The organism is Pantoea sp. WMus005 (genome assembly GCF_013415305.1).
Classification (GTDB): domain Bacteria; phylum Pseudomonadota; class Gammaproteobacteria; order Enterobacterales; family Enterobacteriaceae; genus Pantoea; species Pantoea rara.
The window spans coordinates 1-57671 of record NZ_JACBXU010000006.1 but is presented as its reverse complement, the minus strand read 5'-3'; the positions used below and the strand labels follow the sequence as shown (position 1 = coordinate 57671).

The 57671-nt window shown below is 55.5% G+C and carries 53 protein-coding genes (1 of these 53 running past the window's edge); 15 read left to right on the top strand and 38 right to left on the bottom strand.

Annotated features, from left to right (window positions below):
• From HZZ01_RS18545 to HZZ01_RS18515, 7 genes are all read right to left on the bottom strand, one after another.
• Positions 1-458, bottom strand: partial view of an MFS transporter gene (locus HZZ01_RS18545; protein ID WP_179898932.1) — the beginning only. 823 nt of this gene lie to the left of the window's left edge; 458 of the gene's 1281 nt are visible here — the first part of the coding sequence; it begins with the start codon at positions 456-458; the stop codon falls past the left edge of the window.
• Between the two features lie 32 nt (positions 459-490).
• The gene (locus tag HZZ01_RS18540; protein WP_179898931.1) at positions 491-1456 is read right to left on the bottom strand and encodes a sugar kinase; all 966 of its coding nucleotides are present in this window, start codon (positions 1454-1456) and stop codon (positions 491-493) included.
• Positions 1457-1465: 9 nt separating this feature from the next.
• Positions 1466-2215 carry a sugar phosphate isomerase/epimerase gene (locus HZZ01_RS18535; protein ID WP_179898930.1) on the bottom strand — a complete coding sequence of 250 codons (750 nt, stop codon included), beginning with the start codon at positions 2213-2215 and terminating at the stop codon, positions 1466-1468.
• Positions 2216-2354: 139 nt separating this feature from the next.
• Positions 2355-3380 (bottom strand): LacI family DNA-binding transcriptional regulator, encoded by a 1026-nt coding sequence (locus HZZ01_RS18530; RefSeq protein ID WP_179898929.1) that lies wholly within the window; start codon positions 3378-3380, stop codon positions 2355-2357.
• A gap of 65 nt (positions 3381-3445) precedes the next feature.
• Positions 3446-4426, bottom strand: coding sequence for a LacI family DNA-binding transcriptional regulator (locus HZZ01_RS18525; RefSeq protein WP_179898928.1), 981 nt, complete (start codon positions 4424-4426; stop codon positions 3446-3448).
• A gap of 134 nt (positions 4427-4560) precedes the next feature.
• Positions 4561-5223 (bottom strand): OmpA family lipoprotein, encoded by a 663-nt coding sequence (locus tag HZZ01_RS18520; protein ID WP_161733267.1) that lies wholly within the window; start codon positions 5221-5223, stop codon positions 4561-4563.
• 110 nt (positions 5224-5333) lie between these two features.
• Positions 5334-5900 (bottom strand): DNA-3-methyladenine glycosylase I, encoded by a 567-nt coding sequence (locus tag HZZ01_RS18515; RefSeq protein ID WP_179898927.1) that lies wholly within the window; start codon positions 5898-5900, stop codon positions 5334-5336.
• 155 nt (positions 5901-6055) lie between these two features.
• On the opposite strand from HZZ01_RS18515, the gene HZZ01_RS18510 reads away from it, so the two are divergent.
• From HZZ01_RS18510 to HZZ01_RS18490, 5 genes are all read left to right on the top strand, one after another.
• A complete protein-coding gene (locus HZZ01_RS18510) occupies positions 6056-6742 on the top strand; it encodes an autotransporter (protein ID WP_179898926.1) in 687 nt (228 codons plus the stop codon).
• A 75-nt stretch (positions 6743-6817) separates the two neighbouring features.
• Positions 6818-7498, top strand: coding sequence for a hypothetical protein (locus HZZ01_RS18505; RefSeq protein ID WP_179899057.1), 681 nt, complete (start codon positions 6818-6820; stop codon positions 7496-7498).
• A 111-nt stretch (positions 7499-7609) separates the two neighbouring features.
• Positions 7610-8146 carry a primosomal protein DnaT gene (dnaT, locus tag HZZ01_RS18500; RefSeq protein WP_179898925.1) on the top strand — a complete coding sequence of 179 codons (537 nt, stop codon included), beginning with the start codon at positions 7610-7612 and terminating at the stop codon, positions 8144-8146.
• Positions 8146-8886, top strand: a complete 741-nt coding sequence (gene dnaC, locus HZZ01_RS18495; protein ID WP_179899056.1) for a DNA replication protein DnaC — start codon at positions 8146-8148, stop codon at positions 8884-8886. Before dnaT ends, dnaC begins: the two co-directional genes overlap by 1 nt.
• Before the next feature lie 197 nt (positions 8887-9083).
• Complete coding sequence (locus HZZ01_RS18490) at positions 9084-10217, top strand: ROK family transcriptional regulator (protein WP_179899055.1); 1134 nt, start codon at positions 9084-9086, stop codon at positions 10215-10217.
• A gap of 60 nt (positions 10218-10277) precedes the next feature.
• On the opposite strand, the gene xylR is transcribed toward HZZ01_RS18490, so the two are convergent.
• The 4 genes from xylR to xylF all read right to left on the bottom strand — a co-directional run bounded on the left by xylR (position 10278) and on the right by xylF (position 15268).
• A complete protein-coding gene (gene xylR / locus HZZ01_RS18485; RefSeq protein ID WP_179898924.1) occupies positions 10278-11456 on the bottom strand; it encodes a D-xylose utilization transcriptional activator XylR in 1179 nt (392 codons plus the stop codon).
• Between the two features lie 93 nt (positions 11457-11549).
• Positions 11550-12734 (bottom strand): xylose ABC transporter permease XylH, encoded by a 1185-nt coding sequence (gene xylH, locus HZZ01_RS18480; RefSeq protein ID WP_179898923.1) that lies wholly within the window; start codon positions 12732-12734, stop codon positions 11550-11552.
• The gene (locus HZZ01_RS18475) at positions 12727-14247 is read right to left on the bottom strand and encodes a xylose ABC transporter ATP-binding protein (RefSeq protein ID WP_179898922.1); all 1521 of its coding nucleotides are present in this window, start codon (positions 14245-14247) and stop codon (positions 12727-12729) included. The genes xylH and HZZ01_RS18475 overlap by 8 nt, the downstream gene beginning before the upstream one ends.
• Positions 14248-14275: 28 nt before the next feature.
• On the bottom strand, positions 14276-15268 hold the full coding sequence (gene xylF, locus HZZ01_RS18470) for a D-xylose ABC transporter substrate-binding protein (RefSeq protein ID WP_179898921.1): 993 nt from the start codon (positions 15266-15268) through the stop codon (positions 14276-14278).
• 344 nt (positions 15269-15612) lie between these two features.
• On the opposite strand from xylF, the gene xylA reads away from it, so the two are divergent.
• A complete protein-coding gene (gene xylA, locus HZZ01_RS18465) occupies positions 15613-16935 on the top strand; it encodes a xylose isomerase (protein WP_179898920.1) in 1323 nt (440 codons plus the stop codon).
• 17 nt (positions 16936-16952) lie between these two features.
• The gene (gene xylB, locus HZZ01_RS18460; RefSeq protein ID WP_179898919.1) at positions 16953-18395 is read left to right on the top strand and encodes a xylulokinase; all 1443 of its coding nucleotides are present in this window, start codon (positions 16953-16955) and stop codon (positions 18393-18395) included.
• A 147-nt stretch (positions 18396-18542) separates the two neighbouring features.
• Here xylB and HZZ01_RS18455 read toward each other — a convergent pair whose 3' ends face one another.
• The 24 genes from HZZ01_RS18455 to ravA all read right to left on the bottom strand — a co-directional run bounded on the left by HZZ01_RS18455 (position 18543) and on the right by ravA (position 45144).
• A complete protein-coding gene (locus HZZ01_RS18455; protein WP_179898918.1) occupies positions 18543-19781 on the bottom strand; it encodes an MFS transporter in 1239 nt (412 codons plus the stop codon).
• Between the two features lie 107 nt (positions 19782-19888).
• Positions 19889-20623, bottom strand: a complete 735-nt coding sequence (phoU, locus tag HZZ01_RS18450; protein ID WP_003849553.1) for a phosphate signaling complex protein PhoU — start codon at positions 20621-20623, stop codon at positions 19889-19891.
• A gap of 17 nt (positions 20624-20640) precedes the next feature.
• Positions 20641-21414, bottom strand: coding sequence for a phosphate ABC transporter ATP-binding protein PstB (gene pstB / locus HZZ01_RS18445; protein ID WP_003849550.1), 774 nt, complete (start codon positions 21412-21414; stop codon positions 20641-20643).
• A gap of 44 nt (positions 21415-21458) precedes the next feature.
• Entirely contained in the window at positions 21459-22349 is an 891-nt protein-coding gene (gene pstA / locus HZZ01_RS18440) for a phosphate ABC transporter permease PstA (RefSeq protein WP_003849548.1), read from the bottom strand.
• Positions 22346-23308 (bottom strand): phosphate ABC transporter permease PstC, encoded by a 963-nt coding sequence (pstC, locus tag HZZ01_RS18435; protein WP_179898917.1) that lies wholly within the window; start codon positions 23306-23308, stop codon positions 22346-22348. The genes pstA and pstC overlap by 4 nt, the downstream gene beginning before the upstream one ends.
• 86 nt (positions 23309-23394) lie before the next feature.
• A complete protein-coding gene (pstS, locus tag HZZ01_RS18430) occupies positions 23395-24438 on the bottom strand; it encodes a phosphate ABC transporter substrate-binding protein PstS (protein ID WP_136196688.1) in 1044 nt (347 codons plus the stop codon).
• Positions 24439-24603: 165 nt separating this feature from the next.
• Positions 24604-26433, bottom strand: coding sequence for a glutamine--fructose-6-phosphate transaminase (isomerizing) (gene glmS / locus HZZ01_RS18425; protein ID WP_179898916.1), 1830 nt, complete (start codon positions 26431-26433; stop codon positions 24604-24606).
• 154 nt (positions 26434-26587) lie between these two features.
• Positions 26588-27958 (bottom strand): bifunctional UDP-N-acetylglucosamine diphosphorylase/glucosamine-1-phosphate N-acetyltransferase GlmU, encoded by a 1371-nt coding sequence (glmU, locus tag HZZ01_RS18420; protein ID WP_179898915.1) that lies wholly within the window; start codon positions 27956-27958, stop codon positions 26588-26590.
• Between the two features lie 160 nt (positions 27959-28118).
• On the bottom strand, positions 28119-28538 hold the full coding sequence (locus tag HZZ01_RS18415; RefSeq protein ID WP_008926374.1) for a F0F1 ATP synthase subunit epsilon: 420 nt from the start codon (positions 28536-28538) through the stop codon (positions 28119-28121).
• Positions 28539-28562: 24 nt separating this feature from the next.
• Positions 28563-29960 (bottom strand): F0F1 ATP synthase subunit beta, encoded by a 1398-nt coding sequence (atpD, locus tag HZZ01_RS18410; RefSeq protein ID WP_179898914.1) that lies wholly within the window; start codon positions 29958-29960, stop codon positions 28563-28565.
• Positions 29961-29990: 30 nt separating this feature from the next.
• Positions 29991-30857, bottom strand: coding sequence for a F0F1 ATP synthase subunit gamma (atpG, locus tag HZZ01_RS18405; protein WP_179898913.1), 867 nt, complete (start codon positions 30855-30857; stop codon positions 29991-29993).
• Positions 30858-30909: 52 nt separating this feature from the next.
• Positions 30910-32451, bottom strand: coding sequence for a F0F1 ATP synthase subunit alpha (gene atpA, locus HZZ01_RS18400; protein WP_003849532.1), 1542 nt, complete (start codon positions 32449-32451; stop codon positions 30910-30912).
• Positions 32452-32465: 14 nt separating this feature from the next.
• Positions 32466-32999: a F0F1 ATP synthase subunit delta gene (gene atpH / locus HZZ01_RS18395; protein WP_003849530.1), complete on the bottom strand. Its 534-nt coding sequence runs from the start codon at positions 32997-32999 to the stop codon at positions 32466-32468.
• A 14-nt stretch (positions 33000-33013) separates the two neighbouring features.
• Positions 33014-33484 carry a F0F1 ATP synthase subunit B gene (atpF, locus tag HZZ01_RS18390; protein WP_003849528.1) on the bottom strand — a complete coding sequence of 157 codons (471 nt, stop codon included), beginning with the start codon at positions 33482-33484 and terminating at the stop codon, positions 33014-33016.
• Between the two features lie 107 nt (positions 33485-33591).
• Positions 33592-33831, bottom strand: a complete 240-nt coding sequence (atpE, locus tag HZZ01_RS18385; RefSeq protein WP_003849523.1) for a F0F1 ATP synthase subunit C — start codon at positions 33829-33831, stop codon at positions 33592-33594.
• Between the two features lie 105 nt (positions 33832-33936).
• Positions 33937-34755: a F0F1 ATP synthase subunit A gene (atpB, locus tag HZZ01_RS18380; protein WP_179898912.1), complete on the bottom strand. Its 819-nt coding sequence runs from the start codon at positions 34753-34755 to the stop codon at positions 33937-33939.
• An 8-nt stretch (positions 34756-34763) separates the two neighbouring features.
• Positions 34764-35144 carry a F0F1 ATP synthase subunit I gene (gene atpI / locus HZZ01_RS18375; RefSeq protein WP_179898911.1) on the bottom strand — a complete coding sequence of 127 codons (381 nt, stop codon included), beginning with the start codon at positions 35142-35144 and terminating at the stop codon, positions 34764-34766.
• Between the two features lie 689 nt (positions 35145-35833).
• Positions 35834-36451, bottom strand: coding sequence for a 16S rRNA (guanine(527)-N(7))-methyltransferase RsmG (rsmG, locus tag HZZ01_RS18370; RefSeq protein WP_179898910.1), 618 nt, complete (start codon positions 36449-36451; stop codon positions 35834-35836).
• Between the two features lie 47 nt (positions 36452-36498).
• Positions 36499-38388, bottom strand: coding sequence for a tRNA uridine-5-carboxymethylaminomethyl(34) synthesis enzyme MnmG (gene mnmG, locus HZZ01_RS18365; RefSeq protein WP_179898909.1), 1890 nt, complete (start codon positions 38386-38388; stop codon positions 36499-36501).
• A gap of 432 nt (positions 38389-38820) precedes the next feature.
• Positions 38821-39261: an FMN-binding protein MioC gene (gene mioC, locus HZZ01_RS18360; protein WP_179898908.1), complete on the bottom strand. Its 441-nt coding sequence runs from the start codon at positions 39259-39261 to the stop codon at positions 38821-38823.
• A 154-nt stretch (positions 39262-39415) separates the two neighbouring features.
• On the bottom strand, positions 39416-39877 hold the full coding sequence (gene asnC / locus HZZ01_RS18355; protein ID WP_003849496.1) for a transcriptional regulator AsnC: 462 nt from the start codon (positions 39875-39877) through the stop codon (positions 39416-39418).
• Positions 39878-39980: 103 nt separating this feature from the next.
• Positions 39981-42119 carry a 5-histidylcysteine sulfoxide synthase gene (ovoA, locus tag HZZ01_RS18350; protein ID WP_179898907.1) on the bottom strand — a complete coding sequence of 713 codons (2139 nt, stop codon included), beginning with the start codon at positions 42117-42119 and terminating at the stop codon, positions 39981-39983.
• A 71-nt stretch (positions 42120-42190) separates the two neighbouring features.
• A complete protein-coding gene (gene viaA / locus HZZ01_RS18345; RefSeq protein WP_179898906.1) occupies positions 42191-43651 on the bottom strand; it encodes an ATPase RavA stimulator ViaA in 1461 nt (486 codons plus the stop codon).
• Positions 43648-45144, bottom strand: a complete 1497-nt coding sequence (gene ravA / locus HZZ01_RS18340) for an ATPase RavA (RefSeq protein ID WP_179898905.1) — start codon at positions 45142-45144, stop codon at positions 43648-43650. The genes viaA and ravA overlap by 4 nt, the downstream gene beginning before the upstream one ends.
• Positions 45145-45435: 291 nt before the next feature.
• Here ravA and kup point away from each other — a divergent pair, with 291 nt between their 5' ends.
• Positions 45436-47304: a low affinity potassium transporter Kup gene (gene kup, locus HZZ01_RS18335; RefSeq protein ID WP_179898904.1), complete on the top strand. Its 1869-nt coding sequence runs from the start codon at positions 45436-45438 to the stop codon at positions 47302-47304.
• A 15-nt stretch (positions 47305-47319) separates the two neighbouring features.
• Here kup and qseC read toward each other — a convergent pair whose 3' ends face one another.
• Together qseC and qseB are read right to left on the bottom strand one after the other, a co-directional pair.
• On the bottom strand, positions 47320-48675 hold the full coding sequence (qseC, locus tag HZZ01_RS18330) for a quorum sensing histidine kinase QseC (protein ID WP_179898903.1): 1356 nt from the start codon (positions 48673-48675) through the stop codon (positions 47320-47322).
• Positions 48663-49334: a quorum sensing response regulator transcription factor QseB gene (gene qseB / locus HZZ01_RS18325; protein WP_179898902.1), complete on the bottom strand. Its 672-nt coding sequence runs from the start codon at positions 49332-49334 to the stop codon at positions 48663-48665. The genes qseC and qseB overlap by 13 nt, the downstream gene beginning before the upstream one ends.
• A gap of 162 nt (positions 49335-49496) precedes the next feature.
• Here qseB and HZZ01_RS18320 point away from each other — a divergent pair, with 162 nt between their 5' ends.
• From HZZ01_RS18320 to rbsR, 7 genes are all read left to right on the top strand, one after another.
• Positions 49497-49904 (top strand): YgiW/YdeI family stress tolerance OB fold protein, encoded by a 408-nt coding sequence (locus tag HZZ01_RS18320; protein WP_179898901.1) that lies wholly within the window; start codon positions 49497-49499, stop codon positions 49902-49904.
• Between the two features lie 182 nt (positions 49905-50086).
• Complete coding sequence (gene rbsD, locus HZZ01_RS18315; protein WP_033780802.1) at positions 50087-50506, top strand: D-ribose pyranase; 420 nt, start codon at positions 50087-50089, stop codon at positions 50504-50506.
• A gap of 7 nt (positions 50507-50513) precedes the next feature.
• Positions 50514-52022 (top strand): ribose ABC transporter ATP-binding protein RbsA, encoded by a 1509-nt coding sequence (gene rbsA / locus HZZ01_RS18310; RefSeq protein WP_179898900.1) that lies wholly within the window; start codon positions 50514-50516, stop codon positions 52020-52022.
• On the top strand, positions 52019-52990 hold the full coding sequence (gene rbsC / locus HZZ01_RS18305) for a ribose ABC transporter permease (protein WP_179898899.1): 972 nt from the start codon (positions 52019-52021) through the stop codon (positions 52988-52990). Before rbsA ends, rbsC begins: the two co-directional genes overlap by 4 nt.
• Before the next feature lie 25 nt (positions 52991-53015).
• Positions 53016-53891: a ribose ABC transporter substrate-binding protein RbsB gene (gene rbsB, locus HZZ01_RS18300; protein WP_179898898.1), complete on the top strand. Its 876-nt coding sequence runs from the start codon at positions 53016-53018 to the stop codon at positions 53889-53891.
• A 62-nt stretch (positions 53892-53953) separates the two neighbouring features.
• Positions 53954-54883 (top strand): ribokinase, encoded by a 930-nt coding sequence (gene rbsK / locus HZZ01_RS18295; protein ID WP_179898897.1) that lies wholly within the window; start codon positions 53954-53956, stop codon positions 54881-54883.
• A 13-nt stretch (positions 54884-54896) separates the two neighbouring features.
• Entirely contained in the window at positions 54897-55880 is a 984-nt protein-coding gene (gene rbsR, locus HZZ01_RS18290; RefSeq protein ID WP_179899054.1) for a ribose operon transcriptional repressor RbsR, read from the top strand.
• Here the strand turns inward: rbsR and mdtD are convergent.
• Positions 55877-57274 carry a multidrug transporter subunit MdtD gene (gene mdtD, locus HZZ01_RS18285; protein WP_179898896.1) on the bottom strand — a complete coding sequence of 466 codons (1398 nt, stop codon included), beginning with the start codon at positions 57272-57274 and terminating at the stop codon, positions 55877-55879. The genes rbsR and mdtD overlap by 4 nt on opposite strands.
• Positions 57275-57671: the final 397 nt, after the last annotated feature.

Here is a 57671-nt window from a genome sequence, read left to right as displayed (position 1 = left end):
CACAGCACCGTGACGGGATTTCCCAGGATCAGGAAGGTATTGGCGCGTGAACGTTCTGATTTGGTAAACCAGTTGCTGATATAAATCAGCATCGCAGGCATCACGGCGGCTTCCACCACGCCCAGAACAAAGCGAATGGCTGCCAGCATCGGAATGTTGCTGACCACGCCGGTCAGCGAGGCGCAGCCGCCCCACAGAATCAGGCATACGAAGATCAGTTTCTTGACGCTGCGGCGTTCGGCGTAAATCGCACCCGGGATCTGGAAGAAGAAGTAACCCAGGAAGAACAGCGCACCCAGCAGCGAGGACATACCTTTGGTGATGCCGAGATCGTCATTAATCCCGGCAGCAGAAGCGAAGCTAAAATTTGCACGATCAAGATACGCCAGGCTGTAGGTGATAAACACGATGGGCATGATGAACCACCAGCGTTTTGGCGCGATTGTCTGCTTTTTCATCGGGAACTCCTGTGACTGTAGAGGGGCGCGAACTACACGTCGCCCAGTTGCTGACGCGTCGGCAGACCTTCGCTGTCACCAATGACCTGAATCGCCATCGAACCAATTTTGTTGCCGCGACGAATCGCCTGCGGCAGCGACTGACCCTCCAGCAGGGCGCTGATGACGCCAACGGCAAAGCCGTCACCGGCTCCCACGGTATCCACCACGTTGTCGACTTTAATCGCCTCAACCTGGCCCTTTTCACCCTGCGCCGTTTTATACCAGGCACCGTCACAACCGGTTTTAATCACGACGGCTTTCACACCCTTGTCGAGATAGAAATCGGCGATCGCTTCCGGCTGGCGATAACCGGTCAGAATCAGCCCCTCTTTTTCGCCCGGCAGTACCCAGTCGGCATACTCCGCCAGCAGATTGAGTTGCTGGCGCATCTCCTCTTCGCTGCGCCACAGCACCGGCCGCAGGTTAGGGTCAAACGAGATAGTTTTACCGCGCGAACGCATCTCTTTGGCGGTGTGCTTCAGTAGCGCCAGCGAACTCTCTGACAGCGCCGCCGCCACACCGCTCAGGTGCAGATGACGCGCCGAGCCGAAATAGTCCGCGTCAAAGTCGTCAACCGACAGATGGCTGGCCGCCGAGCCTTTACGGAAATATTCCACCAGCGGATCAGAACCGTCATCCACTTTGGACTTGAGCTGAAAACCGGTGGGATAGCGTTTATCGACCGTTACACAGGCGTGATCGATACCCTCTTTTTCCAGTTGCTGGCAGATAAACCGGCCGAAAGCGTCATCGCCGATACGGCTGACCCAGCCCACTTTCAGGCCAAGACGTGCCAGGCCGGTCGCCACATTGAGTTCCGCTCCCGCCGCGCGTTTAACAAAGGTCTCTGCTGCAGCCAGGTCACCGGTTTCGCGGGCGATGAACATCGCCATTGCTTCACCGATAGTGACAACATCAAGTGGACCGTCAGGATGATTAGTGTGATGCGTCGTCATCTTCACTCCTTACACGTTACGCAGCAGCGACACATAATGGCGTGTCACCGCAATCAGATCGTCGCCTTCCAGCGGAAATTCGATACCGCGCGGGGCCTGTGCGGGCAGCTGTTGCAACAGGGTGCGCCAGTGATCGTCAGCCTCATCCAGCGCAATCGCACGGAAGCTATCCTTGTGCGGCACGGCCGCTTTGACATGCACATAGCCCACCTGCGAGGCCAGTTGCGCCGCCGCCTGATCGGCATCTTCACCTGTCCAGCACCAGTTACCCATATCAAAAGTCATACTGATCGGCAGATCGGCTTCGCGCACCGCCGTGAAAAACGTGACGGAGGGTGTCAGTCGGCCATATTCGGTCTGGTCATTTTCCACGGTCAGCTGAAACGGCAGATCTGCCAGCAGCGTCTGCAACGTTTGGCGAGGCAGCGCACCGGTAAAGTCTCCCAGTGCCACTTTCAGCCGCTGCGCGTTTAACTGGCGTGCTTCTTCAACGTAGTGGGTTATGCGTGGATTGATTTCGCCGCCGTCACAAAACAGCGTATCAGGCACCGAATAACTGGCGTGCAACTGATGTTGTGTCACCGCATGGGCCAGCGTCGACAGATCAGCCAGCGCCGCGTCATCAAGCAATTCGCGGCGGATTTCAACCCCGTCAGCGCCCGCCTGCTGGATAATCGGCAGCAGCGCACGCTGACCGCCGAGTGCGGCGATCTGTGCGTGGCCATAAGCGGCGGTCACCACGATGATGTCAGTTTTCATGTTCTGCTCCATGGCAGGGTTCTGCCGATAACGAATACAAAAACCCTAAATGGAACCGGTTCCAAAGCAAAGGAGCAAACTGTGAAATTATGATCGTGCTCACGAAGCGAGCACGTAAACAGAAGGTTAAATCTGAAATTCAGCTCAGAGGCTGGCTGGAGCCGCGAATAATCAGTTCGCCAGAGAAGACCTGCTCGGAAACGGGCAAATCACTGCCCTCTATGCGCGCAATCAGGCGTTCCAGCGCACTGAAGCCAATCTGCCAGGTAGGCTGCTTCAGCGTGGTGATACCGACACCGGCCAGTGCCGCCCACTCCAGTTCATCAAAACCGAGCAGGCCGATATCGTGGCCCCAGTGCAGGTTGAGTCGCTGCAGCGATCGCGCCACCTGCAGCGTCAGCGCGCCGTTGGCGACCATCACCGCGCAGCGTTTTCCGGTGTGACGCTGATGGAAAGCCAGTAACGCCTGGTCCAGCGCTTCGGGCTGATGCAGCGCCACTTCGGTATTTTCATGCTCAACCTGCGGATGCGTCGCCAGCAGCTGGCGAAAAGCCTGCAGACGCTCGCGGCGCGTGTTAACGCTGCCCAGCGGCTCACTGAGAAACAGCAGCGCATCATAGCCATTCCCGACCAGATGGCGGGTGGCCGTTTCGGCCGCTTCGGCGTTGTTCAGACCCACCACATCGCAGGGGAAATCAGGAATTTTACGGTCAATCAGCACCATCGGCAGCAGGGACTGTTGCAGATGGTTCAGCACCTCTTCACGCATCCCGACCGCGTTAACGACAATACCTTCTACCTGATAGCTGCTCAGCAGTTGCAGATAGTGCTGCTCCAGATCCACTTCATTGTTGGTGTTACACATCAGCAAGGTAAAGCCCTGCTCGCGGCAGGCGGCTTCAATGCCGCTCATGACATCAACGGAATAAGGATTAGTAATATCGGCGATAATCAGCCCGATCAGACGGGTACGTCCGCGCTTCAGGCCGCGCGCCATCTGGCTTGGACGATAGCTGAGATCGGCAATGGCCTGTTCAATCCGCGCTTTTAAACCAGCGGAGAGCAGATGCAGTTCACCATTCAGATAGCGTGAAACGCTGGTTTTACCGGTTCGTGCCGCGTGAGCAACATCGCTGATGGTGGCGCGAGGCGGCCTGATTTTCATAAGATATCCTGCGAAATAAGAAACCAGGCAGAGACTAGCACAAGCAAAGCCCGGCGCAAAAAGCGCTACGCCGGTAATTGCAGCCAGGGTTGCCACAGGGTCTGTAACGTCTCCGGCGGCGCACCATTGATCAACTGCATCACCATTTCAGCCACCTGTTCACCCGCCTTATAGGGCGCTGCCTGGCGGATGGCGACAACAGGATGATCGAGAATTGCATCCCGCGGTAATCCTTCCCAGCCCGCCAGCAGAATGGCACCCTCGCCCGCTGCCCGTCCGGCCTGATGCAGCACAACGGCCGCGCCTTCAGCCAGCGCTGCACAGTCGGTAATAATCACTTCCGGCACAGAAACGTCTGCAAGCCATTCACGGGTCTGGTGATAGCCGGCACGGCGCGACGGTGCCACCGCCGCCATCGCATAAGGCGCAACCTCTCCCAGCGCCGTCAGATAACCCTGACGACGGTCACGCACCTGCGTGCTGTTTTCATTGCTGCCGAGCCAGGCTATCCGCTGCCGTCCCTGCGCCAGCGACCAGCTCACCGCCAGCTGTGAACCGGCAAGGTGATCAACATCAAACCAGGCATAGGTCGATGGCAGATCGCTGCGACCCAGCGCCAGAAAGCGAAAATTGGTCTGGAGCAGAGTGTGAAGCCGACTATCTTCAGGCGTGGTGTGGCCAACAATAAGGGCATCAACGGCTCCACTGCGTAGCAGGCGTGTCAGGTTCGACGGACTCTGCTGCTTATCCGCCAGCAACAACAGGTTAATTTCATAACGGGCAAGGTGATGATCCAGCGCCAGCAACATGTCGCTGAAGTCACTGCCACTCAAGGGGGATGAATTGATTGGGTAGACAAGTCCCACCGCGTTAGCACGGCCGGTTTTCAGTCGCCGCGCCGCCGCATTGGGCCGGTAGCCACGCCGCTGCGCTTCCTCTTCAATGCGTTTACGCGTCTCCGGCGCGACATCCTGATAACCGTTGAGGGCGCGGCTGACAGTTGTTACGGAAAGACCTAAAACCGCAGCGATGGCTTTGAGAGACATGGGAATGAGTCCGCTGATCAATTTTTGATCAGCCTACCATAAAGCCTCTGCTGGCTCTATTCGCAGACACATTACTGGCTCTTTTAGCGTGACACTTTACAGAAAAGTGCGCCCCCTGACGGGGGCGACCGTGATTATCCCAGCGGGGTGAGCGTGATCTCAACACGACGGTTTTGTGCTTTGCCTGCTTCGGTGCTGTTGGTGGCAACCGGGTTATCCGGGCCTGCACCCTGCGTGCGCAGGCGATCGCTGGCAACACCCTGTCCGATTAACGCACTGGCGACACTTTCAGCACGCTGCTGTGACAGACGCATGTTCAGCGCGCGACTGCCGGTGCTGTCGGTATAACCCACGACGTTTACCGCCGTTTTCGGATACTCTTTCAGCACCATTGAAACACCGGTCAGGGTGTTCGCTCCGGCAGGTTTCAGATTACTGCTGCTGGAGTCGAAGGTGACATTGTTTGGCATATTCAGGACGATGTTATCGCCATTACGGGTCACGCTGACGCCCGTGCCGCGCATCTTGTCGCGCAGTTTGGCTTCCTGCACGTCCATGTAGTAGCCCACGCCGCCGCCCAGTGCAGCACCGCCAGCGGCACCAATCAGCGCGCCTTTACGACGATCTTTCTTCGACGATGAGAGCACGCCGACACCGGCACCCACTAATGCACCCAGGCCCGCGCCTACGCCTGACTTACCCGCCTGAGATTCGCCGGTGTAAGGATTAGTCGTACAACCTGGCAGGGCCAGACTGCCGCTTAATAACAAGGTGATGGCAATTAATTTCTTCTGCATTTTTGTTCCCTTACATTCCACACACAGGGGAAAACCTTTCCCATAAGTGGCACGATTATGCCGTCTGGTGGCTGCGGATGTAGTGAGGAAAAATCCTGATTTATCGGGAATCACGCCTTTTGATTGTCAGGATGGCAAAAACAGTTGCTCTGATGATCGTTTATCAGTCCGCAGGCCTGCATAAACGAGTAGCAAATTGTGGGACCGATGAATTTGAAACCACGCTGCCTGAGTGCCTTCGAGAGCGCGGTCGCCTGCGCTGTGGTGGTGGGTGCCTGGCTGTAGTCGGGATAATGGTGAACGATTTGCACGTTATCAACAAATTGCCAGACGAAGCGGCTGAAATCCTCGCCTTTTGCATGCATCTCAAGGTAAGCGCGGGCGTTAGCAATAATGGCGGCGATTTTACCGGCATGGCGAATAATGCCGCTGTTGAGCATCAGCGTGTCGATATCTGCCGCATCCATCAATGCGATGGCCTGCGGATCAAACTGGTGAAACGCCGCCCGATAGTTTTCCCGTTTTTTCAGCACGGTGATCCAGGATAATCCCGCCTGCTGTCCTTCCAGACAGATCATCTCAAACAGCGCGCGATTGTCCCGCTGCGCTACACCCCATTCCCTGTCGTGATAGGCCAGATAGAGGGGATCCTGCGTTACCCAACCACATCGTTGCATCGCTTTGTTCCTTTAATAACGAGAATATTGTAGCGGTCCGCTTGATCTTAGAATTAATGGGTTGATAGTTAAACGATCACCGGTTAAATAACAGAGACGGGCCGAAAATTTAATTCAGACGCCGGATAATAACTTCAGTTTTGCCCGGAGAATCGATGTTGCCAATAAGCGGTTGGAAAGGTCTGCGGACCTGCTGTGCTGTATGCCTGTTAATCTTTACACAACCGACTTTTGCCCGCGGTGGCGCCTCTGCGCCTCAACATCCTGAGTTTCTTCCCGACTACGACACGATTCTGGCGGAGAAGATCGCCCTGAATCCCCTCGCCTTCAGCGATGAGAGCCGCGCCCTGTTTGAAGCCGCCATCAATTCGCCTACCGCCTCCCCCATCGCCCTGCACAGTGAAACCGGCAGCGTAGGCACTACCCCGCTGGGAAAACGCTATCGGGCTGGTGTTGACCTGCCTATTGCCCCGTCGTTTACCACCGGGCCGGTTGCGCAGTATGCGGTCGATCCGCAGCAGATGAACTGTCTGCAGTGCGATTACAGCGATCAGCAGAGCCGGGAACAGAGCGCCAGCGTCGGCTGGCGCATCGATTCGCAGCAGGGATGGATATCGCCATGGGCACAACTGAGTTATCACTATCTGATGGCAGACTCGCCGCAGCCCACCCGACGTGACGCGACGAACGGCACCGATCAGTCTGACGGTATCGATGTGAGCATCGGTGCACAGATGCCACTGAACGCTAATCTGGCGGCTTTTGCCTCCTTTTCTCAAAGCGAAGCGCTGAATAATCAGGATCAGCAACTTTATACCTTTGGCTTCAGCGCCAGTTTCTAACTGGGGCATCAAATGAGAAAGGATGTTGCGCGCTTGAAATATAATGAGTCCGCTAATCATTATACCGGTAACACTATGCGCAACGATTTGACAATTATTGGCCGCGAAATCGCGGTCTTCCTTCTGGCAGCCCTGGTGCTCGCGTTGACTATCGTCCCTGTCTACATTGATGTGGCCTGGATGAACGATGCACTCCATGAAACCTCTTTTACTGAAACCACCCAGGAATGCATGCTGGCGATGATCGCCGTGCTGTTTTTCATAGCGGCCCACCGCCGTCCCACTCAGCGTGGGGCACTGACCTTAGTGGCAGGCTTTTACAGCTGCATGTTGATCCGCGAACTCGACTTTGTATTTGATGCTGTCCAGCACGGCAGCTGGGTCTGGTTTGCGCTGGCAGTCACCGCAGGTTCGCTAGCTGTGGCCTTGCGAACACCGAAGAAAACCCTGCATGCGCTGGCGAGCCTGCTGCAACACCGCAGCTGGCCGGTGATGGCCTCCGGCTTTTTAGTGGTGCTGGTCTTCTCCCGACTGTTTGGTGTTCATGCGCTGTGGCAGCATCTGATGCTGGGGGACTACAACCGCGTGGTGAAAAACATGGCCGAAGAGGGCACCGAGCTTCTGGGATACAGCCTGTGCTGGCTCGCCTCGGTGCGCTATTTATGGCAGACCCGTCCGGCCGCTGCTGTTGTCAGCGTGCGCGCCACCGAATCTGCACCGACCCGCCACAACGCCTCTCCCGTCACATCACACTGATCCCTGGCGGTGCTTTTTAAGCGATCCGCACCCTTAAAAAAGGTACAATAAACACTTCTGCGTCGGCGACGGGTTCCCGACGCAAGGTGTTTGTTAACCTCAGGTCTTTTCATGTCAGCTAAAATCTTAACTTCAACGCTCATTGGCCTGGATGCCTTCCGACAGGATCCGCTGACTGCCCTGCAGCAGGCGGAAAAGGGCACGCTGGCGGTGTTAGATAACTATGCGCCGGTGATGTATGCCATTACACCTAAGCGTCTGGCTGAGCTGCTGGCGCTGGAAGCCGCCGCCCGGCAGCCAAATGATGTGGCGCTGGATGACAGCCTGTATGACGATGCTCCCGCCGCGATCCACACACCGGCAGGTAAGTTCGCCATGTATCAGGGCTGGCAGCCGGATGCCGACTTTACTCGTCAGGCCGCCATCTGGGGCGTGGCGCTGAGTGAACCGGTAACGCCCAGCGAGCTGGCGGCCTTTGTGGCCTACTGGCAGGCGGAAGGCCGGATGTTCCATCATGTGCAGTGGCAGCAGAAGCTGGCGCGCAGCATCCAGATGAACCGCGCCGCAAACGGCGGGCAACCGAAGCGTGATATCACGCAGTTGCCTGATCCTGACCGTACCATTCCCGATGGTTTCCGAGGTGAATGATGAAAACGCCCAACGATCTCTTTAACCGTCTGAAAAGAATGATGCCTGAGGGCACACGTCCCAAATTTGCCAATGGTGAAGAGCTGCTGGCGTGGAATCAGGAGCAGGGCCGCCTGCGTTCAGAGGCGATTGTGCGTGAAAACCGCGCAATGAAAATGCAGCGCGTAATGGGCCGTTCCGGCATTCGCGAGCTGCACATGAATTGCTCATTTGATAATTACCGGGTCGAAAACGAGGGACAGCGCAAAGCGCTGGAGCTGGCACGTCAGTACGCTGCCGAATTTGATGGCAGTATCGCCAGCTTTGTCTTTTCAGGGCGTCCTGGCACCGGTAAAAATCATCTGGCCGCCGCGATTGGTAATGACCTGATCCTGCGCGGTAAAAGCGTGCTGATCGTGACGGTCGCCGATCTGATGTCGAGCATGAAGGGCACCTTCAGCGGCAGCAGCGGCATTACTGAAGAGCGGCTGATTCAGGATCTCAGCAGTGTTGACCTGCTGGTGATTGATGAGATCGGTATGCAGAGCGAATCGCGCTACGAAAAAGTGATCATCAACCAGATTGTCGATCGCCGTTCTTCGTCCAAACGCCCGACCGGTATGTTATCCAACCTCGACCATGCGGGGATGAATGCGCTGCTGGGCGAACGCGTCATGGATCGTATGCGCCTCGGTAACAGCCTGTGGATCCGTTTCGACTGGGAAAGCTATCGCAGCCGGGTGCGCGGCGACGAATATTAAAAGAGGCAATGCCGGACCATTGCACGAATCGGGCTGCAGGTGCAGCAGAAAACTTAGCGTTAACCCGGCGATCTGATCGCCGTCACGATCTCAGCCACAACCGATCGGGTTGTGTGAAACAGCACGCAAAGTGGGAGATGTGGAAAACGTATGGGCTGATACACTCAAATCTTACTCCTCGGTTGAGTGAACCCGTGATGAAAACAAACGGCAAAGGCCCTGCACTACTGCGACTGAATAACCAGAAACGGGTGATGGCTCAGCTGCGCACGCTGCGCGTGACGTCGCGTCAGGATCTGGCGGAGGCGCTGACACTCAGTAAAAACACCGTCTCATTAATCATTGATGATCTGCTGGAACAGGGCCTGATAGAGGAGCTGGGACCGGTCAGCGTCGCGGCCGCCGGACGACCTAAAATCGGCATTACCCTGCGGCCGGAAAAACTCAAGAGCGCAGGCATTATGGTGGAACGCAATGTTATCCACTGGCGGGTCTGCGACTACTTTTCTCAGGTACTGGCTGAGGCGACGCTGCGTACCGATACCAGTAACCCGACGCGGTTGCTGGCTGAGCTGGCCATGCTATGCCGGGAACTGTTAGAGCGCTATCCCGATCTGCTCGGCATTGGCCTGGGCTTCCCCGGCATCGTGGATCCCCGGCGCGGCTGGATGCATATTTCATTGCCGCTTGAATGGCAGGATGTTGACCTGCTGAGCGCATTACGCAGGCACGTCCGGGTGCCCATTCGCATTATGAATAATGTTAAAGCCGCTGCGCTATTGGCTGTTGAGCTGCGTGGATTAGCGGTGGAGAGCGGTCACTTTTATCTGCGCATTTCCGAGGGAATCGGCGGCGCACTGGTACAGCATGGCGAAGTCTTTACCGGCCACAGCTGGACGGCGGGTGAAGTGGGACATCTGGTTGTCCAGCCCAATGGACCGCGTTGCAGCTGCGGCCGCCGGGGTTGTCTGGAAGCGCTGGTCAGCCAGCCTGCGGTTAAACAGCAGCTGGCACAGCGTCAGCCGGGCCTGAGCTGGCAGAACCGCGACAGCGCGCCACGCATCGTGGATGAGGTGATGGCGCAGGCGGGTGGCTATCTGGGTGCGGCGCTGAGCCAGATTATGCTGCTGCTGAATCCCGCCACTATCATCGTTGATTGTCCATGGAGCAGCAGTGAGGCCTTTTGCAAAGCGGTGCGCGATACGGCACACGGCAACGCGCTGACTTTTAGCGCCGCGCATACCCAACTGGACTTTCCAGAAAACCGGCTTGATCCGGCTAATGGGCTGGCGCTGGCGGTGCTGAAGCAGAGTGAGCAGCGGATGATCTAGTGGCTCAGGTCGCACCGGTTCATCCGCTGTATCAATTCACGCCAGACTCAACCTATCCTGCTACAACACATTCTCCCCAAAATGCTGGCGATACTCTTTTGGCGTGGTGTCGTAGCTTTTGCGGAACACCGAGTAGAAGTATTGCAGCGAAGGATAGCCGCACATCTGTGAGATCTCATTGATGTTGAGTGATGAAGAAGCCAGGAGTTCGCGCGCTTTTTCCAGTTTTTCGCGGTGGATCATGGCATGGAGAGTGTCGCCAGTCTCATCCCGAAAGCGTTTTTCCAGGTTAGAGCGCGACAGCCCGACCGCATCCAGCACCTGCTCCACTTTAATGCCTTTGCAGGCGTTGAAGCGGATGTAGTGCATCGCCTGAATCACCGCCGGATCGCGCAGCGAACGGTAGTCGGTCGAACGCCGGGCGATGACTTTCACCGGCGGCACCAGGATGCGCTGAAGCGGCAGGGGCTGCTTATCCAGCAATCGATGCAGCAGTTTGGCCGCCTGATAGCCCATCTGTCGTGAGCCCTGTGCCACAGAAGAGAGCGCCACGCGTGACAGATAGCGGGTGAGCTCCTCATTATCAATCCCGATCACCGTAAGCTTCTCCGGCACCGGTATTTTCAGGTGTTCGCACGCCTGCAGCAGGTGTCGCGCCCGCGAGTCAGTGACGGCGATAATGCCGGTTTGCGGCGGCAGCGTCTGCAGCCAGTCGGCGAGTCGGTTCTGGGCGTGCTGCCAGTTTTCCGGCGCGGTTTCCATGCCCTGATAAACCACGCCCTGATAGCGCTCTCGTCCCACCAGCAGGCGAAACGCCTGTTCCCGCTCCTGTGCCCAGCGCTTGCCGCTGGAGGCCGGTAAACCATAAAAGGCAAAGCGGTTGATACCTTTCTCTTTCAGGTGCAGAAAGGCTTTTTCCACCAGCGCGGCGTTGTCAGTGGCAATATAATGCACCGGCGGATAATCTTCCTGCCGATGGTAAGAGCCGCCGACGCCGACAATCGGGACAGAGACATTCGACAGCAGGGATTCAATGGAGCGATCGTCGTAGTCAGCGATCACCCCATCGCCCAGCCACTCGCGGATATTGTCGATGCGGCAGCGGAAATCTTCCTCAATGAAAATATCCCAGTCAGTCTGCGACGCCTGTAAATACTCACCGACGCCCTCCACAACCTGACGGTCATACACTTTGTTGGCGTTAAACAACAGCGTAATGCGATAACGTTTATCATGCATGGTGGCGCGTTCCCTTAAATCCTCAGCGCATTGCATAACACGGCTGAAAGGGGCAAAAAAATTGTTTGCGCCACAATGTGATCGCCCACGCGATTACACCCGACGCCGCGTTGCGGTATCCATCCACACTGCCAGCAGCAGGATCGCGCCTTTGACGATGTACTGCCAGAAGGTTGGCACATCCATCATGCTCATGCCGTTATCCAGCGAGGCCATGATAAAGGCGCCCATGACCGCGCCCGCCACCGACCCCACGCCACCCGCCAGGCTGGTGCCACCGATTACACAGGCGGCGATAGCGTCGAGCTCTGCAATGTTACCCGCCGACGGCGAGCCTGCGCCCAGCCGCGAACTGAGGATCAGCCCGGCAATCGCCACCATCACACCGTTAATGGCAAATACCACCAGCTTGGTACGCGCTACGTTAATGCCAGAGAGGCGGGCAGCGTCAATGTTGCCGCCGATGGCGTAGATGCGACGGCCAAATGCGGTGCGGGTCGCCATAAACATACCCGCCAGTAACAGTACGGCCAGCAGTAGTACCGGCGTCGGTACGCCGCGATAATCGTTCAGCAACCAGATGGCACCGAGCACTAAGATGGCGGTAATCGCCTGCCGTCCCACTGTGCCGCTGGCAGCGCCCTGCGGCAGCCCGAGCTGCTGACGACGCAGCCGCAAACGCCACTGCCAAAGTGTAAACAGCGCCAGACCGGCAACGCCAAAGCCGAACCCGACGCCGCCGGGCAGATAGCTCTGTCCAATCTGCGACATGCCCGGTGTGATCGGGGCAACCGTGGTGCCATCCGTAATCCCGACCAGAATGCCGCGAAACGCCAGCATTCCCGCCAGCGTCACGATAAACGACGGCACTTTGCGGTAGGCCACCCACCAGCCATTCCAGGTGCCGAGCAGTAACCCCATCACCAGCGTCACTACGATGGTCAGCGGCAGCGGCCAGCCGAGCCAGACGTCGAAAATCGCCGCCGCACCGCCCAGCAGGCCCATCATGGAACCCACTGACAGATCGATCTCCGCCGAGATAATCACGAACACCATACCGACCGCCAGAATGCCGGTGATGGCGGTCTGACGCAGGAGGTTGGAGACGTTACGTGCACTGAGCCAGGAGCCGTCGGTGGTCCAGGTAAAGAACAGCGCAATCAGCACAATCGCGCCCAGCATCACCAGAACCTGCAGGTTCGGCAGTGTGAACCTGCCCGGTGACGGTTTGCCCGGCGTGCCGGAGAGGCGGCTTTGGGTACTTTCACTTTTAAGCATAATGTTCACTCCGCAGGGCAGCTTCCATCACCTGCTCCTGAGTCAGGTTATCGTTAATCAAATCGGCTTTGATCTGCCCTTCATGCATCACCAGCACCCGATCGCTCAGGCCCAGCACTTCCGGCAGCTCAGAGGAAATCACAATCACCGCAATGCCCTGCTGAACCAGTGCATTGATCAGCAGGTAGATCTCCTGGCGTGCGCCCACATCAATGCCGCGCGTCGGTTCATCCAGGATCAGGATTTTTGGATTGAGCAGCAGGCACTTCGCCAGAATCGCTTTCTGCTGGTTGCCGCCGCTTAAGCGGCCAATTGGCAATTCCGATGAGGAGGTTTTCACCCGTAGCCGGCTAATCGCATCATTGATCGCCTGCTGCTCCTGCGCTTCATCCAGCGTAGAGAGGCGGTGGCTGAACTGGTCCAGCGCCGCCAGGGTAATGTTTTTGCCCACCGCCATCAGCGGCACGATGCCATCCTTTTTACGATCTTCCGGCACCATAGCAATGCCGTGCGCAATGGCGGCGCGGCAATCGGTAATGTTCACCTGTTTGCCGTTAATCCAGATATCGCCCTGCCAGCGTCCTGGCCAGACGCCAAACAGACACTGCACCGTTTCAGTCCTGCCTGCGCCCACCAGCCCGGCAATGCCGAGAATTTCACCGCGTCTGAGCGTGAATGAGACATTGTTGACGCGGCGGATATGGCGGTTGACCGGATGCCAGGCGGTGAGGTTCTCCACTTTGAGTATCACGTCGCCAATCTGATGGGGTGCGTGGGGATAGAGCGCGGTCAGCTCGCGTCCCACCATCATGGTGATGATGTCATCTTCGCTCAGGCCCGCCGCCGGACGGGTCGCAATATGCTGGCCGTCACGGATCACGCAGATGGTGTCGGAGATCGCCTTAACCTCATTCAGTTTGTGCGAGATGTAGATGCAGGCGATACCGTGTTCACGCAGGTTACGGATGATGCCCAGCAGCACATCCGTCTCCTGCTCCGTCAGGGAAGAGGTCGGCTCATCCAGAATCAGCAGCCGGACCTGTTTGTTAAGGGCGCGGGCAATCTCCACCAGCTGCTGCTGGCCCAGGCCTAATTCACCCACGCGGGTCGCGGGAGAGACGTTCAGCCCGACACGCGCCAGCAGTTGCTGGCAGCGCAGGGTCATGGTTTCATCATCCACCATGCCGAAACGGCTCAGTTCGGCACCCAGGAAGACGTTCTCCATCACCGTCAGTTGCCGCACCAGCGCCAGCTCCTGATGGATAATCACAATACCTTTACGCTCGGTATCGCGAATGGTCTGTGCCTGAACGTCGTCGCCAGAGAAGTGAATCTGCCCTTCAAAATCACCGTGCGGATAGAGTCCGCACAGGATTTTCATCAGCGTCGATTTGCCCGAGCCATTTTCACCGCACAGCGACATGACTTCGCCCGCCTCAAGTTGCAGGCTGACATCATTCAGCGCCTTTACTGCACCGAAACGCTTGGTGATGTTTTTCATTTCCAGCAGCATCGACTGTTCTCCCTCACGCTATGCGCGGTCAGAGTTCGCTCTTTTTGTGGAAACCGTCTTTCACCACGGTGCTTTCGATATTGTCTTTGTTGACCGGAATCGGCTTCAGCAGTCGTGACGGCACCTCTTTCAGGCCATTATTCAGCGTGCTGTTGCTGGCCGGCGTTTTGCCCTCGCCCAGCTCAACGGCAATTTTCGCCGCTTCGGTGGCCAGCTCGGTGATCGGTTTGTAAACCGTCATGGTCTGCGTACCCGCTTTGATACGTTTAATCGCGGCCAGATCGGCATCCTGTCCGGAGATCGCCACTTTTCCAGCCAGCCCCTGTGCGCTCAGGGCCTGAATCGCACCGCCTGCGGTGGCATCGTTAGAGGCCACGACCGCATCAATGTGGTTGCTGTTGGCGGTCAGCGCGTTTTCCATAATTTTCAGGGCGTTTTCTGGCAGCCAGGCATCGACCCACTGATCGCCGACAATTTTAATACTGCCGTTATCAATATAAGGTTTTAACACTTTCATCTGTCCAGCGCGGAACAGACGGGCGTTATTATCCACTGGCGATCCACCCATTAAAAAATAGTTGCCCTTAGGCACCTGTTTCACAATGCTTTCGGCCTGCAACTCGCCCACTTTTTCATTATCGAAAGAGATATAAAAATCGATATCAGCGTTATTAATCATTCGGTCATAGGCCAGCACTTTAATTCCTTCCCGTTTCGCTTCAGCGACAACGTTACTCAATACCTGACCGTTGTAGGGAATAATCACCAGCACATCGACACCGCGATTGATCATATTTTCAATCTGTGACATCTGGGTCTCTTCGTTGCCGTTGGCAGACTGAACAAAGACCTTAGCGCCCAGCGTTTCCGCCTGTTTAACGAAAATATCGCGGTCTTTCTGCCAGCGCTCAAGGCGCAAATCATCAATCGCCATGCCAATCTTTACTTCTTTTGCCACGCTGGTCTGGCTGAACAGCGCCAGCGCCGCGCAGGCGGCTAACAGTGCATGTTTCATCTTCATTGTGATCATCCTGTAGGTTGAGGCTATTGTCGTTTCAGGCCGATAAACCAGGCGGATGAATTGTTGCCCTTCTTTTCCTGTTACAGCAATTACTGATTTTTATCCGGCTATTACGTTTTTTGGTTTATTTCATTTTTTATGAGCGCGATCGAGGTTTCATCTTTTTAAGACAAGCGAGTAATAATGATAAACCCCTCTGCAAATAACATTATTTTGCGAGCCAGCGCACAAATAATAATTATCTGACACCCGGAATGAAATATCGTAATTGAGCTGAGACAGCAGCCCATATTGAATATTGCTTCAACGCAGACCATTCGGGTACTGATGCTAAGGAGCAAACCATGCACGCTTATTTCGATCAGATCGATCGGGTTCGTTATGAAGGCACCCAGTCGACGCATCCTCTCGCTTTCCGCCATTACAACCCTGACGAGGTGATCCTCGGCAAGACCATGGCGGAGCATCTGCGCTTTGCTGCCTGTTACTGGCACACCTTCTGCTGGAATGGCGCGGATATGTTTGGTGTCGGCGCCTTTGATCGTCCGTGGCAGAAAAGCGGAGATGCGCTACAGCAGGCAAAACTCAAAGCGGATGTGGCCTTTGAGTTTTTCCACAAGCTGAATGTGCCGTGGTACTGCTTCCATGACGTTGATGTCTCACCAGAAGGCGATTCGCTGCAAAGCTACAAAGAAAACTTTGCCGCCATGACCGATAAACTGCTGGAAAAACAGCAGGAAACTGGCGTCAAACTGCTATGGGGCACGGCCAACTGCTTTACCCATCCACGCTACGGTGCGGGCGCAGCAACCAATCCCGATCCGGAGGTCTTTGCCTGGGCCGCGACGCAGGTCTGTAGCGCCATGCAGGCGACCAAAACCCTGGGCGGTGAGAACTATGTGTTATGGGGCGGGCGTGAAGGCTATGAAACCCTCCTGAATACCGATCTGCGCCAGGAGCGCGAGCAGATTGGCCGCTTTATGCAGATGGTGGTCGAGCACAAACACAAAATCGGTTTCCAGGGGACACTGCTGATCGAACCGAAACCGCAGGAGCCGACTAAACATCAGTATGATTATGATGTCGCGACAGTTTATGGCTTCCTGAAACAGTTCGGCCTGGAAAAAGAGATCAAAGTTAACGTTGAGGCGAACCACGCCACGCTGGCCGGTCACTCTTTCCATCATGAAATCGCGACTGCCATTGCGTTGGGTATTTTTGGTTCCGTGGATGCCAACCGCGGCGATCCGCAGTGCGGCTGGGATACCGATCAGTTCCCGGTCAGCGTGGAAGAAAATGCGCTGGTGATGTACGAAATCCTTAAAGCAGGCGGCTTTACCACCGGCGGCTTAAACTTTGATGCCAAAGTGCGTCGTCAGAGCACCGATAAATATGATCTCTTCTACGGTCATATTGGCGCGATGGACACCATGGCGCTGGCGCTGAAGGTAGCAGCTCGCATGATCAGCGACGGTGAACTCGATAAGCGTGTGGCACAGCGCTACAGCGGCTGGAATGGTGAGTTCGGCCAGCAAATTTTAAAAGGTGAGTTTTCACTGGAAGCCCTTGCGGCGCATGCTCAGCAGCAGCAGCTCAATCCGCAGCATCAGAGCGGACGTCAGGAGCAGCTGGAAAATCTGGTGAATCACTACCTGTTTGATTTCTAACCCTTCAGGAGCAGAGCATGTTTATCGGGATCGATTTAGGTACCTCTGGCGTCAAAGTGGTGCTGATGGATGCACAAGGCAACGTGGTGGCGACAGAAACGTCGCCCCTGCAGGTTTCGCGTCCGCAGCCCTTGTGGAGCGAGCAGGATCCCGAGAGCTGGTGGCAGGCGCTGGATTTGGCCATGCAGGCACTGAGCGGGCAGCAGGACCTGCACGCGGTGCAGGCCATCGGGCTGAGCGGACAGATGCATGGTGCAACGCTGCTCGACAGCGCTAACCGGGTATTACGTCCGGCCATGCTCTGGAATGACGGGCGCAGCGAGGTGCAGTGCCGTGAGCTGGAGCAGAAGGTGCCGGATTCGCGCTCGATTACTGGCAACCTTATGATGCCCGGCTTCACGGCTCCCAAACTGCTGTGGGTGCAGCAGCATGAACCGGCCATCTTCAGTCAGATTGCTCACGTGCTGTTGCCCAAGGATTATCTGCGCTGGCGATTAAGTGGCGATTTCGCCACCGATATGTCCGATGCCGCAGGCACAATGTGGCTGGATGTGGCGCAGCGTGACTGGAGCGATGTGATGCTGCAGGCCTGCGATCTCAGCCGCGATCAGATGCCGCAACTCTATGAAGGCAATGCCCTGACCGGCACATTACAGGCCGAACTGGCTACACGCTGGAAGATGAACACTGTACCGCTGGCTGCTGGCGGTGGTGATAATGCCGCGGGTGCGATGGGTGTCGGCATGACAGAACCGGGCCAGGGGATGCTGTCGCTGGGGACATCAGGCGTCTATTTCGTGGTGAGCGACGGCTATCTCAGCAATCCGGAGCGCGCGGTGCACAGTTTCTGCCATGCGTTGCCGCAGCGCTGGCATCTGATGTCGGTGATGCTCAGCGCGGCCTCCTGTCTGGACTGGGCAGCAACGCTGACCGGTTGCAAAGATGTCCCTGAGCTACTGGCTGAAGCGGAGCGCGCGCGCGATGACGTGCCTGGGCTGTGGTTTCTGCCCTATCTCTCCGGTGAGCGCACGCCGCATAACAACCCCAATGCCCGGGGCGCTTTCTTTGGTTTTACCCACCAGCATGGTCGTCCCGAGCTGGCACGATCGGTACTGGAAGGCGTGGGGTTTGCGCTGGCGCAGGGCATGGACGTGCTGCATGACTGTGGCGTCCAGCCAGAGAGTATTATGCTGATCGGTGGCGGCGCACGCAGCGCTCTGTGGCGTCAGATGCTGGCGGATATCAGTGGCCAGACGCTGGACTATTGCCACGGCGGTGAGGTTGGCCCTGCACTGGGAGCCGCAAGGCTGGCACAGCAGGCGCTGGATCCTGCGGTCACCGTCCCGACGCCGGTTCTGGTGCAGCGGCATCAGCCGGATCCGGGCAGGCTGGCGCATTACCAGCTGCGTCGCGAGACCTTTGCGACCCTGTATCAGCAGCTCCTGCCGCTGATGAAGTGATCCGGCGCGGACAATCCGGGATGTAAAATGTCGGTTAATGCCCCTGACATTGAATGCCGGGGGAATGAATGCAGAAAGGAGGATCGTGAACCCTGTTGCTGAAACGGCATGGCGGGAATGACACTTATCCCGCCACGCCATCAGGCATCAGCCAATTGCGCCCAGCGTATCTTCCTGACTCTGTTTCTTCGGCAGCAGGAATAGCGTCGCCGCAATATCCAGCAGATAAATCAGCGCCAGCAGGGTAATTGCCGCCGTGAACGAGAACTGGCTCGCCAGCAGACCAATCACTACCGGGCCGAAGCCGCCCACGCCACGTCCCAGGTTGAACAGGACGTTTTGCGCGGTGGCACGTACCTGCGGCGGGAAGGTATCGGAAATCAGCGCACCGTAGCCGCCAATCATGCCGTTAACAAACATCCCCATGATCGCGCCGGTAAACAGCATGATGTTCGGGTCGCGCAGCTGCGCATAGACCACCACCATCACCACCGCACCAAACTGATAGAGCAGGAAGATTTTCCAGCGCGCAAAGCGGTCGGCCAGCACGCCAAACAGCCAGATGCCAAAGGTCATCCCCACCACCGTTACTGCGGTCCAGAGGCCCGACTTCGTCAGGCTGAAGCCAAAGCTGGAAGAGAGGTAGCTCGGCATCCAGATCATCAGCCCGTAGTAACCGAAGTTCTGCACTGAACAAAGGATAAAAATGCCCAGGCTGGCTTTAGCGGTAGCGTGATCGCGCACCAGCAGCTTCAGGCGTGCCGGAAACGAGAGTGACGGCACATGTTTAACCTGCCGCTGATAGGCTTCCGGTTCGCCCATCCCGCGACGAATGGCAAACGAGACCAGCGCAGGCAACAAACCGACCAGAAACATGCCACGCCAGCCGATGACAGTCAGCAGCAGTGGCGTGATAAAGGCCGCCATCAGCACCCCCAGCTGCCAGCCGATGCCAACCCATGCCGAGGCGCGGTTGCGCTTCTCTGCAGGCCAGGCCTCGGCAATCAGCGCCATGCCGATACCAAATTCGCCACCCAGACCCACACCCGCCAGCGTGCGCCAGGCGAGCAGGTCCCAGTAGCCCTGCGCCACCGCGCACAGGCCGGTAAAGACCGAGAACACCAGAATCGTGACGGTCAGCATACGGATGCGGCCATAACGGTCGCTGAGATGACCGAAGACGATGCCACCGATGACTGCGCCAATCAGCGTCCAGGTCACCAGCGATCCCGCCTGTGATGGATTGAGCGCCAGCGAAACACTGATAGCCGGCAACATAAAGCCAAGTATCAGCAGGTCAAATCCATCCATGGCATAACCGCTGACCGCAGCCAGCATCGCTTTGCCCGGCGTTACGCCCGGTTTAGATTGGGGAGAAGGGGACATCTTTGCGCACCTCAGAGGGAAAAGTGCCGCAATTATAAAGAGAGTTCAGGATGTGACCAATTGAAAAGGCTTATCCCTGCGCCGATCAGGCGCAGGGATAAGGTTTATCAGGAAGGTTTGTTGCTGCCGTCGTCGCCCGACAGTAATTCATCGAGACGGTCACCGCCAACGTGACGGAAATCCTGACCTTTGACGAAATAGAAGATGATTTCGCAGATGTTCTGGCAACGATCGCCGATGCGCTCAATAGCACGCGCGCAGAACAGTGCCGTCAGCACGCTGGGAATCGTGCGCGGATCTTCCATCATGTAGGTCATCAGCTGACGCACAATGCCTTCATACTCTTTATCTACCTTTTTATCTTCACGGTAGATAGTGATGGCTTCATTGAGATCCATGCGGGCAAAGGCGTCCAGCACATCATGCAGCATCTGCACAGTGTGACGGCCCAGCGACTCCAGGCTCACCAGCAGCGGAAGGTGCTGCTGACCAAACTTCTCCAGCGCCGTGCGGCTGATCTTCTCCGCCACGTCGCCAATGCGTTCCAGCTCGGAAATGGTTTTGATGATCGCCATCACCAGTCGTAAATCGATCGCGGTCGGCTGACGTTTGGCGATGATGCGCACGCAGGCTTCATCAATCTCTACTTCCATCATATTGACTTTCTGGTCGCCGTCGATCACCCGCTGCGCCAGTTCGCCATCCAGATTATGCATCGCAGTAATGGCGTCGGTGAGTTGCTGCTCGACCATGCCACCCATGATCATCACCTGGGTACGGATATGCTCCAGTTCGGCATTGAACTGACCGGAGATGTGCTTATTCAGATTCAGATTATCCATGTCGATCTCCTGTCAGATCAGCCGTAGCGGCCAGTAATGTAGTCTTCGGTTTGCTTCTGTGCGGGCTTGGTGAACAGCGTGTCGGTGTCGCTGAACTCAATCAGTTCGCCCAGATACATGAACGCGGTATGGTCAGAGCAGCGTGCCGCCTGCTGCATATTGTGCGTCACGATCACCACGGTGTAATCCTGCTTCAGCTCGGTAATCAGCTCTTCAATACGGCCGGTAGAGATAGGATCCAGCGCGGAGCAGGGCTCATCCAGCAGCAACACTTCCGGGCGAATCGCGATACCGCGTGCAATGCACAGACGCTGCTGCTGGCCGCCGGAAAGACTGTAACCGCTCTGATGCAGCTTGTCTTTGGTTTCATTCCACAGTGCCGCTTTGGTCAGCGCCCACTGTACGCGCTCGTCCATATCGGCACGCGACAGTTTTTCAAACAGGCGCACGCCAAAGGCGATGTTGTCATAGATCGACATCGGGAACGGCGTCGGCTTCTGAAACACCATGCCGACGCGGGCGCGCAGCAGCGCGATATCCTGCTGTGTCGCCAGAATGTTTTCGCCATCCAGCAAAATGTCCCCTTCGGCCCGCTGCTCCGGATAGAGTGAGTACATCTTATTGAAGGTACGCAGCAGGGTCGACTTACCACAGCCCGAGGGCCCGATAAACGCGGTGACCTCATTCTTAGCGATATCCAGGTTGATGTTCTTCAGCGCATGAAACTTGCCGTAATAGAAGTTCAGATTACGGACCTGAATTTTATCGGCTGATGCTGTCGCGATACTCATAATTCATCTCTCTTATACGGCGCCGCTCAGAGCAGCGCCGGAAGTTAACCGTGTTTACCTTTGGCAAAAATCACCCGCGCCACAATGTTCAGCAGCAGCACACAGAGGGTAATAATCAGCACGCCCGCCCAGGCCAGGCTCTGCCATTCAGCAAAGGGGCTCATGGCGAACTTGAAAATGGTGACCGGCAGGTTCGCCAGCGGCTGCATCATGTCGGTGCTCCAGAACTGGTTCGACAGCGCCGTAAATAGCAGCGGGGCCGTTTCACCGGCGATACGGGCAATCGCCAGCAGCACGCCGGTGATGATGCCGGAGACCGAGGCTTTCAGGGTGATGGCCGAGATCATCTTCCACTTGGGTGTGCCGAGCGCGTAAGCCGCTTCACGCATGCTATCTGGCACCAGACGCAGCATGTTTTCGGTAGTACGAATCACAATTGGCACCTGCAGCAGCGCCAGTGCAATCACCCCGGCCCAACCGGAGAAGTGCTGCATCTTTGCCACCACAAGGGTGTAGACGAACAGGCCGACCACAATTGAGGGGGCCGAAAGCAGAATATCGTTAATAAAGCGGATCACTTCTGACAGGGCCGATTTGCGCCCATACTCCGCCAGGTAGATGCCCGCCATGATGCCCAGTGGTGTGCCAAAGAAAGTAGACCAGAAAATCAGTAATCCACTGCCGGCCAGGGCGTTCGCCAGACCGCCGCCCGCAGTATTCGGCGGTGGCGTGGATTCGGTGAACAGGGACCAGGAAAGACCATCCACACCGCGCGTGACGGTGGTGAACAGGATCCACACCAGCCAGAACAGGCCAAATGCCATGGTCAGCAGCGACAACGTCAGCGCAATTTTATTTTTAGTACTGCGCCAGGACTGCATTTTACGGCGTGATGCGTCCAGTTCGGCGCGCGCCTGAATTTCAATCGTGGTCATGAGCGCGCTCCTTCACTTTTCTGCAGTCGCATAATCATCAGCTTTGAAATCGCCAGCACGATAAAGGTAATCACAAACAGGATCAGTCCCAGCTCCATCAGCGCGGCGACATGAACGCCCGACTCCGCTTCCGCGAATTCGTTGGCCAGCGCTGAGGTGATGCTGTTACCCGGCATAAACAGTGACGGGCTGTCGAGCTGGTAGGTGTTGCCGATAATAAAGGTGACCGCCATGGTCTCGCCCAGCGCACGACCCAGTCCCAGCATCACGCCACCAATCACGCCATTTTTGGTAAAGGGCAGTACGACACGCCAGATCACTTCCCAGGTGGTGCAGCCAATACCGTAGGCTGACTCTTTCATCATCACCGGGGTCTGTTCAAACACGTCGCGCATGACCGAGGCGATGTAAGGGATAATCATGATTGCCAGAATCACCCCTGCCGCAAGAATACCGATACCGAAAGCGGGGCCGGAGAAGAGTTCGCCAATAATCGGAATGCCCGACATCACGTCATTAACCGGCGTCTGAAAATATTCGGCAAACAGCGGCGCGAAAACAAACAGGCCCCACATGCCGTAAACAATACTCGGAATTGCCGCCAGCAGCTCAATGGCGGTGCCCAGCGGGCGACGCAGCCAGGCGGGTGAGAGTTCGGTCAGGAACAGCGCGATACCAAAACTCACCGGCACGGCGATAACCAGGGCGATGATGGAGGTCACAAGGGTGCCGTAAATCGGTACCAGTGCGCCAAATTGTTCATTGGGCGCATCCCAGGTTTTGGTCCACAAAAAGGCGAAACCAAACTTCTGGATGCTGGGCCACGAGGAGATGATCAGGGAGACAATAATGCCGCCCATCAGTAACAACACAATCAGCGCAGCCAGCCTGACCAGCGCGCCAAAAATTTTGTCACCTTGTTTGCCTGGGGCTTTGAATGCCGGCTTCGTTGCAGCCATAGAAGTCTCAGTCTTCAGAAGTTATCAGGGCGGCATGAGCCGCCCGTTGGGTCTGACCGGACCGCTGTCCGGTCAGGGTCGGTCAATTACTGATAAAGCGCTTTACCAGAACTGTCTTTGATGTTGGCTTTCCAGGCGGCGCGAATCTGCTCAGTTACGCTCTCTGGCAGCGCAGCATAATCCAGTGCCGTGGCGGTTTTGCTGCCTTTCTTGTAAGCCCAGTCAAAGAATTTCAGCACTTCAGCGCCTTTGGCCGCATTCGCCTGATCTTTGTAGATCAGAATGAAGGTGGTTGAGGAGATTGGCCAGGCATCAGCGCCCTTCTGGAAGGTCAGATCCTGGGCGAACGATTTACTCCAGTCAGCGCCTTTCGCGGCATTACTGAAGCTGGTCTCGCTTGGTTCGACCGCTTTACCATCGGCATCGACCAGTTTGGTGTAGGTCAGGTTGTTCTGTTTGGCATAGGCATATTCCACGTAGCCAATTGAACCTGGCAGACGCTGAACAAACGCAGCGACGCCGTCGTTGCCTTTGCCGCCCAGACCCACAGGCCAGTTAACGGTGTTGCCTTTACCAATTTTGCTGTTCCAGTCCTGGTTTACTTTCGCCAGATAGCTGGTGAAGACGAACGAGGTGCCTGAACCATCCGCGCGACGCACCACGTTAATGTTGGTCTCTGGCAGTTTCACGCCCGGGTTAAGTTTAGCGATTGCCGGGTCGTTCCACTTTTTAATGGTACCCAGGTAGATATCACCGACGGTTTTGCCATCCAGCGTCAGCTGGCCTGACTTGATACCCGGCAGGTTAACCGCCAGTACCACGCCACCGATCACGGTAGGGAACTGGAACAGGCCATTTTTCTGCAGATCTTCATCTTTCATTGGCGCATCGGACGCACCGAAATCAACGGTTTTGGCGATAATCTGTTTAACGCCGCCAGAAGAACCGATGCCCTGGTAGTTAATTTTGCTACCGGTGGCTTGCTGATATTCTGCTGCCCACTTGGCATAAACCGGTGCCGGGAACGTCCCGCCTGCGCCCGTGAGATCGGTGGCCGCAAAAGCAGATACCGCGCTTACGGCGAAGGTGGTGGCGAGGATTCGGGCTACGGTGCTACGCATCAGTGTCATGTTCCCTCCAGGGGAGAAAAGTCAGGCTTGGGGCCGTTTTAGTAAGAGTCTGTGATTGCTGCAGGAGGGAAAATAGGACAGTTTGATGACAGTGAAATGTATGAAATATGACAGTTATATGACAGAGAGCCAGAATGAAGTGGGCCCGCGACGGGGCCCACCAGGTTATTCCACGGTAACCGATTTTGCCAGGTTACGCGGCTGATCGACGTCGGTGCCTTTGATCAGGGCGACGTGATAGGAGAGTAACTGCAACGGCACGGTGTAGAAGATAGGTGCAATCACCTCTTCAACGTGCGGTAACGGAATAATCTTCATTCCGTCACTGTCGCTGAAGCCTGCATCCTGATCAGCAAAGACATAAAGCAGACCGCCGCGTGCGCGCACCTCTTCGATGTTGGATTTAAGCTTCTCCAGCAGTTCGTTGTTAGGTGCCACTACGATCACCGGCATGTCAGCATCAATCAGCGCCAGTGGGCCATGTTTCAGCTCACCTGCGGCGTAGGCTTCCGCATGAATGTAGGAGATCTCTTTGAGCTTCAGCGCGCCTTCCATGGCAATCGGGTATTGATCGCCACGACCCAGGAACAGTGCGTGATGCTTGTCAGAGAAGCCTTCAGCAAGATTCTCAATCAGCTTATCCTGCGCCAGCATCTGCTCAATCCGGTTAGGCAACGCCTGCAGTGCATGAACGATCTCCTGCTCTGTCCCGGCAGGCATGCCTTTCAGACGGCCCAGTTTCGCCACCAGCATCAGCAATACTGCTAACTGGGTGGTGAACGCTTTGGTAGAGGCGACGCCGATTTCGGTACCCGCTTTAGTCATCAGCGCCAGGTCAGATTCCCGCACCAGTGACGAACCGGCCACGTTACAGACCGCCAGAGAACCCAGATAGCCCAGCTCTTTAGAGAGACGCAGCGCCGCCAGGGTATCTGCCGTTTCACCCGACTGAGACAGGGTGATCAGCAGACTGTTTTTGCGCACCGCTGACTTGCGATAGCGGAACTCGGAGGCGATCTCCACATCACAGGGCAGGTTAGCCAGCGACTCAAACCAGTAGCGTGACACCATGCCGGAGTTATAGGAGGTGCCACAGGCGATAATCTGGATATGCTCCACCTGGCTCAGCAACGCTTCTGCGCCCGCGCCCAGCTCGCTGAGGTCAACCTGCCCCTGACTGAACCGGCCACTCAGGGTGCTTTTCAGCGCCATTGGCTGCTCGTAGATCTCTTTCTGCATGTAATGACGGTAAATACCTTTGTCACCGGCATCATATTGCAGGTTCGACTCGATCTCGGCACGCGTCACGGTATTGCCTTCACGGTCAATAATCGTGATATCACGACGACTGATCTCGGCGATATCACCCTCTTCCAGATAGATGAACCGACGAGTCACCGGCAGCAGGGCCAGCTGATCCGAAGCGATAAAGTTTTCACCCATACCCCGGCCAATCACCAGCGGGCTGCCGGAACGGGCTGCCACCAGCAGTGACGGATCGCGACTGTCCATGATCACCATGCCATAAGCACCGCGAAGCTGCGGAATCACGCGCAGCACCACTTCACGCAGTGAACCGCCCTGCTTCTGCTCCCAGTGAACCAGATGCGCCACCACTTCGGTGTCGGTTTCTGAGGCAAAGACGTAGCCGCGCTCAATCAGCTCAGCGCGCAGTGGCTCATGGTTTTCAATGATGCCGTTGTGCACGATGATGATGTGCTCAGAGATGTGCGGATGCGCATTCGCTTCTGACGGTTCACCATGGGTTGCCCAGCGCGTGTGCGCGATGCCGGTACCACCAATCAGCGGTTGCTGTTCAGCGGCTTCCGCCAGTTTTTGTACTTTCCCTAACCGCCGCAGGCGCGTGACGTGCCCCTGACGATCGACGACGGCCAGACCGGCCGAATCATATCCGCGATATTCAAGACGACGCAGACCTTCCAGCAGAATCTCTGCGATATCGCGTTGTGCTACTGCACCAACAATTCCACACATAATGATGTTTTCCTGACTACATGGCTTTTCGCCACTTCTGTTGTCATGCGACCTGATATCCGGCTTTGCCGGTTCCCCGAGCCTTGTAGAGAGTGGGGATTATAGTTTTGGCACTGCACTGCATCGGCCCGCATAAAGCGGGCCGTTAAAAATTTTATTTTTTCTTCACCGGACGTTGCCAGTCTGCTTTGTGATTCTGTTCTTTGCGGTTATAGACCAGACCGGCCCCGGTCACATCTTTCATGATGGTGGTGCCTGCCGCAATGGTAGTGCCTGCCGCGACGCTCACCGGCGCCACCAACTGCGTATCTGAGCCTACAAATACATCATCGCCAATCACAGTTTTAAATTTGTTTGCGCCATCATAGTTGCAGGTGATTGTGCCTGCACCGATGTTCACGTTGTCGCCAATCTCCGCATCACCCAGATAGGAGAGGTGACCCGCTTTCGATCCTCTACCCAGACGCGCTTTCTTCATTTCGACGAAGTTGCCCACGTGGGCGGCGTCGGCCAGTTCGCTGCCAGGACGCAGGCGGGCAAATGGCCCGACGGTACAGGCGGCGGCGAGATTAGCATCCTCGATCACCGTATAGGGGCTGATTTCACAGTCATCGCCAATCACGCTGTTTTTGATGATGCACCCCGCGCCGATTTTTACACGCGAGCCCAGCGTGACCTTGCCTTCGATAATGACGTTAGTGTCGATTTCGACATCCCGTCCATGCGTCAACGTTCCACGCAGGTCGAAACGCGCCGGATCGCGCAGCATCACACCGGCCAGCAGCAGTTTTTCCGCCTGTTCAGCCTGGTAAGTTCGCTCTAATGTTGCCAGCTGCAGCCGGTTATTCACGCCATCGGTTTCACTGATGCGGGCCGGATGGACCGCGTTGATCACCCGACCTTCCTGATGCGCCAGCGCGATAATATCGGTGATGTAATATTCACCCTGCGCATTGTTGTTGGTGAGCTGCGCCAGCCAGCGTTTTAAATCGCCGCCATTGGCGATCAGAATGCCGGTGTTGATCTCTTTAATAGTGAGCTGCGCCGGGCTGGCATCTTTCTGTTCGATAATGCCGGTGATGGTGTCGTGTTCACGCACAATGCGGCCATAGCCGGTAGGGTCATCCAGTACCACGGTGAGTAAGCCGATGCCGCCCTGCGGTTTTGCTTCGCGCAGACGCTGTAACGTTGCCTGAGTAATCAGCGGCACGTCGCCATAAAGCATCATGATATCTTCATCATCTGCAAAAGCAGGCGCAGCCTGCTGCATGGCATGACCGGTGCCGAGCTGCTCGGCCTGCAGCACCCAGTTAAGCGTGCTGTCAGTGAGCGTTGCTTTCAGGCGATCGCCGCCGTGACCATAAACCAGATGCACATGCTGTGCGCCAAGCCCTTTAGCGGCATCAATGACGTGCTGAACCATTGGTTTGCCTGCCAGCGTATGCAGAACTTTAGGCAGATCGGAATACATACGGGTGCCCTTGCCAGCAGCAAGGATCACCACACTCATCGCACTGTTAGACATAACTATCCTGAGTGAATTTTTACGGGTGAAAGTAAAACGGTTTGAGGTTGAGATTACTACATTTTTCTCAGGCCGAAATTAGGCGGACAGGCAGATCGGACGCCGCAGACAAAAAAAATGCCAGCCCGAGGGCTGGCATTTCGTGACGCATAAAGCTGGATTACATCGCTTTTTTGGTCAGTTCGATCACGCGCAGTTTAGCAATGGCTTTCGCCAGCTCGGCAGAGGCCTGAGCATAGTCCACGTCGCCGTGGCTACTGTTCATGTGCTCTTCTGCTTTGCGTTTTGCTTCCAGAGCACGCGCTTCATCCAGATCGGTACCGCGAATCGCGGTATCGGCCAGAACGGTGCTGCTGCCTGGTTGCACTTCCAGCACGCCGCCAGAGAGGTAGATATACTCCTCTTCGCCGTGCTGTTTCACGATACGGATCATTCCAGGCTTAATGGCAGTCAGCAGCGGCGCATGGCCAGGGAAAATCCCCAGTTCACCTTCGCTACCTGACACCTGAATTTTCTGTACCAGACCAGAGAACAACTGCTCCTCTGCGCTGACCACATCCAGGTGATAAGTCATAGCCATAATCTTCCTCCCGGGAAACCGTTATTACAGTTTCTTCGCTTTTTCCACGGCTTCTTCGATGGCACCAACCATGTAGAAGGCCTGCTCTGGCAGGTGGTCAAACTCACCTTCCATGATGCCTTTAAAGCCACGGATAGTGTCTTTCAGCGTAACGTATTTACCCGGTGAACCGGTGAATACTTCCGCAACGAAGAACGGCTGAGACAGGAAGCGCTGAATCTTACGCGCACGTGCCACCAGCAATTTGTCTTCTTCAGACAGCTCATCCATACCGAGGATGGCGATGATGTCTTTCAGTTCCTGATAACGCTGCAGCAGTGACTGAACGCCACGCGCAACATCATAGTGTTCCTGACCGACAACCAGCGGATCCAGCTGACGGCTAGTGGAGTCCAGCGGGTCAACGGCCGGGTAGATACCCAGAGAAGCGATCTGACGGCTCAGCGTTACCGTTGAGTCTAAGTGCGCAAAGGTGGTTGCTGGTGACGGGTCAGTCAGGTCATCCGCAGGGACGTAAACGGCCTGTACGGAAGTGATTGAACCGGTTCTGGTGGAGGTAATACGCTCCTGCAACACACCCATCTCTTCTGCCAGCGTTGGCTGGTAACCTACCGCAGATGGCATACGACCCAGCAGTGCAGACACTTCTGTACCGGCCAGGGTATAACGGTAGATGTTATCGATGAACAGCAGAACGTCGCGGCCTTCATCACGGAATTTTTCCGCCATGGTCAGACCGGTCAGGGCTACGCGCAGACGGTTACCCGGCGGCTCGTTCATCTGGCCATAGACCAGAGCAACTTTGTCGATAACGTTTGAGTCAGTCATTTCGTGGTAGAAGTCGTTACCCTCACGAGTACGCTCACCCACACCAGCAAACACTGAGTAACCTGAGTGTTCAGCTGCGATGTTACGGATCAGTTCCATCATGTTGACGGTTTTACCTACACCCGCACCACCGAACAGACCCACTTTACCGCCCTTGGCAAACGGACACATCAGGTCGATAACCTTGATGCCGGTTTCCAGCAGTTCCTGCGAGTTAGACTGATCTTCATAAGAAGGCGCTGCGCGGTGAATAGAGGCAATCTCTACTGCGCTGCCATCTTCTTCTTTCAGCTCGCCTTTCATATCGATTGGCTCGCCGAGAACGTTCATGATACGGCCCAGAGTCGCTTTACCGACCGGAACCTGAATCGGTTTCTTCAGGTCGTTGACGTTCAGACCACGCTTCAGGCCGTCAGACGTACCCATTGCGATAGTACGAACTACGCCGCCACCCAGCTGCTGCTGTACTTCCAGCACCAGACGCGCATCACCATTCATAACCTCGAGGGCGCTGTACACTTGCGGTACCGCGTCCTGAGGGAATTCGACGTCAACAACGGCGCCGATAATCTGGACAATCTTTCCAGTTGCCATCTTGAATCCTCTACCTAATTCCAAACCTGGTTAAACCGCGGAGGCCCCCGAGACGATCTCGGTAAGTTCCTGGGTGATGCTGGCCTGACGAGCTTTGTTGTAAACCAACTGCAGCTCTTTGATCAGATTTCCGCCGTTATCGGTTGCGGCTTTCATCGCTACCATACGTGCGGCCTGCTCACTGGCCAGATTTTCCACCACACCCTGATAAACCTGCGATTCGACATAACGACGCAGCAGGGTATCCAGCAGCGCTTTCGGATCGGGTTCGTACAGGTAATCCCAGGTCTTCGCCTTCATCTCTTCTTCACCTTCCGCTGGCGCTAACGGCAGCAGTTGGGTGATGGTCGGAGTCTGAGACATGGTGTTATTGAACTTGTTACTGACGATCATCAGTTTGTCGATGCGGCCTTCATCATAAGCCTGCAACATCACTTTTACCGGGCCAATCAGATCAGACAGGGCAGGTTTATCGCCCATGCCGCTGACTTGCGCCACGATGTTGCCACCCACAGCACTGAAGAATGACGCCCCTTTTGAACCGATAATCGACAGATCGCTCTGCACACCTTTATCGGACCAGGATTTCATATCTGCCAGTAATTTTTTGAACAGGTTAATGTTCAAACCACCACAAAGCCCGCGGTCTGTTGAAACGACCAGGTAGCCGACGCGCTTCACGTCGCGCTCTTCCAGGTAAGGGTGCTTGTATTCCAGATTACCCAACGCAAGGTGACCAATCACTTTGCGCATGGTGTCTGCATACGGACGGCTGGCCGCCATGCGTTCCTGCGTTTTACGCATCTTGGAGGCGGCGACCATTTCCATCGCTTTGGTGATCTTCTGCGTGTTTTTCACGCTTCCGATCTTGCTTCGTATCTCTTTTGCGCCGGCCATTAGCTTCTCCTCAAAGCCTTGCGGCTTGCCTTTTCAGACAAGCCGCCAGACATTACCAGGACTGGGTTGCTTTAAACGTATCGATCAGGCCTTTCAGCTTCGCTTCGATATCGTTGTTAAAGTTACCCGACTGGTTGATTTCAGCCATCAGCTCAGCGTGGTCGCGATCGGCGAAGGCCAGCAGTGCAGCTTCAAAGCTACCAATTTTTGCCAGTTCAACGTCGTTCAGGTAGCCACGCTCTGCAGCGAACAGAACCAGACCCTGCTGCGCGACAGACATCGGCGCATACTGTTTCTGCTTCAGCAGCTCGGTCACTTTCTGACCGTGGCTCAGCTGTTTGCGGGTTGCATCGTCCAGATCAGACGCGAACTGCGAGAACGCCGCCAGTTCACGATACTGTGCCAGCGCGGTACGGATACCACCAGACAGTTTCTTGATGATCTTGGTCTGTGCAGCACCACCAACGCGGGATACCGAAATACCTGGGTTAACTGCCGGACGAATACCGGAGTTGAACAGGTTCGATTCCAGGAAGATCTGACCATCAGTAATCGAGATTACGTTGGTCGGAACGAACGCAGAAACGTCGCCCGCCTGGGTTTCGATGATCGGGAGCGCGGTCAGTGAACCGGTTTTACCTGTCACTGCGCCATTGGTGAAACGCTCAACATAATCAGCGCTTACGCGTGATGCACGTTCCAGCAGACGAGAGTGGAGATAGAACACGTCGCCAGGGAATGCTTCACGGCCTGGTGGACGGCGCAGCAGCAGAGAGATTTGACGGTAAGCGATAGCCTGCTTGGAGAGGTCATCGTATACGATCAGCGCATCTTCACCACGGTCACGGAAGTATTCGCCCATCGCACAACCTGCGTACGGTGACAGATACTGCAGTGCAGCTGATTCAGAAGCAGACGCCACAACAACGATGGTGTTCTGCAGTGCGCCATGCTCTTCCAGCTTACGAACCACATTAGAGATGGTTGAGGCTTTCTGACCAATCGCAACGTAGACACACTTGATGCCTGAGTCGCGCTGGTTGATGATCGCATCGATCGCCATCGCGGTTTTACCGGTCTGACGGTCACCGATGATCAGCTCACGCTGGCCACGGCCGATTGGAATCATCGCATCGACCGACTTATAACCGGTCTGAACCGGCTGGTCGACTGACTGACGATCGATAACGCCAGGTGCAATCACTTCAACCGGTGAGAAACCGTCGTTGTCGATTGCGCCTTTACCGTCGATAGGAGCACCCAGGGTGTTCACGACGCGGCCCAGCAGGCCACGGCCTACCGGTACTTCAAGAATACGGCCAGTACACTTAACCTTCATGCCTTCGGCGAGGTCAGCGTAAGGACCCATCACCACTGCACCAACCGAGTCACGCTCGAGGTTCAGGGCGATAGCGTAACGGTTACCCGGCAGGGCAATCATCTCACCCTGCATCACATCGGCCAGGCCGTGTACGCGGATGATACCGTCACTTACAGAAACAATCGTACCTTCGTTGTGAGCTTCACTCACGACATTGAACTGAGCAATGCGCTGCTTGATCAGTTCGCTGATTTCGGTGGAATTCAGTTGCATATGCTCCAGTCCCCTTAAGACTGCAAGACGTCAGCCAGACGGTCAAGACGGCCGCGTACGCTGCCATCAATAACCAGATCACCCGAACGGATGATCACGCCTGCCATCACAGACTTATCAATTTTGCAATTCAGCTTAACTTTGCGTGACAGACGTTTTTCCATCGCGGCGCTGATTTTATTCAGCTGGTCGTCACTCAGCGTACTGGCGGAGATAACATCAACTTCAGCGGTGGCTTCATGAGCGTCACGCAGTTCGATGTATTGAGCCAGTACAGCCGGAAGCGCTGTCAAACGTCCGTTTTCCGCCATCACCTTAATCAGGTTCTGCGCGGGTTCATCCAGTTGATCACCACAGACTGCGTTAAACGACGCTGCCAGCGCTTCGGGTGCTAGTGCACCTGAGAGAAGATCAGCCATCTGTTCATTGCGAGCCACTTCTGCGGCAAACGCCAGCATCTGTTGCCAGCGTTCAATACTTTGATGCTCAACAGCAAAGTCAAAAGCTGCTTTGGCGTAGGGGCGAGCTACAGTAATCAGATCAGACATCAGCCCCTCCCTCCTTACAGTTCAGCGACCAGTTTATCAACGATGTCGCTGTTAGCAGCTTCATCCACGGAGCGTTCGATGATCTTCTCGGCGCCAGCCATAGCCAGCAACGCAACCTGCTTACGCAGTTCTTCACGCGCACGTTTGCGTTCGGCATCAATTTCAGCCTGCGCTTGTGTCACGATGCGATTACGTTCGTTTTCAGCTTCGGTTTTGGCTTCGTCCAGAATCTGCGCGCGACGCTTGTTCGCTTGCTCGATAATGACCTGAGCGTCTTCTTTGGCTTTCTTCAGCTGGTCGGTCGCATTAGCCTGCGCGAGATCCAAATCTTTCTTAGCACGTTCAGCAGAAGCAAGGCCTTCAGCAATTTCTTTCTGGCGCTTTTCGATAGCAGCCATAAGCGGCGGCCATACGTACTTCATGCAGAACGCGACAAACAGGATGAACGCGATAGCCTGGCCGAGGATTGTTGCATTAATGTTCACAGCACAATGCCTCTAGATTGAGTATTTAACTTTTCTGCCGTTATCATTGTGATAAGCGGCAGAATCCGTTCACCCTTGCACATTGTGCGCTGAGTGAACACAGGGCTTTAGGCGACAGCAAACATCACGTACAGACCCAGACCAACAGCGATCATCGGGATTGCATCCACCAGACCCATTACAACAAAGAACTGCGTGCGCAGCAGAGGAATCAGGTCAGGCTGACGAGCAGCGCCTTCCAGGAATTTTCCTCCGAGGATGCCGATACCGATCGCAGCACCGATTGCCGCCAGGCCCATCATCACAGCGGCAGCCATGTACAGCAGATCCATATTCAGGTTTTCCATGACAGTCTCCAGTTTGTTTCAGTTAAATGCTCCCTTCATCTCCCGGGCTTCAGCGGTGTGCGCTGTAACCCGGAATCAAGAGGGAAAGTAGTGTTGAGAAAAAAATCAGTGCTCTTCAGATGCCATCGACAGATAGACAATCGTGAGGACCATGAAAATGAAAGCCTGTAGCGAAATGATCAGGATGTGGAAAATGGCCCACGGCACATTCAGCACCCACTGCGACCACCACGGCAACAGACCGGCAATAAGGATAAAGATCAGTTCACCCGCATACATGTTACCGAACAGTCGTAAACCCAGTGATACAGGCTTAGACAGCAGGCTTACACCTTCCAGAATCAGGTTGATCGGGATGAAGATCGGGTGGTTAAAAGGCTGCAGCGTCAGCTCTTTCGTGAAGCCGCCAATGCCTTTCATTTTGATGCTGTAGAACAGAATCAAAATAAATACGCCCAACGCCATAGATAGCGTGATGTTCACGTCTGCAGACGGTACGACGCGCAGCGCCGGCAGGCCTAAACCTTTCTCAGCGATTGTCGGCAGCAAGTCGATTGGCAGCAGATCCATGAAGTTCATCAGGAAGACCCAGACAAAAATTGTCAGAGCCAGCGGGGCGATAAGTTTGCTCTTACCGTGATACATGTCGCGAACGTTACTATCGACGAAACCGACAACCAGTTCGATAGCCGCCTGCATTTTCCCTGGCACACCGCTGGTGGCAGACTTCGCCACGCTACGGAACAACACCAGGAAGATAATTCCCAGCACCATAGAGAAAAACATGGAATCGATATTTAATACCCAGAACGTCGCGGGAGCGTCGTGCGGATTCACTATCTCGAAGGTACGCAGGTCCAACTGAAGATGAGTCAGGTGGTGACCGATGTACTCTTGCGGAGTAGAGATTTCTCCTGCAGCCATGATGCCTCTTACCCTTTGTTGTTAATTACCGCCGGTGCCAGCATTTGAACCACCAGCACCGATAACCAGGTTATTCCGACCGGCCAGAAGACCGCCCTGAACAGACCCAACGCCACAATGAGCAAAATGATGGTCGCAAACACTTTGGCAATTTCACCTAAAGCGAAGCTCCACGCGACTCGCCCCGAAGCGGGGGGTTGCCCCTGCAGGCGCCAGGCTAAAAACAAAAACAATACGTTTGGCAGCCAGGCTGCCGCTCCGCCAGCAAGAGCAGAGACACCCCAGGTGACATCTTTAACAGCAAAGAGTGCGCCGGTGATGACTATTGTCACCAGCTGAATCATCAGCACCGTTCTGGCGAATTTTACACTGTAAAGAGACACTGACATGACGCTGATACTCTCCTGCCCCGTTAGGGGTATGTCGCGTGTCGTATAAGACTGCCTTTGTGCAGTTGAGTCAAGCAGCAAAAGCCGTGCAAATTATACGGGCCGCACCTGCGATTTCAATCGGTAAGTAGCGAAAAGGTGAACAATTATTTAAATTTCTTTCCGGAGGGCTATTTTTCGAAAGATTACCCTTCGGAGATTCACGCTAATCAGACTGAAAATTCACTCGCATCTTGCTTTTAAAGCGTGCTTTAGATCACATAATAAGCACTCACAGCGCACTGAATTTTATCTGTGACCTATTTAAGAACAATCTGTAAAAAAGATTTAATCTTTAAAATCATAATGTTGAAATTATCAAATTGCGTATGCAAGTATGAATTCACAGAAAACGCGCTATTGACATCGAACTGTGCCTGAGAATCATGAAATTGATATTACGCACGCAAAGTTATTACCGCGATATATTTTCCGGCGTGACTACTTTTATTCCGCGACCCGCCTATACAAGTGATATTTCTGATAACTATTTGTGAACCAATCGTTAAATGTAACAGAGCTTTTCGGATAATTTCCGTCTCCGTTTTTAACCTCTGCTGATCCGGGGCTTAATCAAAATCTTTTATTGATAGCGCATAATTTGCACTTTTTTCTTCTAAGTCCGATTAAAACCCCGGCTAGCTGAAGGCCTACTGGTGACGAATGATGACCAGATGACGGTCGCCTTCCAGCTGCGGCACCTGCAATTTTATCACCGCATCGGAGACATAGCCGGCCGGTAATTCAGCAATTTCATCGTCCGGACGGACACCTTTAAGCGCGAAGAAGCGCCCTTCCCTTCCCGGCAGATGATGACACCAGTTCACCATGTCGGTCAGCGAGGCAAATGCACGACTGATTACGCCATCAAATGGCGGCTCAGCCGGAAATGCCTCAACCCGGCTCTGTACCGGGGTGATGTTAGTGAGTCCTAACTCATGCTGAACCTGACGCAGGAAGCGCACCCGCTTGCCCAGGCTGTCGAGCAGCGTAAAGTGCGCATCGGGCATGACGATAGCCAACGGAATGCCAGGTAATCCTGGTCCGGTTCCGACATCAATAAAACGTGAGCCTTTCAGATGCGGTGCCACCACGATGCTGTCGAGGATATGGCGAACCAGCATCTGCTGCGGATCGCGCACGGATGTCAGATTGTAGGCTTTGTTCCACTTATTCAGCAGGCCGACATAGGCAACCAGCTGCTGTTTTTGTTGATCGGAGAGGGAAATACCGGCTGCATTTAGCAGCGACGTGAGTGTGTTGATCACAGCATAAGTCCATTCAGCGGGGGCGAGTCACCTCGCCCCGTTTCAGATCAGGCGCTCTTGCGCAGCAGACCCTGTTTTTTCAGATAGATAAGCAGAATTGAGATGGCCGCCGGGGTAATGCCGGAAATACGTGTTGCCTGACCAATCGACGACGGCTTGTGATCGTTCAGCTTGGCGATCACCTCATTCGACAGCCCGTTTACCTGGCGGTAGTCGAGCTCCACCGGTAACAGCGTGTTCTCGTTACGCAGCTGGCGATCGATCTCTTCCTGCTGACGCGCAATATACCCTTCATATTTGACCTGGATCTCAACCTGCTCAGCGGCCTGCTCATCAGCCAGAGCCGGACCAAAGGCATCCAGCGTCATCAGCTTCAGATAAGTCAGCTCCGGACGGCGCAGCAGATCTTCACCGCTGGCTTCCTTAGTCAGCGGCGCGCTGAGAACCGTGTTCACTTCTGTCACATGCTCTGACTTCGGATGAACCCAGATATCGCGCAGGCGCTGACGCTCCAGTTCAATCGCTTCCAGTTTCTGATTGAAGCGTGCCCAGCGCGCATCATCCACCAGACCCAGCTCACGACCGGTTTCGGTCAGACGCAGGTCAGCGTTGTCTTCACGCAGCATCAGACGGTATTCAGCACGGGAGGTAAACATCCGGTACGGCTCTTTGGTGCCAAGAGTACAGAGATCATCAACCAGTACGCCGAGGTAAGCCTGGTCACGACGCGGTGCCCAGCCCTCTTTGTCGGCTGACTGACGGCCTGCATTCAGACCCGCCAGCATCCCCTGCGCAGCCGCTTCTTCGTAGCCGGTTGTGCCGTTGATCTGTCCGGCAAAGAACAGGCCGTGAATAAATTTACTCTCCAGCGTCGGTTTGAGATCGCGCGGATCGAAGAAGTCATATTCAATGGCATAACCCGGACGCACAATCTTCGCATTTTCCATACCCTGCATCGACCGGACGATCTGAATCTGCACGTCAAATGGCAGACTGGTCGAAATACCGTTCGGGTAGATCTCATTGCTGGTCAGCCCTTCCGGCTCCAGGAAGATCTGATGCGAGTTACGATCGGCAAAGCGCATGACTTTGTCTTCGATCGACGGGCAGTAGCGTGGGCCGATCCCTTCAATGATCCCGGCGTACATCGGGCTGCGATCCAGGTTATTGCGGATCACGTCATGGGTTTTCACATTGGTATGAGTGATCCAGCAAGGCACCTGCTGCGGATGCTGAGAGGCATTTCCCATAAAAGAGAATACCGGCATCGGGTTATCGCCGTGCTGTGGGCTGAGCACTGAAAAATCGATGGTGCGCGCATCGATACGCGGTGGCGTACCGGTCTTGAGGCGGTTTACCCTCAGCGGCAGCGCACGAAGTCGTTTTGCCAGCGGTATGGACGGGGGATCGCCAGCACGACCACCACTGTAGTTGTCCAGACCGATATGAATTTTGCCGTCAAGGAACGTACCGACGGTGAGGACCACGGTTTTGGCGCGGAACTTCAGACCCATCTGGGTAACGGCACCGACCACACGATCGTTTTCCACGATAAGATCGTCGACCGCCTGCTGGAAGATCATCAGATTGGGCTGGTTCTCCAGTGCTGTTCGCACTGCCTGCCGGTAGAGCACACGATCCGCCTGAGCACGGGTTGCCCGCACTGCCGGGCCTTTGCTGGCGTTTAGTATCCTAAACTGAATACCTGCCTTGTCAATCGCACTGGCCATCAGACCACCCAGGGCATCCACTTCCTTCACCAAATGTCCTTTGCCAATACCACCAATCGCAGGGTTACAGGACATTTGTCCAAGCGTATCAATGTTATGGGTGAGTAACAGGGTTTGCTGACCCATTCGGGCTGCCGCCATTGCGGCTTCGGTGCCCGCATGACCACCACCAATTACGATGACGTCAAAAGGATCCTGATAAAACATGAAGTGGTACCTCGGTTGATGAACTTGCAGGATCGTTGTCCTGGGGCGTGGATTCTACTCAAATTCCACCTGGGGTGAAAGTCGCGGGATCGTCCGGTTTTAAAAGAAAGGATCTTAGATCTGTATATGATCTTTCTGTTAGATCTCTTATTAGGATCCCGCTTTTCTGTGGATATGTGTCAGAAGCTTTTCATAAACAACAGGATAAAGAGGATCACTACCTGTTAGTGATCGGTGATCCTGATCCGTATAAGCTGGGATCAAAATGGCACGTTATCCACAGCTCAAAAATCATTCTATCGTTGTTATTGGGATAACTACCGGTTATACGCAGTAAAATAGGGTAGTTATCCACAAAATAAACGAGCGGAAAAGGATAAAATCAGCATCTTCCACTGGGGATCGTCACTATTTCGCGATCCCCAGCCCCTTTCAGATCGCCTTTTTCCAGCTTTCCAGCCAGGCTTCAGCCGGATCTTCAGGGATCTCATGCTCCAGTACGTCAATTTCCAGGCGATCGCTAATCTGACGGGCACCCTGAGCAATGAGCAGCGTTTCGATCTGGCGGATCGCGCCACAAAAGAGATCGTATTCATGATTGCCGAGTCCGATGGCACCAAACCGCACCTGAGAGAGATCGGGCTGGCTTTCTGTGATGGCTTCGAACAGCGGCAGCAGGTTGTCAGGAATATCACCAGCACCGTGAGTTGAACAGACCACCAGCCAGATACCCTCGTGCGGCACCTCATCCAGCTCTGGGCCATGCAGCACCTGAGTTGAGAAGCCCGCTTCCTGTAATTTTTCTTCGAGATGTTCAGCCACATACTCTGCGCTACCCAGAGTACTGCCACTGATTAAGGTAATATCGGCCATCTTGCTCTCCCGGACATTAAGGCGAGCATTGTACGCTGTGATCAAGCGGTGATCCACCTGTGGACAACAGGGTTAATAGATCAAGGGAGGCGAACGCAGCCGTTGTCAGCCGCCACATTCGTCAGGGATAAAATTATGCACAAGGCGGGAAGGATCAGGGCTTGATGGTACGCATGATCGGGTTTTGCAGCGAAATAAGGGTTTCTGTCGACTGGATTTCATCAATAGTCTGGATCTTGTTGATCAGCACCTGTTGCAGAGCGTCGATTGACCGGCACATTACTTTAATAAAGATGCTGTAGTGGCCGGTGGTGTACCAGGCCTCAACCACTTCATCCAGTGCATCCAGTTTGCTCAGCGCCGCCGGATAGTCACGCGCGCTCTTGAGGATAATGCCGATAAAACAGCAGACATCAAACCCCAGCTGGCGCGGATCGATATCAACCCGGGTGCCCAGGATAATGCCTGCCTGCTTCATCTTTTCCACACGCACATGAATGGTGCCGGGGCTGACATTAAACTGTTTTGCCAGCTCGGCGTAAGCGGTGCGCGCGTTATCCAGCAGGGCATTCAGAATGCCGCGATCCAGGTTATCGAGCTGCAGATGTTCGGCCATGGCCATCCTCGTTATTGGTCTGCTTAAGTAAACAAAGGTGAATGTGCAGCAAAATAACGGTTCAGGCAACTACCGGCAGCGACGGGCGTCGCTGCCGGTTCACTTAGCGTTTGCGCCAGACGGTGACCTGCGCCAGCGTGTGCTGGAACTTGCGGGCCGTTTCGCGGATCACAAACGGTTTATCCTGCGGCTCATCGACCAGGTCGAAGTCCGCCGCCAGCAGACGTTGCAGAGCCTGCAGCGTCGTCAGTGCTTCACCATTTTCACGCACGCCGCCCAGCCAGTTCTCTTTCGGCGTGAAATCTTCCAGCCAGGTATAAGGCGATGAGAGCAGCAGAATGCCGCCCTGACGCAGCATCGGCGTGACATCACGCAGGAAACGCGCAGGCTGGCGCAGACGATCGATCAGGTTAGAGGCAAGCACCAGGTCGTAACGGCCAGGCTGCGGCTTGAGGTTACAGGCGTCGCCCTGAACAAACTGAATCCGCTGCGCCAGTTCGCGCTCCAGCGCGAAATCTTTCAGGCGAACCTGACGATACTCAACCAGATCGCCTTCCTGCGGCAGCAGATAACGGAAGTCTTCGCCGCTGGCCAGCTGCAGCGCCACATCAATGAAGCGCGCCGAATAGTCCATCCCGGTAACGCGTTCAAAGTGGCGAGCCAGTTCAAAACTGGCGCGCCCGGTGGCACAGCCGATATCAAGTGCGTCGCCATGTGCAGTGGTGTAGTTCAGCGCCAGCTTCACCAGGCTTTCGGCATAGTTATCTACGCCGAAATAGCGCGGGCCATACTGGAAGTCGAGGTACTGCGACACCATCGCGTCTGATTCATACGGGTTCGGCGCCATCGTCTCCTGATGGCTGGAAACCACGTAGCGGAAACCGGCATGCTGGAAGAAGTGGCGGCGGAACGCATAGCGTGCAGATTTCAGCGCTTCGTTGCCGGTCGAGATCCAGCTGCCACCTTTGATCAGCGAATGTTTACCATCAAACGTCGGGGTAGAGAAATCATCGTAAAGCGGGTGAACTTTGAAGCCTTCAAAGCCATTGGTCGGCGTAGTCGTCCACTGCCAGACGTTACCGACGATATCGAAGAACTCGCCCTGAGCGAAGAGATCGACCGGCGACGAGGAAGCCCAGTACGCCAGGTTGATGTTGCCCGGCGCCCGATCCCAGTCGGGCTGATCGCCCGCGACCTGTTCGCGTAGCTGAGCCCACTCTGCTTCACAGGGGAGTTGAATGTTCATGCCAGTCTGATCTGCTTTCCAGCGACAGAAGGCTGCCGCTTCCAGCTGATTGACCTCGGCAGGCCAGTCCCACGGCATCGCGACTTCTTCACTCATCAGACGCAGTTTAAGCTGATCGGGCATCGCAGGTGTACCGACCCAGAAAGTGGGCATTTCTGCTTTGGCAAACTGACACCAGCCCCAGCCTTCATCATCCCACCAGCGGGCGTCCTGATAACCGCCCGCCTCAACGAACGCCAGAAATTCAGCGTTGCTGACCAACATTTTGCTCGCCTGGAATGGCTGCAGCTTCACCTGCTGGCGGCCATATTCGACATCCCAGCCGTAGGTATCGTCGGTTTTACCTAGTGTGATGGTACCGCCGGGCATGGGCAGCAGGGTATTGGCCGGCACAGCCTCGCGCTGGTGGCGTCCCATCGGGCATGCCGGCCATGCGGCTTGTGGTCTGACCCACTCGATCGGTAACTGGCGAAGCAGCACACTGGAGGTTTCCAGATGAATACGCTCATGTTCAATGCCCATCAGGATCACCCAAGCCGGGCTCTCCCAGCTGATCGGCAGCGTGATCGGAATGGTCTGGATCAGATCGCTGACGAGCGCTTTAACGCGTCCGCGGTATGCACGGACTTCTTCGATGGTGGGCCAGTCATAGTGACTGTCATTGAGATCGTCCCAGCTCATCTCATCCACACCAATCGCCATCATCGCTTCGATATGATCGTCAAGACGTGCGTCGATAAGGCGTCCGGCCATCAGCTTATTAATGTAGAAGGTGGCGGTGTGGCCAAAATAGAAAATTAATGGATGGCGCAGCGGAATGGCTTTAGTAAACCAGGCCTTTGAATCGGCCAGACAGGTGAACAGACTTTCATACTGTTCCCAGGTCTGATGAAAATAGGCCAGCAACTCGGCACGTTTTTGTTCAATGTTCTGGCCGGAGAGCAATAACGTCCGCGTTGGTGCAGGCAAATCGCGGTGAGGTTGAGCAAGCGTCACAGGAAGCTCCAGATTGCTGAGTAAGTGAAACGGTAATTTACTATAGCAAAGAAGCTTTTCTGTCAGATGACTTAACGGCGCCAGTGCCGCAACAGGCGGCTTTTCATGCCGGTATCGAAGCGCCAGATATGGTCGAAGATGCGCAGAATGCCTGGTTTCCCGTGGACCGACATGGCGACGGCATGAAAACGTTGCTGATTGTGTCGCTGGCGTTTTTTAATCGCCCCGATCACCTCTTCTGGCAGACGCTGGGCGATAAAATCGGAGACGATCACCGCATCAGCTTCCTGCCACAATGCGCCTTCCATCCGGGTTACAACGGAAGAGAGACAGGCGGCCAGATCGGTACCGCCGCGAAAACGCTGGCTCAGAAAGCGAATCGCCTGTTCCAGCCCGTCGTCACCGGTCAGCTCATAGCCAATCACTTCATGGGCAAACAGCATAATGTAGCAGCGACGGCGATCGGCCAGCGCGACCTTTAGCAATGCCAGACAAAACGCTTTGGCGCAGCGCTCATTGAAGCCACCCATCGAACCGGAGGTATCAACGCAGACGATGAATGGCCCGCGCGGCTGCTCTTCATGCTGCTGGTGGCTGGCCGGACGCATTGTCACCTTTTCATGCCAGGCATCGCCCTGCAGCTTGTAGGTCAGCAGCCGTTTCTCTACCAGCCGCCGGTAAAACTCCAGCTCCAGTTCGCTGATGCTTAGCGCAGCTAACTCCGGTGGCAGCAGACGCAGCACGTCATCGCTTTGATGAATACCGCTGACCTCTTCCGGCACGGACGCAGGCTCCTGCACCAACTGATGAAAAGCCTCCATCGGGGCATCGTGCGACGGCACCGATTTTGCCTCGCGGCTGCGACCCAGCTGTTGGGCCAGTTTCAGCAGCTCCGGCTGCTGCGCCAGAAAGTCGCCATATTGCAGCATTAACTGATAGTCGCCAGGCTGCAGTGACGCTTTGCTCATATCCCACAACCGGCCAGCGGCGGCTTCATCATCGTCGCCGAGAATGGGGATCAGTTGACCGCTCAGCGCCATGCGCTGCTGCAGTTCCGCCAGCAGGCGTTCGCGCTGCTGCTCCAGCAACTGCTGATTCAGCGTCAGGGTCTGTAAGGTCAGGCTCAGTCGCCAGCGCTGCAAAAAAAGCTGGTGCTGCGCGCTGCTGAGATGGCTGATATCGGTATGCTGCAGCAGCCGGTTAGCTTCATCAACAAAGGGGGACGGCAGGCTTTCAAGTGCCTGAAGTGTGGCATTCAGCTGGTGGCTGAATTCACGATCGCTGAGGAGTTGTACCCGCTGGAAAAGCTGAAACTCTTCGGCCAGTGTCGCGGGAACCGGCGTGGCTTTGAGGTCGGCATTGATCTCCGCTCGCCAGCGCGGCACATCGCGCAGCAGCGCTTTTTTCAGGCCGGGAAACTTTTCAAAAAACAGCGCCAGCTGTGGGGACGCCAGCAAGGCAATAATCAGCTCTTCAATCAGTTCGGTCTCACCCACTGAGAGCAGCGTACTGAGCGTCTCCACTGAGATCATTTACGCGCCTGTTTCAGCTGTTCCGCCACATCCTGCAGGCTGGTTTCCACCCGCGCCAGCCAGTCATCACTGATGAACAGGCAGCGCTGATGCTGACTGAACTGATGTCGCTGCGACCGCAGTTCACTCTCCAGTGCATCCAGCGCTTCGGTGATCTCACCGGGCAGCGGCTCGCTATTGCTGACGCCCGGCAGTGTCAGGCGCGACGATTGCAGGCTGACATCCCGGATAGCCAGGCAGTGCTGCGCATCGACCTGTAAATCCAGGCTCTGCGCAAAGCCAATCCCATTGAGCTTGCCGCGCACTTCGCCGCCTTTTTGCAGCCACTGATTCAGTGCATCACGCGCAATCACCAGATGGCTTACCTGCATATCATGCAGCATCAGCGGCTTTTGCAGCATCAGCGTCAGTTGCTCATCGGTAAAGCTTTCCGGCAGATCGTAATGGGGTTTGCGACTGAACATGCCGCTGTGTTTTTCCAGGGTGATCGCCTGCGCGATGCTCTGCTGTTGCTGCAGGGCCATACGGCGCGCTTTTATCTGATGCAGTTTTAGCAGCATCGGCTGCTGCTGCCAGGCGTGCTGCGTCATCAACTGATCGATTTCGCGTTCCAGTAATTGCATGGACGCGACGTCATGCCAGAGACAATCTTTCAGCAGAATCAGGTCAATCGGCGCAATCACGTTGCGCCCGCTGTAAAAGGCGCTGGCCTGCAGCAGATGAATCGCTTTCTTCCAGCGGCGATCGGAAATGTAAGGCGCGGCGGGCTGGCTCTCCAGCTGCTGACGCAGCTGATAAATCAGCTCAAACACTGCATCGGGCAGACTGACCTGACTGATGCCGAGCTGCCATTGCGCATACTCTTCATCGCTGATGCGCAAGGATTCCGCGACCGGATTAGTGTGCTCATCCTGCTGGTGGGTCAGCATGCTGCGAAAGTTCTGCTTCTCATGCACATTATCCAGCCACAGGCGGATCAGCATCCGGTCGTAGAGCGCTTCAAGGCCGCTATCCGCTTCCGGCAGTTCATTTGAGGCCGTGACCAGCAGCCGCATCGGGATGGTCTCTTCGCTATCGCCATTGCGGAAGCGGCGTTCGTTGATAGCCGTCAGCAGGGTATTCAGAATCGCCGGGCCGGCTTTCCAGATCTCATCCAGAAAAACAATCTCCGCGTCGGGGAGATACCCTCTGGTCAGACGCTGATAGCGCCCCTCATCCTTCAGCGCCTGGATGGAGAGTGGGCCAAACACCTCTTCCGGTGTTGAAAAACGCGTCATCAGATATTCAAAGGCGCGGGCGTGCTGAAAAGCATATTTGAGGCGGCGGGCAATCAGGCTCTTGGCAATGCCAGGTGGCCCCAGCAGGAACACGCTTTCGCCACTCAGCGCTGCAAGCAGGCAAAGACGAATGGCATGATGCCGCTCATACAATCCTTTTTCTAACGCGTTGCTAAGGCGAGAAATTCTTTCTGCCAAAAGATGGGGTTGAGCCATAATCACATCAATGTCCTTACGATCGTCGGGCCGCCGCGCTTAAGCAAGCGCTTTACTCTATAGATCATCATGCGTGAAAGCGTTGATAGCTGTCAGCTTTTTTGTTTCAGAAGGTTTGCCTGATTTTAAAACGACGCTAAATAACGCTTTATCGTCAGAAACGACCCCGTTACCCTGCCAGACAGGCGAAGCGGCTATAGGAATTTTTGGTAAACCGTGCATACTGTGCGCTTTTTGATGGCCTGAGCGAGAGGTTTTTGCGCCTCTTAGACTCCAACAAAAGATAACTCTATGAGCTCGGATAATAAGCAGTCACTTCGCGGATTAACGCTGGCCGCGATTGGTGTTGTTTACGGGGATATCGGCACCAGTCCGCTGTATACCCTGCGTGAATGTCTTTCAGGACAGTTCGGCTTCGGCGTTGAGCGGGAAGCGGTGTTTGGCTTTCTGTCGCTGATTTTCTGGCTGCTGGTGCTGGTGGTCTCACTGAAGTACATCAGTTATGTGATGCGCGCAGACAACGCCGGTGAAGGCGGAATACTGACATTGATGTCGCTGGCGGGCCGCCATACAGGTGCACGCGCTACGGCGGTGCTGGTGATCATGGGCCTGATTGGCGGCAGCTTCTTCTATGGGGAAGTGGTTATCACGCCGGCCATTTCGGTGATGTCAGCTATTGAAGGTCTGGAGATTGCCGCGCCGTCGCTGGATCCCTTTATTGTGCCCATGTCGATTGCGGTGCTGACGCTGCTGTTTGCGATTCAGAAACATGGCACCGGCATGGTGGGCAAACTCTTCGCACCGGTCATGCTGGTGTGGTTCCTGGTGCTGGCGATCCTTGGGGTCAACGGCATTATGAAAAACCCGGAAGTGCTGCATGCGCTGAATCCCGCCTATGCGGTCGAATTCTTCCTGCACTATAAATCCGTCTCCTTCTTTGCGCTTGGCGCGGTGGTGCTGGCGATTACCGGGGTTGAAGCGCTCTATGCCGATATGGGGCACTTCGGTAAAGTGCCGATTCGGCTGGCCTGGTTCTCGGTCGTGCTGCCGTCGCTGGTGCTGAACTACTTTGGTCAGGGCGCGCTGTTACTTAGCGATCCCAAATCAATTAAAAACCCCTTCTTCCTGCTGGCGCCAGACTGGGCGCTGATTCCTATGCTGATTCTGGCGACGCTGGCCACGGTTATCGCCTCGCAGGCGGTGATCTCTGGTGTCTTCTCGCTGACGCGTCAGGCGGTGCGACTGGGCTATCTGCCGGGGATGCGCATCATCCACACCTCTGAGCGCGAATCGGGCCAGATTTATATTCCGGTGATTAACTGGGTGCTCTACTTCGCGGTACTGATTGTGATTATCAGCTTTGAGCACTCAAGTAATCTGGCTGCAGCCTACGGTATTGCGGTGACCGGCACCATGGTGCTGACCGCAATGCTCTCCTGCACCGTGGCGGTTAAAAACTGGCACTGGAACAAACTGGCGGTGGCCGTCATTCTGGTATTAATGCTCTGCATCGACGTGCCGCTGTTTACCGCCAACCTGGTAAAAATCTTCTCCGGTGGCTGGTTGCCGCTCTGTCTCGGCCTGGTGATGTTTATCATTATGACGACGTGGAAAAGCGAGCGTTTTCGCCTGCTGCGCCGTATGCACGAACACGGCAACTCCCTGGAGGCAATGATTGCGTCACTGGAGAAATCGCCGCCGGTTCGCGTACCGGGCACGGCGGTCTATATGTCGCGTGCGCTGAATGTCATTCCGTTTGCCATGCTGCATAACCTTAAGCACAACAAAGTATTGCATGAGCGGGTTGTGCTACTGACGTTGCGAACGGAAGATGCGCCTTATGTGCACAACGTGCGTCGCGTCACTATTGAGCAGCTGTCGCCGACCTTCTGGCGCGTGGTGGCCAGCTACGGCTGGCGCGAAACGCCAAACGTCGAGGAGATTTTCCACCGCTGCGGGCTGGAAGGGCTTAACTGCCGCATGATGGAGACGTCGTTCTTTATGTCGCATGAGTCGCTGATCATCGGCAAACGTCCGTGGTATCTGCGCCTGCGCGGCAAACTCTTCCTGGCGCTGCAGCGCAATGCGCTCCGCGCGCCAGACCAGTTTGAGATCCCGCCAAACCGGGTGATCGAGCTGGGCACCCAGGTCGAGATTTGATCTGCAGCGCCCGCCTTACGGGGCGGGCGCTGACCAGTGCAGCATGACGCATAACCCGCCGCCGGATCGCTGACTGAAGGTGACCCGCATTCCGTGCAACTGGGCAATGTTGCGGACTATCGACAATCCCAGCCCGCTACCACTCTTCTCCTGACCTGGCGGTCGCCAGAAACGCTCACCGAGCCGTTGCAGATCCGCTGGACTCAGCCCCTCGCCGTTATCCTCCACCGACAGACTATTTGCCTGTAACCGCACATCGACTTCGCTGCCCGCAGGTGTATAGCGAATGGCGTTATCCAGCAGATTCCGCACCAGCAGTGACAGTAACAGCGGATGCCCCTGAATCTGCGGATCGGCCTCTGCATGCAGTCTCAGCGTCACGCCGGCTTTGTCCGCCAACGGCAGCTGTGCGGCGAGCATCTCCTGCACCGTGCGTTTCAGTGCCACCGGTTCGAAAGCGCTACGCGCATCGTCGGCTTCAACCCGCGAGAGCGTCAGCAACTGATCCACCAGCCGTGTTGCGCGGACAATCCCGGCATTCAGTTGCTGTAGCGCATGGGTTCGCATCACTTCATCATCCGCAGTCAGCTGGATCACTTCGCTTTGCACCTGCAGCGCCGCCAGCGGGCTGCGCAGCTCATGCGCGGCATCGGAGGTAAAGCGTCGTTCACGCTGCATCATGGCGCTGATGCGGCTGAACAGACCATTGAGCGCGACCATCAGCGGTTGAACCTCTTTTGGCACGCGGTCTGCCTGCAGCGGCGTATCATCATCCGGTGCGCGCTGTGCGAGCTGCTGTGCCAGCGTCTTCAGCGGCCGCAGTTCAGACCAGACCAGACCGATTAGCAACAGCAACATAAAGGGCAGCGCGATCAGCCAGGGCAGCACGCTGGCTTTCATCACATCCCGCGCCATGTCATCACGGTATTCCGACTCCTGACCCACCACCACCCGAAACTGCTTATCGGGTGTGGTCAGCCAGACAAATCGCCAGCGATCGTCATCATTGGTGAGCTGACCCTCATGAAATCCCTGATACTCCGCCTCAAACGGCAGATAACGACCATTATCGCCGTCATTCATCACCTGCCTGCCGTCACGCGTGAAGACAGCAAAGGCCAGTGCATCATCATCCTGTTCACCGCGATGGTGTCGCAGCATCTCTTTGGTTCTGGGCAGCGTGGTCTTGTCCAGCGAGGAGAAATCCAGCGTTAGCAGACGCTTGGCCAGCAGCATCTGCTGGGTATCAAAGAGCTCATCAAGAGTTTCACGCGTCTGATGCCAGGCACTCAGGCTGGCACTGGCCCAGCATATGCCGAGCAGCAGCACAAAACCGATGCCCAGCCGCAGAAACAGGCTCATTGATCGCATTCGGCGGCCCCCAGGATATAACCGACGCCGTGGAGTGTGCGGATAAACGTGCTGCCCAGCTTTTTACGCAGATGATGGATATGCACTTCCACCGCATTGCTGGAGACGTCGGCGTCCCAGCTGTAGAGCTTTTCTTCCAGCTGGCTACGCGTCAGCACCCGACCCGGGTTTCGCATAAAGAGTTCCAGTAGCGCCAGTTCACGGCTTTTCAACTCAATCGTCTCACCCTCGCGCATTACACTGTGGCTGCCGGGGGTCAGCACCACGTTACCGTGGCGCAGTTCGGGCTGCAGCTGACCGTGACGACGGCGAATTAGCGCCTGTAAGCGAGCGGCCACTTCGGTTAAGGCAAAGGGCTTACACAGATAGTCATCCGCGCCCATCTGCAGGCCTTCGACCCGCTGATCGAGCGCATCGCGGGCGGTCAGAATCAGTACCGGCACATCGTTGCCCTGTTGTCGCCACTGCCGCAGGATATCGAGTCCATCCCGCTCTGGCAGAGAGAGATCCAGAATGACTGCATCCCAGGGCGCAGCCTCCAGCGCGTTAAAGCCCGACTCACCCGACGTAAACCAGTCAACGCTGAAGCCCAGTTTGCTCAGCCCCGCTTTAATACCGTCGCCAATTAAGCGATCGTCTTCAATCAATAAAATACGCATCACGTCTCCCTGTTCCGATAGCGCTTTATACGAAGCAACTTCCCTACTGTACAGCTGATTTCGGCGAAAATAGCTTATTTTTACTGCTTAAGAAGCTGTTAAGAACTCTATGGTCAAATGGGCATATTCAAACCGAAAACACCACTGAGAAAGGGGTACACCATGAAAAAGCACGCTGCAATTCTGGCCGTCGTTATGCTGGCTTCCGCCCCGGTTTTCGCTGCACAGCAGGGCGGATTTGTTGATCCCAGCGCGCCAGCCGCACAGACGCAGTCAGCAACCGGTCAGGGCGGCTTCAGTGCCGATCACACCAGTGTGGTGACTGTGAAGCAGGCTGAAGAGATGAAAGATGACAGCTGGATCACGGTGCGCGGCAAGCTGGAGAAACAGATGGGCAAGGAAGATTATCTGTTCCGCGATCAGACCGGCACCATGAAAGTCGAGATTGACCACAAGCACTGGAACGGCCAGACCATCACGCCTAAAGATAACGTTGAGCTGACGGGTGAACTGGATAAAGATTTCAACAGCATTGAGATGGACGTTAAGCAGGTTAAGAAACTGCCTTAATCTTTTCCTTCAGGGCCGCATTCGCGGCCCTTTTTTCTGCCCGTTCCCCGCCTTAATGCAAATTTCCCCCCGCGTGAGCGAAACGTTTCGATGGCGATCACAGATTTCTGTTTTGCCCGTTGAGTTGATGGCGGCTTTTCATACACTCCCAGCAGCGAAACGTTTCGCTGTGGAGTGAAAAGATGAAAAAAGGTCGCCTGTTAAACGCTGAACTCTCTTATGTGATTGCCCGCCTGGGACACACGGATACGCTGACAATTGCTGATGCAGGCTTGCCCATTCCGGCAGGACCGCAGCGCATCGACTTAGCGCTCACGCCGGGTACGCCCGATTTTATGCAGGTGGTTAATGCTGTCGCACTGGAGATGCAGGTAGAGAGCGCCCTGATCGCGGAGGAGATTAAGCAGCATAATCCGCAACTTCATAGCGCACTGGTCGCCGTGCTCGAAGCCTTGCAACAGCACCAGGGGAATATCATCACCATCAGCTACACCAGTCATGAACAATTCAAACAACAAACGCAGCGTAGTCAGGCAGTCATTCGCAGCGGAGAGTGTTCTCCGTTTGCGAATGTCATCCTCAGCGCCGGTGTGACCTTCTGAGGCCGCTATGCAACCTTTACTGCAACTCGACGGCATTGAAAAATCCTTTCCGGGTGTAAAAGCCCTCAAGGGAGCGTCGCTGAATGTCCGGGCAGGACGCGTGATGGCGCTGGTGGGCGAGAACGGCGCAGGCAAGTCCACCATGATGAAAGTGCTGACCGGGATCTATCAATATGATGCCGGTACGCTGCGCTGGCTCGGCAAAGAGACCCGTTTCAGTGGACCGAAAGCGTCTCAGGAAGCGGGCATTGGCATCATCCATCAGGAACTGAACCTGATCCCTCAGTTAACCGTGGCGGAGAATATTTTTCTCGGTCGTGAATATGTGGGGCGTTTTGGCCGTATTCAGTGGCCGCGTATGTATGACGAAGCGGATGCGCTGCTTAAACGTCTTAATCTGCGCTTCAACAGCCACAAGCTGGTGGGGGATTTGTCGATTGGCGATCAGCAGATGGTCGAAATCGCCAAAGTCCTGAGTTTTGAGTCGCAGGTCATCATCATGGATGAACCGACCGATGCGTTGACCGATACCGAGACGCTGTCGCTGTTCCGGGTGATCAACGAACTGAAAGCGCAGGGCTGCGGCATCGTCTACATCTCGCATCGCATGAAAGAGATCTTTGAGATCTGCGATGACGTTACGGTGTTCCGCGACGGTCAGTTTATTGCTGAACGTCCGGTCAGCGAGCTGACCGAAGAGAGCCTGATTGAGATGATGGTCGGCCGTAAGCTGGAAGATCAATATCCTCATATTGATCAGGCGCCGGGCGACGTGCGGCTGAAAGTGGAGAACGTCAGCGGACCGGGCGTGGACAACGTCAGCTTCAGCCTGCGCAAAGGTGAAATCCTCGGCGTATCTGGTTTGATGGGCGCGGGCCGTACTGAACTGATGAAAGTGCTTTATGGCGCCTTGCCGCGTCGCGAAGGCAGCCTGTGGCTCAATGGTCGGGAAGTGGTGACACGTTCGCCGCAGGATGGACTGGCTAACGGCATTGTCTATATCTCCGAAGATCGTAAGCGCGATGGCCTGGTACTGGGTATGTCAGTGAAAGAGAACATGTCGCTGACGGCGCTGCGCTATTTCAGTCATGGCAGCGGCACGCTGAAACATGCGGCAGAGCAGCTGGCTGTAGGCGATTTTATCCGGCTGTTCAACGTTAAAACGCCTTCCATGGAGCAGCCAATTGGCCTGCTTTCGGGCGGTAACCAGCAGAAAGTGGCAATTGCCCGCGGTCTGATGACCCGGCCCAACGTGCTGATCCTGGACGAACCGACACGCGGTGTGGATGTCGGTGCGAAGAAAGAGATCTATCAACTGATTAACCAGTTTAAAGCCGAAGGGCTGAGCATCATCCTGGTCTCCTCGGAAATGCCGGAAGTACTGGGCATGAGCGATCGGATTCTGGTGATGCATGAAGGCCGTATCAGCGGCGAATTTACCCGAGAAGAAGCCACTCAGGAAAGCCTGATGGCAGCCGCCGTAGGCAAGCAACACAGCGAGGATTTAGTGGTATGACGACCCAAACTTTACCGGCCAGCCGTCGCTGGTTTAGCAAAAGCTGGCTACTGGAACAGAAGTCGCTGATTGCGCTGATGGTGCTGATCGCCGTGGTGGCAAGCCAGAGCCCGAACTTCTTTACTGTGGCGAACCTCTTCAACATTCTGCAGCAGACCTCGGTTAACGCCATTATGGCAGTCGGGATGACGCTGGTGATCCTGACCTCCGGTATCGACCTCTCTGTGGGGTCGTTGCTGGCCCTGACGGGCGCGGTCGGTGCATCGCTGGTGGGCATGGAAGTCAATGCCCTGGTTGCGGTGGCGGCTTCGCTGGCGCTGGGGGCGGCAATCGGTGCCCTGACCGGGACCATTGTGGCGCGCGGCAAGGTACAGGCGTTTATCGCTACGCTGGTCATGATGCTGCTGCTGCGCGGTGTCACCATGGTCTACACCGACGGCAGCCCGATTAACACCGGCTTCAGTGCCAATGCCGATCTGCTGGGCTGGTTTGGTATTGGTCGCCCGCTGGGTATCCCTGCGCCGGTCTGGCTGATGGCGCTGGTCTTTATCGCCGCCTGGTACATGCTGCAACACTCCCGCCTGGGCCGCTACATCTATGCGCTAGGCGGCAATGAAGCGGCAACGCGTCTCTCAGGCATTAATGTGAACCGCGTCAAAATCATCGTCTATTCACTGAGTGGCATGCTGGCAGCGCTGGCGGGCACCATTGAAGTAGCGCGCCTCTCTTCGGCACAGCCGACAGCGGGCACCGGCTATGAGCTGGATGCGATTGCTGCGGTCGTACTGGGTGGAACCAGCCTGGCAGGCGGCAAAGGCCGTATTTTCGGCACCCTGATTGGCGCGCTGATCCTCGGCTTCCTGAACAACGGCCTGAACCTGATGGGCGTCTCTTCGTACTACCAGATGATCGTTAAAGCGGTAGTCATCCTGCTGGCGGTGCTGGTGGATAATAAAAGCAGTAAATAACTCTGACCTTACACAGGATAACAAGATGAAAAAGTTAACCGCACTGGCCATGATCCTCGGCGCAACGCTCAGTACCAGCGCTATGGCAAAAGATACCATCGCGCTGGTGGTTTCAACCCTTAACAACCCGTTCTTTGTCTCCCTGAAAGAGGGTGCACAGAAAGAAGCCGATAAGCTGGGCTACAACCTGGTCGTGCTGGATTCACAGAACAACCCGGCGAAAGAGCTGGCGAACGTGCAGGATCTGACCGTTCGCGGCACTAAGCTGCTGCTGATCAACCCGACTGACTCTGATGCCGTAGGCAACGCAGTGAAGATGGCTAACCAGGCGAATATTCCGGTTATCACTCTGGATCGCATTGCTGCACAGGGCACCGTAGTCAGCCACGTCGCTTCTGATAACCGTTTCGGCGGTAAAATGGCCGGTGACTTCATCGCCAAAAAAGTCGGCGAAAACGCCAAAATTATTGAGCTGCAGGGCATTGCTGGTACCTCTGCTGCACGCGAACGTGGCGAAGGCTTCAAACAGGCCGCTGATGCGCATAAATTCCAGATCCTCGCCAGCCAGCCTGCGGACTTTGACCGTACTAAAGGTCTGAACGTCATGCAGAACCTGCTTCAGGCGCATCCGGATGTTCAGGCGGTATTCGCTCAGAACGACGAAATGGCACTGGGTGCACTACGTGCACTGCAGACCGCCGGAAAAACAGGTGTGATCGTGGTTGGTTTTGACGGCACTGCTGATGGCGTTAAAGCCGTAGAAGCTGGCAAACTGTCTGCGACCGTGGCACAGATGCCAGACAAAATTGGCATGATCGGCGTGGATACCGCTGATAAAGTGCTGAAGGGTGAAAAAGTGAAGGCGATCAATCCGGTCGACCTGAAGCTGGTCACTCAATAACTCAAAGAAAAGCAGGGCACCGCGCCACCCTCCCGGTGGCGCACTTATTCCGGACTCCCCTAATGAGCAAAAACGCAAAACTGGCCGTTCTTGGCAGTATCAACGCTGACCACATCCTTAATCTGGCGCACTTCCCTCGTCCCGGTGAAACGGTGATCGGGCAGAAGTATCAGATTGCGTTTGGCGGTAAAGGTGCAAATCAGGCAGTAGCCGCTGGTCGTGCGGGTGCCGATATCGCGTTTATCGCCTGTGTAGGCGCGGACGACATTGGCGAACGTATTCGTGAGCAGCTCACACAGGACAATATTGATACCTCGCCGGTCGAGGTCGTCGGGGGTGAGTCGACCGGTGTCGCAATGATTTTCGTCAACGGTGATGGTGAGAACAACATCGGCATCTACTCGGGTGCAAACGCGGCGTTAACACCCGATTGCGTAGCACGTCATCAGCAGGTTATCGCCGATGCCGATGTACTGTTAATGCAGCTGGAATCGCCACTGGAAAGCGTGCTGGCCGCCGCGACCTTCGCCCGGCAGCATCAGACGCAGGTTATTCTCAATCCGGCACCCGCTTCCTGTCTCTCCGATGAGCTGCTGGCGCTGATCGACATTATTACGCCGAATGAGACCGAAGCCGAGAGTCTGACCGGCATTGCGGTCAACAACGATGAAGATGCGGCTCGCGCTGCGGAAGTGCTGCATGCCAAAGGCATTGGCACGGTACTGATTACGCTCGGTCGTCGCGGTGTCTGGCTAAGCGAGCAGGGTGACGGTCAGCGCATTGCGGGCTTCAGCGTTAAAGCTATCGACACCATCGCGGCGGGTGACACTTTTAACGGTGCCTTTATTACCGCGCGACTGGAGCAGAAACCCATGTACGACGCGGTGCGATTTGCCCATGCCGCCGCCGCTATTGCCGTTACCCGCTCGGGTGCGCAGCCCTCCGTGCCGTGGCGCGCGGAGATCGATGATTTTTTGCAGCAACAGGGCTAAGCACTTGAGCACCATGAAAGATGTCGCTCGCCTGGCGGGCGTCTCTACCTCCACTGTCTCGCACGTGATCAATAACAATCGCTTTGTCAGTGAAGGCGTGCGGGAAAAAGTTGAGCAGGCCATCCGCCACCTTAACTACGCCCCTTCTGCGCTGGCGCGCAGTCTGAAGATCAATCAGACGCACACCATTGGTATGCTGCTGACCACCAGTAGTAACCCCTTTTATGCCGAAGTGGTGCGGGGCGTGGAGGAGAGCTGTTATCAGCGTGGCTACAGTCTGATTCTTTGTAACACGGCAGGTAATGAGGAGCGGATGAACCGCAGCCTGGAAACGCTGATGCAGAAGCGCGTCGATGGTTTGCTGATCATGTGTACTGAAAGTCACCTGCCCTCGGCAGACATTTTGAACCGTTATCCTTCTATACCTGCGGTGATGATGGACTGGGCTCCCTTTGAAGGCCGCGGTGACATTATTCAGGATAACGCGCTGCTGGGCGGAGAGCTGGCGACGCAGCATCTTATCGACAGCGGTTATACCCGCATCGCCTGTATCGCCGGTCCGCAGGATAAAACCCCGGCACGTATGCGTCTGGAAGGTTATCGCAACGCCATGACAAAAAGTGGCCTGGAGATTCTTCCCGGCTATGTAGTCAATGGGGACTTTGAATTTCAGGGGGGTTACAACGGGATGGTCGAGCTGCTGGCGCTGGAAACGCCGCCGGAAGCCGTATTCACCAGTAACGATGCGATGGCAGTCGGCGTTTATCACGCGCTCTATCAGGCCGGGATGCGGGTTCCGCAGCAGATGGCGGTCATGGGATATGACGATATTGAACTGGCGCGTTATCTCACTCCGCCACTGAGTACCATCCATCAGCCGAAAGATGCGCTGGGTGAACTGGCGATAGACACCTTAATTCATCGTCTCAGCGATCCCGACGCCAGCCAGCAAACGCTGGTGCTGACGCCGGAACTGGTGGTGCGGGGTTCGGTTTAGCGCTTCTTCTTGTCGCGATTACTAATCAGGTTACGTCCATCCCCGTTTTTCAGCAGCATAAAGGTCAGCGCAGAAAGTACGGTGACGATACCCATGGTCAGAAACGTAGCGTGGAACTGTGAAATGGTGCTGGTTTCAAACTCCTGATAGTAGCGCAGCACCGCAGCGCTCACGGCTACACCAAAACTGATCGCTAACTGCTGTGTCACGGCCAGCACGCTGTTACCCCCGCTGGCGTTATCATCATCCAGGTCGGCCAGAGTAATGGTATTCATGGCAGTGAACTGTGTAGACATGGCCATACCGAGAACAAATAGCGGAAGTAGTAGTACAAAGATACTTTCAGCGGGTGACTGCAGGGAGAAGCTGGCGATCAGAATACCAATAATAGCGGTAATGCCAATCAGCAGGCGGCGATAGCCCAGCCAGCGGAGCAGCTGTGTCACCGTGGACTTCGCCAGAATTGAACCCACAGCGATAGGTGCCATCATGCAGCCCGCGATAATCGCTGAATAGCCAAAGCCAACCTGCAACATGAGCGGCATCAAAAAGGGCACGCAACCGGTACCGAGACGAGAGGCAATGTTGCCGCCGATGCCAACGGAGAAAGTCCGGGTTTTAAACATCGGCAGGTTGATCAGTGGTGAAGGGTGATTTCGGGCATGCACTATATAGAGAAGTAAAAGCACAATTCCGCTGACTAATATCCCGCCAGCCAGCCAGGCGGAAACAATCCGCTCACCGAACAGTTCAATCCCAATCGAGATCATCACCAGTCCAGCTCCGAATAATATGAAGCCGAAAAAGTCGAAGCGGCGCTTGGGTGTGGTGAAGTCGGGCATATATTTGCGTGCGTAGATAATGCCGAGAATGCCAATCGGGATATTAATCAGGAAGATCCAGTGCCAGGTAGCGTAGGTGACCAGCACGCCGCCCAGCATCGGTCCCAGTATCGGGCCAACCAGTCCCGGCATAGTGACAAAGTTGAGCACCGGCAGCAGTTCACTGCGCGGATAGGCACGTAACAGTGCCAGCCGCGCGACCGGCATCATCATTGCGCCACCGACGCCCTGTACGATGCGCGACATGACGAGCACCGAAAGCGTCGGTGACAGCGCACAAGCCAGCGAACCCAGGGTAAACAGCGAAACCGCAATGATAAAGACTTTGCGCGTGCCGAAGCGATCGGCGAGCCAGCCGCTGACCGGAATCAACATCGCGACAGTCAGGGTGTAACTGATGACGGCGGATTGCATGGCCAGGGGAGAACGGTCGAGGCTGGTGGCGATAGCGGGTAAGGCAGTATTCAGTATCGTGGCGTCGAGTGACTGCATGAAAAAGGCCATTGCAGCTATCCATGGCAAACCAGCCATGCTGCGCGAGGATTTTATCATTGAGTGTCCTTCCTGGGTTATCCTGCGAGAAGAAGCAAAATAATAGCATCCGTAATTGGCAACGGCAGGCCTCTTTACTACGTTTAGTAGCCACTTTTGTGCGTTATTCGGCCATGAAACGTCTCTTTTTAAGCCGTTCGTTTAAAAAAGATGCGCTCAGTAAATTAATTCGAAGAAACACTTGTCAGGCTGAGGAAACTCCCTATAATGCGCCTCCATCAACACGGAACACCGGCAACGGGAAACGGGCTGAGAGGCGCAGGAGACTGGGCCGCCGGAGAAAAACTTCTGAGAAAGAGGTTGACTCTGCAGGAGGAAAGCGTAATATACGCCACCTCGCGACAGGACGCTAACGCACTGTTCGCACTGCTCTTTAACAATTTATCAGACAATCTGT

What these genes read in the sequence shown, in the direction of transcription:
- HZZ01_RS18540 (WP_179898931.1), bottom strand. Translation starts at nt 1,456, where the DNA reads ATGACGACGCATCACACTAATCATCCTGACGGTCCACTTGATGTTGTC.
- HZZ01_RS18535 (WP_179898930.1), bottom strand. Translation starts at nt 2,215, where the DNA reads ATGAAAACTGACATCATCGTGGTGACCGCCGCTTATGGCCACGCACAG.
- HZZ01_RS18530 (WP_179898929.1), bottom strand. Translation starts at nt 3,380, where the DNA reads ATGAAAATCAGGCCGCCTCGCGCCACCATCAGCGATGTTGCTCACGCG.
- HZZ01_RS18525 (WP_179898928.1), bottom strand. Translation starts at nt 4,426, where the DNA reads ATGTCTCTCAAAGCCATCGCTGCGGTTTTAGGTCTTTCCGTAACAACT.
- HZZ01_RS18520 (WP_161733267.1), bottom strand. Translation starts at nt 5,223, where the DNA reads ATGCAGAAGAAATTAATTGCCATCACCTTGTTATTAAGCGGCAGTCTG.
- HZZ01_RS18515 (WP_179898927.1), bottom strand. Translation starts at nt 5,900, where the DNA reads ATGCAACGATGTGGTTGGGTAACGCAGGATCCCCTCTATCTGGCCTAT.
- HZZ01_RS18510 (WP_179898926.1), top strand. Translation starts at nt 6,056, where the DNA reads ATGTTGCCAATAAGCGGTTGGAAAGGTCTGCGGACCTGCTGTGCTGTA.
- HZZ01_RS18505 (WP_179899057.1), top strand. Translation starts at nt 6,818, where the DNA reads ATGCGCAACGATTTGACAATTATTGGCCGCGAAATCGCGGTCTTCCTT.
- dnaT (WP_179898925.1), top strand. Translation starts at nt 7,610, where the DNA reads ATGTCAGCTAAAATCTTAACTTCAACGCTCATTGGCCTGGATGCCTTC.
- dnaC (WP_179899056.1), top strand. Translation starts at nt 8,146, where the DNA reads ATGAAAACGCCCAACGATCTCTTTAACCGTCTGAAAAGAATGATGCCT.
- HZZ01_RS18490 (WP_179899055.1), top strand. Translation starts at nt 9,084, where the DNA reads ATGAAAACAAACGGCAAAGGCCCTGCACTACTGCGACTGAATAACCAG.
- xylR (WP_179898924.1), bottom strand. Translation starts at nt 11,456, where the DNA reads ATGCATGATAAACGTTATCGCATTACGCTGTTGTTTAACGCCAACAAA.
- xylH (WP_179898923.1), bottom strand. Translation starts at nt 12,734, where the DNA reads ATGCTTAAAAGTGAAAGTACCCAAAGCCGCCTCTCCGGCACGCCGGGC.
- HZZ01_RS18475 (WP_179898922.1), bottom strand. Translation starts at nt 14,247, where the DNA reads ATGCTGCTGGAAATGAAAAACATCACCAAGCGTTTCGGTGCAGTAAAG.
- xylF (WP_179898921.1), bottom strand. Translation starts at nt 15,268, where the DNA reads ATGAAGATGAAACATGCACTGTTAGCCGCCTGCGCGGCGCTGGCGCTG.
- xylA (WP_179898920.1), top strand. Translation starts at nt 15,613, where the DNA reads ATGCACGCTTATTTCGATCAGATCGATCGGGTTCGTTATGAAGGCACC.
- xylB (WP_179898919.1), top strand. Translation starts at nt 16,953, where the DNA reads ATGTTTATCGGGATCGATTTAGGTACCTCTGGCGTCAAAGTGGTGCTG.
- HZZ01_RS18455 (WP_179898918.1), bottom strand. Translation starts at nt 19,781, where the DNA reads ATGTCCCCTTCTCCCCAATCTAAACCGGGCGTAACGCCGGGCAAAGCG.
- phoU (WP_003849553.1), bottom strand. Translation starts at nt 20,623, where the DNA reads ATGGATAATCTGAATCTGAATAAGCACATCTCCGGTCAGTTCAATGCC.
- pstB (WP_003849550.1), bottom strand. Translation starts at nt 21,414, where the DNA reads ATGAGTATCGCGACAGCATCAGCCGATAAAATTCAGGTCCGTAATCTG.
- pstA (WP_003849548.1), bottom strand. Translation starts at nt 22,349, where the DNA reads ATGACCACGATTGAAATTCAGGCGCGCGCCGAACTGGACGCATCACGC.
- pstC (WP_179898917.1), bottom strand. Translation starts at nt 23,308, where the DNA reads ATGGCTGCAACGAAGCCGGCATTCAAAGCCCCAGGCAAACAAGGTGAC.
- pstS (WP_136196688.1), bottom strand. Translation starts at nt 24,438, where the DNA reads ATGACACTGATGCGTAGCACCGTAGCCCGAATCCTCGCCACCACCTTC.
- glmS (WP_179898916.1), bottom strand. Translation starts at nt 26,433, where the DNA reads ATGTGTGGAATTGTTGGTGCAGTAGCACAACGCGATATCGCAGAGATT.
- glmU (WP_179898915.1), bottom strand. Translation starts at nt 27,958, where the DNA reads ATGTCTAACAGTGCGATGAGTGTGGTGATCCTTGCTGCTGGCAAGGGC.
- HZZ01_RS18415 (WP_008926374.1), bottom strand. Translation starts at nt 28,538, where the DNA reads ATGGCTATGACTTATCACCTGGATGTGGTCAGCGCAGAGGAGCAGTTG.
- atpD (WP_179898914.1), bottom strand. Translation starts at nt 29,960, where the DNA reads ATGGCAACTGGAAAGATTGTCCAGATTATCGGCGCCGTTGTTGACGTC.
- atpG (WP_179898913.1), bottom strand. Translation starts at nt 30,857, where the DNA reads ATGGCCGGCGCAAAAGAGATACGAAGCAAGATCGGAAGCGTGAAAAAC.
- atpA (WP_003849532.1), bottom strand. Translation starts at nt 32,451, where the DNA reads ATGCAACTGAATTCCACCGAAATCAGCGAACTGATCAAGCAGCGCATT.
- atpH (WP_003849530.1), bottom strand. Translation starts at nt 32,999, where the DNA reads ATGTCTGATCTGATTACTGTAGCTCGCCCCTACGCCAAAGCAGCTTTT.
- atpE (WP_003849523.1), bottom strand. Translation starts at nt 33,831, where the DNA reads ATGGAAAACCTGAATATGGATCTGCTGTACATGGCTGCCGCTGTGATG.
- atpB (WP_179898912.1), bottom strand. Translation starts at nt 34,755, where the DNA reads ATGGCTGCAGGAGAAATCTCTACTCCGCAAGAGTACATCGGTCACCAC.
- atpI (WP_179898911.1), bottom strand. Translation starts at nt 35,144, where the DNA reads ATGTCAGTGTCTCTTTACAGTGTAAAATTCGCCAGAACGGTGCTGATG.
- mnmG (WP_179898909.1), bottom strand. Translation starts at nt 38,388, where the DNA reads ATGTTTTATCAGGATCCTTTTGACGTCATCGTAATTGGTGGTGGTCAT.
- mioC (WP_179898908.1), bottom strand. Translation starts at nt 39,261, where the DNA reads ATGGCCGATATTACCTTAATCAGTGGCAGTACTCTGGGTAGCGCAGAG.
- asnC (WP_003849496.1), bottom strand. Translation starts at nt 39,877, where the DNA reads ATGGCCGAACATCTGCAGCTCGATAACCTGGATCGCGGCATTCTGAAT.
- viaA (WP_179898906.1), bottom strand. Translation starts at nt 43,651, where the DNA reads ATGATCTCAGTGGAGACGCTCAGTACGCTGCTCTCAGTGGGTGAGACC.
- ravA (WP_179898905.1), bottom strand. Translation starts at nt 45,144, where the DNA reads ATGGCTCAACCCCATCTTTTGGCAGAAAGAATTTCTCGCCTTAGCAAC.
- kup (WP_179898904.1), top strand. Translation starts at nt 45,436, where the DNA reads ATGAGCTCGGATAATAAGCAGTCACTTCGCGGATTAACGCTGGCCGCG.
- qseC (WP_179898903.1), bottom strand. Translation starts at nt 48,675, where the DNA reads ATGCGATCAATGAGCCTGTTTCTGCGGCTGGGCATCGGTTTTGTGCTG.
- qseB (WP_179898902.1), bottom strand. Translation starts at nt 49,334, where the DNA reads ATGCGTATTTTATTGATTGAAGACGATCGCTTAATTGGCGACGGTATT.
- HZZ01_RS18320 (WP_179898901.1), top strand. Translation starts at nt 49,497, where the DNA reads ATGAAAAAGCACGCTGCAATTCTGGCCGTCGTTATGCTGGCTTCCGCC.
- rbsD (WP_033780802.1), top strand. Translation starts at nt 50,087, where the DNA reads ATGAAAAAAGGTCGCCTGTTAAACGCTGAACTCTCTTATGTGATTGCC.
- rbsA (WP_179898900.1), top strand. Translation starts at nt 50,514, where the DNA reads ATGCAACCTTTACTGCAACTCGACGGCATTGAAAAATCCTTTCCGGGT.
- rbsC (WP_179898899.1), top strand. Translation starts at nt 52,019, where the DNA reads ATGACGACCCAAACTTTACCGGCCAGCCGTCGCTGGTTTAGCAAAAGC.
- rbsB (WP_179898898.1), top strand. Translation starts at nt 53,016, where the DNA reads ATGAAAAAGTTAACCGCACTGGCCATGATCCTCGGCGCAACGCTCAGT.
- rbsK (WP_179898897.1), top strand. Translation starts at nt 53,954, where the DNA reads ATGAGCAAAAACGCAAAACTGGCCGTTCTTGGCAGTATCAACGCTGAC.
- rbsR (WP_179899054.1), top strand. Translation starts at nt 54,897, where the DNA reads ATGAAAGATGTCGCTCGCCTGGCGGGCGTCTCTACCTCCACTGTCTCG.
- mdtD (WP_179898896.1), bottom strand. Translation starts at nt 57,274, where the DNA reads ATGATAAAATCCTCGCGCAGCATGGCTGGTTTGCCATGGATAGCTGCA.